At 61.4% G+C, this 57,671-nt stretch carries 26 protein-coding genes, 2 tRNA genes, 4 rRNA genes and 1 pseudogene (1 of these 33 only partly in view); 26 read left to right on the forward strand and 7 right to left on the reverse strand.

Annotation, left to right across the window (positions count from 1 at the left end):
- Positions 1 to 318 precede the first annotated feature (318 nt).
- The 6 genes from VXM67_RS02950 to rrf (VXM67_RS02975) all read left to right on the forward strand — a co-directional run bounded on the left by VXM67_RS02950 (position 319) and on the right by rrf (VXM67_RS02975) (position 5,725).
- Positions 319 to 1,855, forward strand: a 16S ribosomal RNA gene (locus VXM67_RS02950).
- An 86-nt stretch (positions 1,856 to 1,941) separates the two neighbouring features.
- Positions 1,942 to 2,018 (forward strand) — tRNA-Ile (locus VXM67_RS02955).
- A 26-nt stretch (positions 2,019 to 2,044) separates the two neighbouring features.
- A tRNA-Ala gene (locus VXM67_RS02960) sits at positions 2,045 to 2,120 on the forward strand.
- 242 nt (positions 2,121 to 2,362) lie between these two features.
- A 23S ribosomal RNA gene (locus tag VXM67_RS02965) occupies positions 2,363 to 5,254 on the forward strand.
- 130 nt (positions 5,255 to 5,384) lie between these two features.
- Positions 5,385 to 5,500: ribosomal RNA gene (gene rrf / locus VXM67_RS02970) — 5S ribosomal RNA — on the forward strand.
- A gap of 109 nt (positions 5,501 to 5,609) precedes the next feature.
- Positions 5,610 to 5,725, forward strand: a 5S ribosomal RNA gene (rrf, locus tag VXM67_RS02975).
- Together the 16S, 23S and 5S rRNA genes with 2 tRNA genes alongside form the textbook arrangement of a ribosomal RNA operon.
- Before the next feature lie 95 nt (positions 5,726 to 5,820).
- Here the strand turns inward: rrf (VXM67_RS02975) and VXM67_RS02980 are convergent.
- The gene (locus VXM67_RS02980; protein WP_023378070.1) at positions 5,821 to 6,510 is read right to left on the reverse strand and encodes a GntR family transcriptional regulator; all 690 of its coding nucleotides are present in this window, start codon (positions 6,508 to 6,510) and stop codon (positions 5,821 to 5,823) included.
- A 220-nt stretch (positions 6,511 to 6,730) separates the two neighbouring features.
- Here VXM67_RS02980 and lapG point away from each other — a divergent pair, with 220 nt between their 5' ends.
- Both lapG and lapD read left to right on the forward strand, forming a co-directional pair.
- Positions 6,731 to 7,474 carry a cysteine protease LapG gene (gene lapG / locus VXM67_RS02985; protein ID WP_177429831.1) on the forward strand — a complete coding sequence of 248 codons (744 nt, stop codon included), beginning with the start codon at positions 6,731 to 6,733 and terminating at the stop codon, positions 7,472 to 7,474.
- Between the two features lie 10 nt (positions 7,475 to 7,484).
- Complete coding sequence (gene lapD / locus VXM67_RS02990) at positions 7,485 to 9,428, forward strand: cyclic di-GMP receptor LapD (RefSeq protein ID WP_367237489.1); 1,944 nt, start codon at positions 7,485 to 7,487, stop codon at positions 9,426 to 9,428.
- A gap of 76 nt (positions 9,429 to 9,504) precedes the next feature.
- On the opposite strand, the gene VXM67_RS02995 is transcribed toward lapD, so the two are convergent.
- From VXM67_RS02995 to VXM67_RS03005, 3 genes and pseudogenes are all read right to left on the reverse strand, one after another.
- Positions 9,505 to 9,846, reverse strand: a complete 342-nt coding sequence (locus VXM67_RS02995; protein ID WP_023378073.1) for a hypothetical protein — start codon at positions 9,844 to 9,846, stop codon at positions 9,505 to 9,507.
- 81 nt (positions 9,847 to 9,927) lie between these two features.
- Positions 9,928 to 14,619 carry an immunoglobulin-like domain-containing protein gene (locus tag VXM67_RS03000; protein ID WP_367237490.1) on the reverse strand — a complete coding sequence of 1,564 codons (4,692 nt, stop codon included), beginning with the start codon at positions 14,617 to 14,619 and terminating at the stop codon, positions 9,928 to 9,930.
- A 97-nt stretch (positions 14,620 to 14,716) separates the two neighbouring features.
- Positions 14,717 to 25,963, reverse strand: a pseudogene (locus VXM67_RS03005) (retention module-containing protein); the annotation flags it as partial.
- A 512-nt stretch (positions 25,964 to 26,475) separates the two neighbouring features.
- Here VXM67_RS03005 and VXM67_RS03010 point away from each other — a divergent pair.
- The 15 genes from VXM67_RS03010 to VXM67_RS03080 all read left to right on the forward strand — a co-directional run bounded on the left by VXM67_RS03010 (position 26,476) and on the right by VXM67_RS03080 (position 47,923).
- Positions 26,476 to 28,632: a type I secretion system permease/ATPase gene (locus VXM67_RS03010; RefSeq protein ID WP_023378075.1), complete on the forward strand. Its 2,157-nt coding sequence runs from the start codon at positions 26,476 to 26,478 to the stop codon at positions 28,630 to 28,632.
- Entirely contained in the window at positions 28,622 to 29,998 is a 1,377-nt protein-coding gene (locus VXM67_RS03015; RefSeq protein ID WP_023378076.1) for an HlyD family type I secretion periplasmic adaptor subunit, read from the forward strand. The genes VXM67_RS03010 and VXM67_RS03015 overlap by 11 nt, the downstream gene beginning before the upstream one ends.
- A 301-nt stretch (positions 29,999 to 30,299) precedes the next feature.
- Positions 30,300 to 31,790, forward strand: a complete 1,491-nt coding sequence (locus tag VXM67_RS03020; protein WP_027907871.1) for a BcsE family c-di-GMP-binding protein — start codon at positions 30,300 to 30,302, stop codon at positions 31,788 to 31,790.
- Positions 31,787 to 31,972 (forward strand): cellulose biosynthesis protein BcsF, encoded by a 186-nt coding sequence (bcsF, locus tag VXM67_RS03025; protein WP_023378078.1) that lies wholly within the window; start codon positions 31,787 to 31,789, stop codon positions 31,970 to 31,972. Before VXM67_RS03020 ends, bcsF begins: the two co-directional genes overlap by 4 nt.
- Positions 31,965 to 33,584 (forward strand): cellulose biosynthesis protein BcsG, encoded by a 1,620-nt coding sequence (bcsG, locus tag VXM67_RS03030; RefSeq protein ID WP_023378079.1) that lies wholly within the window; start codon positions 31,965 to 31,967, stop codon positions 33,582 to 33,584. Before bcsF ends, bcsG begins: the two co-directional genes overlap by 8 nt.
- Positions 33,581 to 33,805 (forward strand): cellulose biosynthesis protein BcsR, encoded by a 225-nt coding sequence (bcsR, locus tag VXM67_RS03035; protein ID WP_027907873.1) that lies wholly within the window; start codon positions 33,581 to 33,583, stop codon positions 33,803 to 33,805. The genes bcsG and bcsR overlap by 4 nt, the downstream gene beginning before the upstream one ends.
- Positions 33,802 to 34,518, forward strand: coding sequence for a cellulose biosynthesis protein BcsQ (gene bcsQ, locus VXM67_RS03040; RefSeq protein ID WP_027907874.1), 717 nt, complete (start codon positions 33,802 to 33,804; stop codon positions 34,516 to 34,518). The genes bcsR and bcsQ overlap by 4 nt, the downstream gene beginning before the upstream one ends.
- On the forward strand, positions 34,515 to 37,124 hold the full coding sequence (gene bcsA / locus VXM67_RS03045) for a UDP-forming cellulose synthase catalytic subunit (RefSeq protein ID WP_023378082.1): 2,610 nt from the start codon (positions 34,515 to 34,517) through the stop codon (positions 37,122 to 37,124). Before bcsQ ends, bcsA begins: the two co-directional genes overlap by 4 nt.
- Entirely contained in the window at positions 37,121 to 39,403 is a 2,283-nt protein-coding gene (bcsB, locus tag VXM67_RS03050; protein WP_081669736.1) for a cellulose biosynthesis cyclic di-GMP-binding regulatory protein BcsB, read from the forward strand. The genes bcsA and bcsB overlap by 4 nt, the downstream gene beginning before the upstream one ends.
- 2 nt (positions 39,404 to 39,405) lie before the next feature.
- Positions 39,406 to 40,518 (forward strand): cellulose synthase complex periplasmic endoglucanase BcsZ, encoded by a 1,113-nt coding sequence (gene bcsZ / locus VXM67_RS03055; RefSeq protein ID WP_027907875.1) that lies wholly within the window; start codon positions 39,406 to 39,408, stop codon positions 40,516 to 40,518.
- On the forward strand, positions 40,506 to 44,027 hold the full coding sequence (gene bcsC, locus VXM67_RS03060; protein WP_367237491.1) for a cellulose synthase complex outer membrane protein BcsC: 3,522 nt from the start codon (positions 40,506 to 40,508) through the stop codon (positions 44,025 to 44,027). The genes bcsZ and bcsC overlap by 13 nt, the downstream gene beginning before the upstream one ends.
- 211 nt (positions 44,028 to 44,238) lie before the next feature.
- Positions 44,239 to 45,138 carry a TauD/TfdA family dioxygenase gene (locus VXM67_RS03065; RefSeq protein ID WP_023378086.1) on the forward strand — a complete coding sequence of 300 codons (900 nt, stop codon included), beginning with the start codon at positions 44,239 to 44,241 and terminating at the stop codon, positions 45,136 to 45,138.
- A gap of 18 nt (positions 45,139 to 45,156) precedes the next feature.
- Positions 45,157 to 46,176, forward strand: coding sequence for an ABC transporter substrate-binding protein (locus VXM67_RS03070; protein ID WP_367237492.1), 1,020 nt, complete (start codon positions 45,157 to 45,159; stop codon positions 46,174 to 46,176).
- 6 nt (positions 46,177 to 46,182) lie between these two features.
- Complete coding sequence (locus VXM67_RS03075; protein ID WP_023378088.1) at positions 46,183 to 47,046, forward strand: ABC transporter ATP-binding protein; 864 nt, start codon at positions 46,183 to 46,185, stop codon at positions 47,044 to 47,046.
- A gap of 13 nt (positions 47,047 to 47,059) precedes the next feature.
- A complete protein-coding gene (locus VXM67_RS03080) occupies positions 47,060 to 47,923 on the forward strand; it encodes an ABC transporter permease (protein WP_023378089.1) in 864 nt (287 codons plus the stop codon).
- Between the two features lie 80 nt (positions 47,924 to 48,003).
- On the opposite strand, the gene VXM67_RS03085 is transcribed toward VXM67_RS03080, so the two are convergent.
- Positions 48,004 to 49,791, reverse strand: coding sequence for a monovalent cation:proton antiporter-2 (CPA2) family protein (locus tag VXM67_RS03085; RefSeq protein WP_023378090.1), 1,788 nt, complete (start codon positions 49,789 to 49,791; stop codon positions 48,004 to 48,006).
- A gap of 121 nt (positions 49,792 to 49,912) precedes the next feature.
- Entirely contained in the window at positions 49,913 to 50,887 is a 975-nt protein-coding gene (locus VXM67_RS03090; protein WP_023378091.1) for a GlxA family transcriptional regulator, read from the reverse strand.
- A gap of 178 nt (positions 50,888 to 51,065) precedes the next feature.
- Between VXM67_RS03090 and VXM67_RS03095 the strand changes: the two genes are divergently transcribed.
- A complete protein-coding gene (locus tag VXM67_RS03095; protein WP_023378092.1) occupies positions 51,066 to 51,431 on the forward strand; it encodes an AraC family transcriptional regulator in 366 nt (121 codons plus the stop codon).
- A 74-nt stretch (positions 51,432 to 51,505) separates the two neighbouring features.
- On the forward strand, positions 51,506 to 52,132 hold the full coding sequence (gene ycaC, locus VXM67_RS03100) for an isochorismate family cysteine hydrolase YcaC (RefSeq protein ID WP_023378093.1): 627 nt from the start codon (positions 51,506 to 51,508) through the stop codon (positions 52,130 to 52,132).
- A 28-nt stretch (positions 52,133 to 52,160) separates the two neighbouring features.
- Here the strand turns inward: ycaC and VXM67_RS03105 are convergent, their stop codons facing one another.
- Positions 52,161 to 57,257 carry an AAA family ATPase gene (locus VXM67_RS03105; protein ID WP_367237493.1) on the reverse strand — a complete coding sequence of 1,699 codons (5,097 nt, stop codon included), beginning with the start codon at positions 57,255 to 57,257 and terminating at the stop codon, positions 52,161 to 52,163.
- A gap of 244 nt (positions 57,258 to 57,501) precedes the next feature.
- On the opposite strand from VXM67_RS03105, the gene VXM67_RS03110 reads away from it, so the two are divergent.
- On the forward strand, positions 57,502 to 57,671 hold the 5' portion of the coding sequence (locus tag VXM67_RS03110) for a response regulator (protein ID WP_023378095.1). Its footprint extends 823 nt past the window's final position; 170 of the gene's 993 nt are visible here — the first part of the coding sequence; its start codon is at positions 57,502 to 57,504; its stop codon lies off the right edge, out of view.

Raw genomic sequence — 57,671 nt, forward strand, 5'->3', positions numbered from 1 at the left:
GCTGTATTATTCGCCTCCCGCTACGAGAGATCGCAGCGAGTTAAGTGTTTGAAGCTAAACGAGTTTCTCGCAAAAAACTTCAAAATAAACGCTTGACAGCAAATGAGGAAAGCGTAGAATGCGCGCCTCGGTTGAGACGAAACGCTCTTAGCCAAACGCTCTTTAACAAATCGAATCAAGCAATTCGTGTGGGTGCTTGTGAGTACGGACTGATAGTCACAAAGATTATCAGCATCACAAGTGGCCATGCGAGAAATCACATAGTCATTTGAGATTGCTGAGCCAAGTTTAGGGTTTCTTAAAAACCCAAGCAGTATTGAACTGAAGAGTTTGATCATGGCTCAGATTGAACGCTGGCGGCAGGCCTAACACATGCAAGTCGAGCGGATGACGGGAGCTTGCTCCTTGATTCAGCGGCGGACGGGTGAGTAATGCCTAGGAATCTGCCTGGTAGTGGGGGACAACGTTTCGAAAGGAACGCTAATACCGCATACGTCCTACGGGAGAAAGCAGGGGACCTTCGGGCCTTGCGCTATCAGATGAGCCTAGGTCGGATTAGCTAGTTGGTGAGGTAATGGCTCACCAAGGCGACGATCCGTAACTGGTCTGAGAGGATGATCAGTCACACTGGAACTGAGACACGGTCCAGACTCCTACGGGAGGCAGCAGTGGGGAATATTGGACAATGGGCGAAAGCCTGATCCAGCCATGCCGCGTGTGTGAAGAAGGTCTTCGGATTGTAAAGCACTTTAAGTTGGGAGGAAGGGCAGTAAGTTAATACCTTGCTGTTTTGACGTTACCGACAGAATAAGCACCGGCTAACTCTGTGCCAGCAGCCGCGGTAATACAGAGGGTGCAAGCGTTAATCGGAATTACTGGGCGTAAAGCGCGCGTAGGTGGTTCGTTAAGTTGGATGTGAAAGCCCCGGGCTCAACCTGGGAACTGCATCCAAAACTGGCGAGCTAGAGTACGGTAGAGGGTGGTGGAATTTCCTGTGTAGCGGTGAAATGCGTAGATATAGGAAGGAACACCAGTGGCGAAGGCGACCACCTGGACTGATACTGACACTGAGGTGCGAAAGCGTGGGGAGCAAACAGGATTAGATACCCTGGTAGTCCACGCCGTAAACGATGTCAACTAGCCGTTGGAATCCTTGAGATTTTAGTGGCGCAGCTAACGCATTAAGTTGACCGCCTGGGGAGTACGGCCGCAAGGTTAAAACTCAAATGAATTGACGGGGGCCCGCACAAGCGGTGGAGCATGTGGTTTAATTCGAAGCAACGCGAAGAACCTTACCAGGCCTTGACATGCAGAGAACTTTCCAGAGATGGATTGGTGCCTTCGGGAACTCTGACACAGGTGCTGCATGGCTGTCGTCAGCTCGTGTCGTGAGATGTTGGGTTAAGTCCCGTAACGAGCGCAACCCTTGTCCTTAGTTACCAGCACGTTATGGTGGGCACTCTAAGGAGACTGCCGGTGACAAACCGGAGGAAGGTGGGGATGACGTCAAGTCATCATGGCCCTTACGGCCTGGGCTACACACGTGCTACAATGGTCGGTACAGAGGGTTGCCAAGCCGCGAGGTGGAGCTAATCTCACAAAACCGATCGTAGTCCGGATCGCAGTCTGCAACTCGACTGCGTGAAGTCGGAATCGCTAGTAATCGCGAATCAGAATGTCGCGGTGAATACGTTCCCGGGCCTTGTACACACCGCCCGTCACACCATGGGAGTGGGTTGCACCAGAAGTAGCTAGTCTAACCTTCGGGAGGACGGTTACCACGGTGTGATTCATGACTGGGGTGAAGTCGTAACAAGGTAGCCGTAGGGGAACCTGCGGCTGGATCACCTCCTTAATCGACGACATCAGCCTGCTGATGAGCTCCCACACGAATTGCTTGATTCTTTGTATAAAGACGATGCTGTAACGCGACCCTGTTATAGGTCTGTAGCTCAGTTGGTTAGAGCGCACCCCTGATAAGGGTGAGGTCGGCAGTTCAAATCTGCCCAGACCTACCAATTACTTGGTGCGGCCTAGAACACACGGGGCCATAGCTCAGCTGGGAGAGCGCCTGCCTTGCACGCAGGAGGTCAGCGGTTCGATCCCGCTTGGCTCCACCACTCTTTCAGGTTGTACAGCTGCTCAGAACTTAGAAATGAACATTCAGATCGAATGTTGATTTCTGACTTTTGTCAGATCGTTCTTTAAAAATTCGGATATGTGATAGATAGACTGACACGCACTTTCACTGGTGTGATGTCAGGCTAAGGTAAAATTTGTGAGTTCTGCTCTTAATTGAGCAACATGCGAATTTTCGGCGAATGTCGTCTTCACAGTATAACCAGATTGCTTGGGGTTATATGGTCAAGTGAAGAAGCGCATACGGTGGATGCCTTGGCAGTCAGAGGCGATGAAAGACGTGGTAGCCTGCGATAAGCTTTGGGGAGTCGGCAAACAGACTGTGATCCAGAGATCTCTGAATGGGGGAACCCAGCCAGCATAAGCTGGTTATCTTGTACTGAATACATAGGTGCAAGAGGCGAACCAGGGGAACTGAAACATCTAAGTACCCTGAGGAAAAGAAATCAACCGAGATTCCCTTAGTAGTGGCGAGCGAACGGGGACCAGCCCTTAAGTTGATTTGAGATTAGTGGAACGCTCTGGAAAGTGCGGCCATAGTGGGTGATAGCCCCGTACACGAAAATCTCTTATCAATGAAATCGAGTAGGACGGAGCACGAGAAACTTTGTCTGAACATGGGGGGACCATCCTCCAAGGCTAAATACTACTGACTGACCGATAGTGAACCAGTACCGTGAGGGAAAGGCGAAAAGAACCCCGGAGAGGGGAGTGAAATAGAACCTGAAACCGTATGCGTACAAGCAGTGGGAGCCTACTTTGTTAGGTGACTGCGTACCTTTTGTATAATGGGTCAGCGACTTATATTCAGTGGCGAGCTTAACCGAATAGGGGAGGCGTAGCGAAAGCGAGTCTTAATAGGGCGTTTAGTCGCTGGGTATAGACCCGAAACCGGGCGATCTATCCATGGGCAGGTTGAAGGTTAGGTAACACTGACTGGAGGACCGAACCGACTACCGTTGAAAAGTTAGCGGATGACCTGTGGATCGGAGTGAAAGGCTAATCAAGCTCGGAGATAGCTGGTTCTCCTCGAAAGCTATTTAGGTAGCGCCTCATGTATCACTCCAGGGGGTAGAGCACTGTTTCGGCTAGGGGGTCATCCCGACTTACCAAACCGATGCAAACTCCGAATACCTGGAAGTGCCGAGCATGGGAGACACACGGCGGGTGCTAACGTCCGTCGTGAAAAGGGAAACAACCCAGACCGTCAGCTAAGGTCCCAAAGTCATGGTTAAGTGGGAAACGATGTGGGAAGGCTTAGACAGCTAGGAGGTTGGCTTAGAAGCAGCCATCCTTTAAAGAAAGCGTAATAGCTCACTAGTCGAGTCGGCCTGCGCGGAAGATGTAACGGGGCTCAAACCATGCACCGAAGCTACGGGTGTCATCTTTGATGACGCGGTAGAGGAGCGTTCTGTAAGCCTGTGAAGGTGAGTTGAGAAGCTTGCTGGAGGTATCAGAAGTGCGAATGCTGACATGAGTAACGACAATGGGAGTGAAAAACTCCCACGCCGAAAGACCAAGGTTTCCTGCGCAACGTTAATCGACGCAGGGTTAGTCGGTCCCTAAGGCGAGGCTGAAAAGCGTAGTCGATGGAAAACAGGTTAATATTCCTGTACTTCCAGTTATTGCGATGGAGGGACGGAGAAGGCTAGGCCAGCTTGGCGTTGGTTGTCCAAGTTTAAGGTGGTAGGCTGAGATCTTAGGCAAATCCGGGATCTTAAAGCCGAGAGCTGATGACGAGTTGCCTTTAGGCGACGAAGTGGTTGATGCCATGCTTCCAAGAAAAGCTCCTAAGCTTCAGATAACTGGGAACCGTACCCCAAACCGACACAGGTGGTCGGGTAGAGAATACCAAGGCGCTTGAGAGAACTCGGGTGAAGGAACTAGGCAAAATGGCACCGTAACTTCGGGAGAAGGTGCGCCGACGAGGGTGAAGGACTTGCTCCGTAAGCCCATGTCGGTCGAAGATACCAGGCCGCTGCGACTGTTTATTAAAAACACAGCACTCTGCAAACACGAAAGTGGACGTATAGGGTGTGACGCCTGCCCGGTGCCGGAAGGTTAATTGATGGGGTTAGCGCAAGCGAAGCTCTTGATCGAAGCCCCGGTAAACGGCGGCCGTAACTATAACGGTCCTAAGGTAGCGAAATTCCTTGTCGGGTAAGTTCCGACCTGCACGAATGGCGTAACGATGGCGGCGCTGTCTCCACCCGAGACTCAGTGAAATTGAAATCGCTGTGAAGATGCAGTGTATCCGCGGCTAGACGGAAAGACCCCGTGAACCTTTACTATAGCTTTGCACTGGACTTTGAATTTGCTTGTGTAGGATAGGTGGGAGGCTTTGAAGTGGGGACGCCAGTTCTCATGGAGCCATTCTTGAAATACCACCCTGGCAACTTTGAGGTTCTAACTCAGGTCCGTTATCCGGATCGAGGACAGTGTATGGTGGGTAGTTTGACTGGGGCGGTCTCCTCCCAAAGAGTAACGGAGGAGTACGAAGGTGCGCTCAGACCGGTCGGAAATCGGTCGCAGAGTATAAAGGCAAAAGCGCGCTTGACTGCGAGACAAACACGTCGAGCAGGTACGAAAGTAGGTCTTAGTGATCCGGTGGTTCTGTATGGAAGGGCCATCGCTCAACGGATAAAAGGTACTCCGGGGATAACAGGCTGATACCGCCCAAGAGTTCATATCGACGGCGGTGTTTGGCACCTCGATGTCGGCTCATCACATCCTGGGGCTGAAGCCGGTCCCAAGGGTATGGCTGTTCGCCATTTAAAGTGGTACGCGAGCTGGGTTTAGAACGTCGTGAGACAGTTCGGTCCCTATCTGCCGTGGACGTTTGAGATTTGAGAGGGGCTGCTCCTAGTACGAGAGGACCGGAGTGGACGAACCTCTGGTGTTCCGGTTGTCACGCCAGTGGCATTGCCGGGTAGCTATGTTCGGAAGAGATAACCGCTGAAAGCATCTAAGCGGGAAACTTGCCTCAAGATGAGATCTCACTGGAACCTTGAGTTCCCTAAAGGGCCGTCGAAGACTACGACGTTGATAGGTTGGGTGTGTAAGCGCTGTGAGGCGTTGAGCTAACCAATACTAATTGCCCGTGAGGCTTGACCATATAACACCCAAGCAATTTGCTGACGCAGATTGCGGTGGTGAAGACGAAACGACCGAAAGTTCGCAAGACCACAAATTCACATATCCGAATTGGCCAAGAGTGTTTACACGACATTCTGGCAACAGAATTTCTTGACGACCATAGAGCATTGGAACCACCTGATCCCATCCCGAACTCAGCAGTGAAACGATGCATCGCCGATGGTAGTGTGGGGTTTCCCCATGTGAGAGTAGGTCATCGTCAAGATTCATTTCGCAAAACCCCTATCTGCGTGAGCAGGTAGGGGTTTTGTCTTTAAGTAGAAGTTATAGATTTTCGCTGAAGCGTCCGCAGGACGGATCGGCACACAGAATTTCTTGACGACCATAGAGCATTGGAACCACCTGATCCCATCCCGAACTCAGCAGTGAAACGATGCATCGCCGATGGTAGTGTGGGGTTTCCCCATGTGAGAGTAGGTCATCGTCAAGATTCAAATCCAGAGCCCCTGTCTGCGTTGCAGACAGGGGCTTTGTCCTTTTGGGCTTATCGTCACGTCAATTGCTAAGCGCTTCAGGTGAGCACACTTAGCGGGCCGTTTGCTTGTCCAGGTAGGCCCTGATCACACGAGCGGCTGTATTGAGGTGCTTTTCCAGCACCGTGACCGCTTCGTCCACCAGCTTGTCGCTGGCTGCATCGACCAAGGCGTTGTGGTCATCCTGGGTCAATTTGCCCAGCCCCATCGAAGACAGATGGAAGCGCAGGAAGCGTTCTTCTTCGTTGAGTTCATTCTCGATCAGCCGCAGCAGTTTTTGGTTCGGCGCCTTGTTGTACAGTGCCATGTGGAGCAGCCGATTGAGACGACCGATTTCGGCGTGGCTGGTTTCGCTTTCCAATTGCTGGATATACCCACGGGCCTGAGCAATGTCATCGGCATTGAGCAGGGGGATCGACTGGCGCAATGCCTCGGATTCCAACAGTACCCGCAGTTCGTAGGTATCGACTGCATCTTCACCGATCAAGGGCGCAACCACGGCCCCTTTATGCATTTCCACCTTGAGCAGGGACTGCGCTTCCAACTGACGTAAAGCTTCACGCACTGGCATGCGGCTGACACCGAACAGGGTCGCGAGCTCCTGTTGGCGCAGGGCTGTTCCCGGAGGCAAACGACCGTCTAGGATGGCACTGCGCAAGCGTTCTTCGATCACGCTACGGGCCAGGTGTGCTGGTACCTGTTCGCTGGCCAGCACTTTGCTCAGTTTGAATTTCTCGGCCACGCGAAGTCTGCCTCGACGATTAAAGTTGGATCCAATTACACTAGTGACGAGCAAGGAGGCTTGTCAAACCACTGCCCACACAGCAGGGAGCGCCCCAAAACCGCGGGTATGGTGGAGCAAGTCGCCTACCAAAGAAAGCAATACACATATCGAGTTAACGATAAAGTTAGATTAGCCCGACTATCGGCATCGTGATTGCATCGCGCCATTGTCTTTTGCCTTGGCAGGCCGCACCATCGCTGCATTAGGCTGGCCTGAACAGGTCTTCGCAGTGGCGATATCCTGGATACTTAAAACCGTCTTGCGTTGTTTCGGCCTTGCCACGTTGCTGGGGGGCTTGTTGCTGGGCGCTCTGCACGCCGACTGGGATTTCTCCCAGATCAGCCGCAAGTCTCAGGCGCTCTACGGCCCCCTGGGTGCCGGAAAGGCCCGTATCGATGCCTGGCAGCAGTTGATGGCCACACAACAGCAGGGCAGTGAGCTTGAGCGGTTGCAGGTGGTCAATCGCTTCTTCAACCAGCAGTTGCGTTACGTCGAAGACATCGACTTGTGGCGTGAGGTCGATTATTGGGCAACGCCCATTCAGGCCTTGATCAAAGGCGCTGGCGATTGTGAGGACTACGCTATCGCCAAGTACTTCAGCCTACGGCGTATGGGCATCCCCAGTGAAAAGCTGCGCATCACTTACGTCAAAGCCTTGCGGCAGAACAGGGCTCACATGGTCCTGACCTATTATTCAAGCCCACAGGCCCAGCCGCTGGTACTCGATAGCCTGATGGATGCCATCAAGCCGGCGAGCCAACGTCCTGACCTGTTACCGGTGTATGCCTTCAACGGCGAGGGCCTGTGGCTGACCGGTACCACGGGCAACAAGAAGGTAGGGGATACCAAGCGCTTGTCGCGTTGGCAGGATCTGTTGAAAAAAATGCAGGCCGAAGGGTTCCCGGCCGAACCGGTTTACTGAGGGAGCGCAGATGTCACTGTTCAAACAATTGCTGTTGGCCATTTGCTTGTTCCTGGTGGTCGCTTTCAGTGGAAGCTTCGTGGTCAGCCTGGAAAGCTCGCGCAGCCAGTACGTCAACCAGTTGCGTTCACACGCGCAGGATGCAGCCACTGCATTGGCTTTGTCGCTGACACCCAATATCGACGACCCTGCGATGGTCGAGCTGATGGTCAGCTCGATTTTCGACAGTGGCTACTACGCAAGCATCAAAGTTGTCGATCTGGACTCCAACGCCACCTTGGTCGAGCGCCACGCCGAGCCCGACAGCAGTGGTGTGCCGAGCTGGTTCGTGCGCATGATTGGCCTAGAACCCGCAGGTGGGGATGCCATCGTCAGCCGCGGCTGGCAGCAGGCCGCGCGCGTCGAGGTGGTGAGCCACCCCATGTTCGCCGTCGCCAAGCTCTGGCAGAGTGCGTTAGGCAGCTTTGGCTGGTTGTTGCTGTGTGGTGCGGCTAGTGCGGTGCTTGGCGCGTTGTTGCTGCGTCGGCAACTGCGACCGTTGGACTACATGGTGGAGCAGTCCCATGCCATTGCCCGCCGCGAGTTCCTCACCTCGCCGCTGCCACGTACCCCAGAATTGCGCCGTGTGGTGCAGGCCATGAACCAGATGGTCGAGAAGCTCAAGGCATTGTTCACCGAACAGGCCGAGCGAAGCGAGCGACTCCGAGCAGAGTCATACCAGGACAGCCTCACTGGCTTGTCCAATAGACGTTATTTCGAAATGCAGCTCAATGCCAAGGTGAGCAACCTTGAGGAAGCCCGAGCCGGCTATCTGTTGTTGCTTCGAGTGCAGGATCTTGCAGGCCTCAATGCCCGATTGGGTGGCCAGCGGACGGACCAGTTGCTGCAGGCGGTGGGTGAGCACCTGCGCCGTACCTGTGCCGGTTTTCCCGAAACCAAAGACCTGATTTCTCGCAGCCGTGGAGGCGAATTCGCCGTGCTTGCACCAGGCATGGTGCATGAAGAGGCGGTGAAGCTGGCCCAGGCACTCGAAGCTTCGTTGCACAGTCTGCATGACACTGGGGCCAGCGATGTCGCTCCGGTCGCCTGTATCGGCTTGGCACCCTACACCCCAGGCGATGCACCGCAGGCACTGCTAACACTGGCGGACGAGGCCCTGGCAAGGGCTGAGAACCAACCGACACCGGGCTGGGTGTGCCTTGAGCAGGGCGCGGCGGCCGTGGCCGGGGACAGCCAGCACGACTGGCACTCGCGCCTGGACAAGGCCTTCGTCAACGGCCATTTCGAATTGTTCTTCCAGCCCGTGGTGGACTGCCAATCCACTGAAGTAGTGCTGCACCATAAAGTTATTTCCCGACTTGACGACGGGCGTGGCGAAGCACTGACGGCGGGCCGTTTCCTGCCCTGGCTTGAGCGCTTTGGCTGGATGGCCCGGCTGGATCTGCTGATGCTGGAGAAAGTGCTCGCCCACCTGCGTGGCCATGACCAGGTGCTGGCGCTGAACCTGTCCGGGGCAACCCTGGCCGACCCCGAAGCCCTGAGGCGAGTCTATGAGCTTTTGGGCCAGAACGTTGCTTTAGGGCCACGGCTGATCTTCGAGATCGGAGAGGAGCAACTGCCCGAACAATCGATGCTCGAGCAATTGACCCGGCGCCTGCGTGGGTTGGGCTTCGGCCTCGCGTTACAGCGCTTTGGCGGACGTTTCAGCATGATTGGCAACCTGGCTAATCTGGGCCTTGCCTACCTCAAGGTGGACGGAAGCTACATCCGCAACATCGACCAGGAACAGCACAAGCGCCTGTTCATCGAAGCCATCCAGCGGGCGGCGCATGGCATCGACTTGCCACTGATCGCCGAGCGGGTAGAGACGGAAGGGGAACTGAGCGTCCTGCGAGAAATGGGGGTAGAGGGCGTTCAAGGACAACTGGTGGGCGAACCTGCGCCCTGGCGATGAGTACACGGGCATCCTAGGAGCCGGCTTGCCGGCGATTGGGCCAGCAAAGACAGCGGCTCCTGCATCCCACCCGCCCTCAGATCAACCCACCTTCGCTTTCCTCCTCGATCAGGTTGTTCAGGCTGCCCAATGCCCTACGGGCCGTTGAGCGGTTGAGCAGCTTGGCCTGGGCGCCGACGGGCAGGTCGGTGATGCTGATCACCCCCTTGGTGGTCAGCACCTCGATCAGGTCCTCGAGCACCCGGATCATGTCCAGATCACTCTGCTTGAGTTGCTTGAGGCTGTTTTCGACGACGTCGTCGGCAAACCACTCCTGGATCTCGGCATGGTCGGCCGGGAGGATTTCCGCGAAGCCCTCGAAGGGGGCGGCCTCGACCCGCAGCAACTCCCCTTCACTGTCGCGTTGCACGTAGAACATGGCATCCGTCCTCGTCACTTGGGTTCCTTAACGGTTGGGCTATGCGCAGCTTAGGCAAAGTTCCCGAGCTGCGCCTGCCGGTCAGTTATTGGAATTGTCGATCTTGATGGTCGGGTCGGCACCGCTTATGAGCGAATTGATCGTGGTGTTGGACAAGTTGACCCCTTCCAGCTTGATCGAGACATCGGCATTGGCCAGCCCCCCGGCAGCATTGAGCTTGCCCTCCGTGCTGATTTGCAGGGTCGACTCACCGCCAACGGTGGTGATCTTCAGGTAGTTGTCGATCGTCGATCCACGCTCCCCCTGCAGAAGGTCGCTCAGGTCAAGACGGTCGCCCTCGCTCATTTTGAAGTCCTTGATCACATCCTGGCCGATGTCGCCGAGCTTCCAGACGAAGGTGTCCGCGCCGGCGCCGCCGCTGAGGATGTCGTTACCCTTGCCGCCGGTCAGGGCATCATTGCCGGCTCCGCCAAACAGCAGGTCGTTGCCGTCGCCCCCCAGCAGGGTGTCGTTACCCGCGCCGCCCAGGAGGATGTCATTGCCCTTGCCGCCATCGAGGTAGTCGTTCCCGCCCTGGCCGAAGATGATGTCGTTGCCAGCACCTCCCATCAATGTATCGGCACCGTCGTTGGCGCGGGAGATATCGAACTCGGAGTAATGCTCGGAAACGTACTTGTGCATCGTTCGCGCATCCACGTCGCCCGCATCCACACCGAGCTTGAGGGCAACATAGGTCTGGATCGCTTCCACGCCGGTGCCAGGGATCGAGTCGAAGGTGACAAGGTCACCGAAGATGATGTCGTGGCCATCGCCGCCATCGACTCTGTCCGAGCCGGGCTGTGTCACTTCGGTGTGGCCAAGGATGGCCTCCGCCAGTTTGCTGGGGTCGATGTTCGATTGCGGCGTCTTGTCCGAGTCGAAGGGTTTCAGATCGTTCGTATCGACGCCGCTGTTCAGGCCGATTGCCTCCACTACCGACAGCGCCGCGAGAATCTTGAAACTGTCGTTGGAGTTGTTCAACGTTGCATCATTGGTGGTGTTGCCAGTACCTGCGCGAGTCGACAGCTCATAGCCGCCATTGCCTTCGGCGCGAATCGTGCCGCTGGTCACGGTGTTCCACTTGTAGCTCCAGGTCAGTAGGTCGAAGCTGCCGCGCGTCTCGGCGGTCAGTTTGCCGCTGCTGTCGATCGATACCCGGTTGGTGGTGTCGAGCTGGTAGTTCGTGACAGTGTCACCAGCCTTGTAGTTGATGCTACTGAGGAAGGTATCGAGTTTCACGCTGCTGTTGGCCAGGTTCGGGTTGGCTTGCTCGCCGGTCTGGTAGTAGGTCGGTTGGCCGTCGGTGATGAAGAACGTCTGGTTGCTGCCAGTGTTGCCGGCATTTTTGAGATTCTGGAACCAGTTGGCGGTGGTCTTGAAGGCGTCCTCGTAGTTGGTGCCGCCCTCTGAGCTCATGGTGCCCAGGGCGTTGAGCAAGGTCTTGAGCCCGGCGTCATTGAGGGTAACCGAGATGGAACTCTTGACCTGCGTGGCGAAGTCCACCAACAGAATGTTCACCGTGCCCGATTGTGCACCCTTGACGCTGGCGGCCAAGGTCCGGAACACCGACTCCATGGAGGCTTTGGCGGCATCCACACCGGACGCCCCCATGCTGCCCGAGGTGTCGACGATGAACGCGATGTTGTAGTCCTTCCCCGCCACGACGTGCAGGCCTGTCACATCGGCGACGATGAGATCGTTGTTCACGGTACCGGTCGCGGTGTCGCTATCGGTACCCAGGTTGCTGGAGGTGTAGCTTTCCGGGTAGACGGTGACTTTAACCGAGCCTTCGTTGATGGCTTGGCTGCCTCCCACGCCTTCTTTGGAGGTGGAGGTGATCTTCACGTCGAACTGGCCAGAGTAGTAAGCCGGTGGCTTGATCGCCAGACTGCCCAGGTTCCAGCCAGTGACATCGACCGCCGTTGCACCCACGGTGATGCTGTGTCCCGCGTTGTCGCTCACCACCGAACCTGCCGGAATCCCGGCAAGCTTGACGCTCAAGGTTTCCGAACCGTCGGTATCGGTCAGGCTGGTGCTGATGCCCACCAGCTTGACGCTGCCGTTCTCTGGTCCTTCATTGAGCTTGTAGCCATCGTAGTAACCCTGGCCATTGCTGCCATGCAGGTCAGACACCGTCACCCCGGCGTTAGCCAACTCGGTGACGTTGGGGTACATCGGGATAGTCGCACTGTTGAAGTCGCCGACCGAACCGTTGCCGACCTTGATGTTGATGTCGTAGCTGCCTGGCCCGGCCTGGTTGGCGTGGTAGATCTCCAGGGTGTAGTAGCCGCTAGCGCTGGGTGTAAAGCTGCCCGAGACATTGCCGCCCGCACCCCAGGTGGCGGTGACCACCGTCTTGCCGCCGATATTGACCAGCAGACTGTCATCAGCCGTGCCGCTGAAGGTATAGGTCTTGCCGGCTTCCAGATAGATCAGGCCCGAAGTTTTCGAGCCGGACTGGGCGGCGACGCTGGCCTCGGACTGCACATTGGTCGTGGTTTCGCTCTTGCTCGCACTGCCGGAGTTGGCGAACACGGATTTCAACGCATCACCGGTGATACCGTTGCCGCTGTTGGTCAAGCCGGTGAGGGTGTTCCAGGTTTCTTTGGTCAGGCCTAGGGAATTGACGTTGTTGTTGCCAATGTTCAGCTCAGGTTTGTCGGCGACGGGTGTGATGTCCACCTTCAGCGTCGCCTCGCTACCTGGGCTGCTGCCGTCGGTGGGCTTGTATTTGACCTGGGCATAATCGGCCTGCTTGTTGCCCACGCCGGAGCCGCCGTAGCCATCGGCCCCCGACTGATTGGTCAGCGGTACGAACTTGAGTTTGCCTGCAGCGATGTCTGCCTGGCTGATGGTCTGGTTGACCGTCACGTTCACCCAGGCCGTGCCGTTGAAGTACTTCAAGTTCCCGAGGTCAGGCAGCTTGGTGATAGTCACCCCAAGGTTTGCGGCGGAGCTGTCGACGTCGGTGATGTTGAAGTCACTCCAGTTCAGCACCAGATCGGTGTCCTCCGAGCCAGTGGCCGCCCCACCTGTGGTGACTGGCGCATCGTTGACCGCAACCACATTGACCGTGGTGGTGGCCGTGTTGGAAACGTTGACCCCATCGGTCACGGTAACGGTGATCACGCGGGGTGTAGTGCTTGGGTCGTCGCTGGTGTTGACGAAGGTGATGTTCTTGATGGCCTGCATGTAGTCTGCCAGCGACGCTGCACCGCTCAAGGTGAGCACCACTTTGCCGTCGGTCACGCTTGATGTGACGGTGATGCCGTTGACGCTGTTGCCGAGGTTGAGCGCATCGCCAGGCTGGCGATTGGTCAGGGTGACGGTAGCGCCGGTCAGTTGGCTGCTGTCGAAGTCGGTGATGGAGATGTCCAGGTCACTGATGGAATTGCCGTTGCCGTTCTCGGTGAAGGTGGTCTGGTAGTCCGCGCCGTTCTTGCCGCTGGAGTCGTTGGCATCGAGGTCCAGCACTGGGGCGGGTTCATAGATCTGGGTCGTGACACTGGATGCACCGGCGTTGATCACAAGGCCTTCGAAGTTGCCGCCTGTGGCTGAGTCGATCTTCACATTGATCTGTTCGGTGCCCTCATTGATGGCGTCCTTGAGGGTGGGGATAGTGAAGGTTGCCTGGGTGCTGTTGGCCTTGATCACCACAGTTGCGACGCCGGTGTAGTCGACGCCATTGGTCGCCGTACCGCTATAGCTCAGTTTGACGGTGACGTCAGTTTGCGGGGCATTGCTCAGGGTCAGGGTGTAGGTGGCATTGTTGCCCTCGGCCACTGCCGCGCTGCCGGAGATCCCTAGTGTGGTGTTGTTCAGGGTATCGGAAACGGCCGTGACCGCTGGCGCCGGGTTGACCACGAGGTTCTCGAAGTTGCCGCCACTGGTATTGGTGATCGTGGCACTGACTGGTCCAGCGTCGATGTAGACGTCATCGGAAGGTGCGGCCACCGTCACGCTGCCGGAGGATTGGTTGGCGCCGATGGTGATGGTCTGGCCGTTGCTCAGGGTTAAGGTAAGCGCGGTTTGCGCAGGGTTGGTCAGGGTCGCGGTATAGACGATCTGGCCGCCCTCTGTCACGGTAGGTGTGGCCGTCAATGTGACGGTGGTGGTCTCCTGTACATCGGTGACTGTACTGCTGACCGGGCTATTGTTTGCCACCAGGTTTTCGTAGTTGCCGCCGCTGACATTGCTGATGCTGTTGGTGACTGGCGCGTGTCCTTGGTAGACGTCGTTGGTCACGGCACCGGTGGCAGTGCCGGAGCTTTGACCGACCGGGATGGTGATGGTTTGACCGTTGGCCAAGGTAACCACCACTGGACTACCGGTGACGGGGGCGCCGACGCTGGCGGTGTAGATAATGGTCCCGCCTTCGGCGACGCTTGGCGTGGCGGTCAGGGTGACCGTGGTGGTGTCTTGAACATCGGTCACGGAGGTGCTGACCGGTGCCGGATTGGCGACCAAATTCTCGTAATTGCCCCCGGAAACGCTGGTGATGCTGTTGGTGACTGGCGCGTGCCCTTGGTAGACGTCGTTGGTCACAGCACCGGTGGCGGTGCCGGAGCTTTGACCGACTGGAATGGTGATGGTCTGGCCGTTGGCCAGAGTGACCACAACCGGGCTGCCGGTGACCGGTGCGCCAATGCTCGCGGTGTAGACGATGGTCCCGCCTTCGGCGACGCTCGGCGTGGCGGTCAGGGTGACCGTGGTGGTGTCCTGAACATCGGTCACGGAGGTGCTGACCGGTGCCGGATTGGCAACCAGGTTCTCGGTAATTACCCCCGCTAACCCCGGTGATGCTGTTGGTGACTGGCGCGTGCCCTTGGTAGACGTCGTTGGTCACGGCACCGGTGGCGGTGCCGGAGCTTTGGCCGACTGGAATGGTGATGGTTTGACCGTTGGCCAGGGTGACCACCACTGGACTACCGGTGACGGGTGCACCTACAGAGGCGGTGTAAATAATCGTGCCACCCTCGGCCACCGATGGCGTGGCGGTCAGCGTGACCGTGGTGGTGTCTTGAACATCGGTGACGGTGGTGCTCACCGGCGTCGGATTGGCGACCAGGTTCTCGTAGTTACCGCCACTCACCCCGGTGATGCTGTTGGTGACCGGTGCCTGCCCTTGGTAGACGTCGTTGCTCACGGCGCCTGTGGCAGTACCGGAGCTTTGCCCGACCGGAATGGTAATGGTCTGGCCGTTGGCCAAGGTGACCAGGACCGGCGAACCTGACACTGGCGCATTGAGCGTGGCGGTGTAGATGATCGTCCCGCCTTCGGCGACGCTCGGCGTGGCGGTCAGGGTGACGGTGGTGGTGTCCTGAACATCGGTCACGGAGGTGCTGACCGGTGCCGGATTGGCAACCAAGTTCTCGTAATTACCCCCGCTCACCCCGGTGATGCCGTTGGTGACTGGCGCGTGCCCTTGGTAGACGTCGTTGGTCACGGCACCGGTGGCGGTGCCGGAGCTTTGGCCGACTGGAATGGTGATGGTTTGGCCGTTGGCCAGGGTCACCATCACTGGACTACCGGTGACGGGAGCCCCCACGCTGGCGGTGTAGACGATGGTCCCGCCTTCGACGACGCTCGGTGTGGCGGTTAGCGTGACGGTGGTGGTGTCCTGAACATCGGTGACGGTGGTGCTGACCGGTGCCGGATTGGCGACCAAATTCTCGTAATTGCCCCCGGAAACGTTGGTGATGCTGTTGATGACTGGCGCGTGCCCTTGGTAGACGTCGTTGCTCACGGCGCCGGTGGCAGTACCGGAGCTTTGGCCGACTGGAATGGTGATGGTTTGGCCGTTGGCCAGGGTGACCACCACTGGACTACCGGTGACGGGGGCACCTACAGAGGCGGTGTAAATAATCGTGCCACCCTCGGCCACCGATGGCGTGGTGGTCAGGGTGACGGTGGTGGTGTCCTGCACATCGGTGACGGTGGTGCTGACCGGTGCCGGATTGGCAACCAAGTTCTCGTAATTACCCCCGCTCACCCCCGTGATGCTATTGCTGATGGGAGCGTGCCCTTGGTAGACGTCGTTGGTTACGGCACCGGTGGCGGTGCCGGAGCTTTGACCGACTGGAATGGTGATGGTCTGGCCGTTGGCCAGAGTGACCACAACCGGGCTGCCGGTGACGGGAGCCCCCACACTAGCGGTGTAGACGATGGTCCCGCCTTCGGCGACGCTCGGCGTGGCGGTTAGCGTGACCGTGGTGGTGTCCTGAACATCGGTGACGGTGGTGCTGACCGGTGCCGGATTGGCGACCAAATTCTCGTAATCGCCACCGGATACGTTGCTGATGCTGTTGGTGACTGGCGCGTGCCCTTGGTAGACGTCGTTGGTCACGGCACCGGTGGCGGTACCGGAGCTTTGGCCGACTGGGATGGTGATGGTCTGACCATTGGCTAAGGTCACCACCACTGGACTACCGGTGACGGGTGCACCTACAGAGGCGGTGTAAATAATCGTGCCACCCTCGGCCACCGATGGCGTGGCGGTCAGGGTGACGGTGGTGGTGTCCTGCACATCGGTGACGGTGGTGCTGACCGGTGCCGGATTGGCGACCAGGTTCTCGTAGTTACCGCCACTCACCCCGGTGATGCTGTTGGTGACTGGTGCCTGCCCTTGGTAGACGTCGTTGGTCACGGCACCGGTGGCGGTGCCTGAGCTTTGGCCGACTGGAATGGTGATGGTTTGGCCGTTGGCCAGGGTGACCACCACTGGACTACCGGTGACGGGTGCACCTACAGAGGCGGTGTAAATAATCGTGCCACCCTCGGCCACCGATGGCGTGGCGGTCAGGGTGACGGTGGTGGTGTCCTGGACATCGGTCACGGTGGTGCTGACCGGTGCCGGATTGGCGACGAGGTTCTCGTAATTACCCCCGCTCACCCCCGTGATGCTATTGCTGACGGGAGCGTGTCCTTGGTACACGTCGTTGGTCACAGCACCGGTGGCCGTGCCGGAGCTTTGACCGACTGGGATGGTGATGGTCTGGCCGTTGGCCAGGGTGACCACAACCGGGCTACCGGTGACGGGAGCCCCCACACTCGCGGTGTAGACGATGGTCCCGCCTTCGGCGACGCTCGGCGTGGCGGTTAGCGTGACCGTGGTGGTGTCCTGGACATCGGTGACTGTGGTGCTCACCGGTGCCGGATCGGCGACCAGGTTCTCGTAGTTACCGCCGCTCACCCCCGTGATGCTATTGCTGACGGGAGCGTGTCCTTGGTACACGTCGTTGGTCACAGCACCGGTGGCCGTGCCGGAGCTTTGACCGACTGGGATGGTGATGGTCTGGCCGTTGGCCAGGGTGACCACAACCGGGCTGCCGGTGACCGGTGCGCCAATGCTCGCGGTGTAGATGATGGTTCCACCCTCGGCCACCGAAGGTGTGGCGGTCAGCATGACCGTTGTGGTGTCTTGAACATCGGTGACGGTGGTGCTCACCGGTGCCGGATCGGCGACCAGATTCTCGTAGTTACCGCCGCTCACCCCCGTGATGCTATTGCTGACGGGAGCGTGCCCTTGGTACACGTCGTTGGTCACGGCACCGGTGGCGGTGCCGGAGCTTTGGCCGACCGGGATGGTGATGGTCTGGCCGTTGGCCAGGGTCACCACAACCGGGCTGCCGGTGACCGGTGCGCCAATGCTCGCGGTGTAGATGATGGTTCCACCCTCGGCCACCGAAGGTGTGGCGGTCAGCATGACCGTTGTGGTGTCTTGAACATCGGTGACGGTGGTGCTCACCGGCGTCGGATTGGCGACCAGGTTCTCGTAGTTACCGCCGCTCACCCCCGTGATGCTATTGCTGACTGGCGCGTGTCCTTGGTAGACGTCGTTGGTCACGGCACCGGTGGCGGTGCCGGAGCTTTGGCCGACCGGGATGGTGATGGTCTGGCCGTTGGCCAGGGTCACCACGACCGGGCTGCCAGTGACCGGTGCGCCGACGCTGGCGGTGTAAATAATCGTGCCACCCTCGGCCACCGAAGGGGTGGCGGTCAGGGTGACGGTGGTGGTGTCCTGGACATCGGTGACTGTGGTGCTCACCGGTGCCGGATCGGCGACCAGATTCTCGTAGTTACCGCCGCTCACCCCCGTGATGCTATTGCTGACTGGCGCGTGCCCTTGGTAGACGTCGTTGGTCACGGCACCGGTGGCGGTGCCGGAGCTTTGGCCGACTGGAATGGTGATGGTTTGGCCGTTGGCCAGGGTGACCACCACTGGACTACTGGTGGCGGGTGCACCTACAGAGGCGGTGTAAATAATCGTGCCACCCTCGGCCACCGATGGCGTGGCGGTCAGCGTGACCGTGGTGGTGTCTTGAACATCGGTGACGGTGGTGCTCACCGGCGTCGGATTGGCGACCAGGTTCTCGTAATCGCCACCGGAAACGTTGGTGATGCTGTTGGTGACTGGCGCGTGGCCTTGGTACACATCGTTGCTAACGGCACCGGTGGCGGTGCCGGAGCTTTGGCCGACTGGAATGGTGATGGTCTGGCCGTTGGCCAGGGTGATCACGACCGGGCTGCCGGTGACCGGTGCGCCAACGCTCGCGGTGTAGATGATCGTGCCACCCTCGGCCACCGAAGGGGTGGCGGTCAGGGTGACGGTGGTGGTGTCCTGAACATCGGTGACGGTGGTGCTGACCGGCGTCGGATTGGCGACCAGGTTCTCGTAACTGCCCCCGGAAACGCTGGTGATGCTGTTGGTGACTGGTGCGTGCCCTTGGTAGACGTCGTTGGTCACAGCACCGGTGGCGGTGCCGGAGCTTTGACCGACTGGAATGGTGATGGTCTGGCCGTTGGCCAGAGTGACCACAACCGGGCTGCCGGTGACCGGTGCGCCAATGCTCGCGGTGTAGACGATGGTCCCGCCTTCGGCGACGCTCGGCGTGGCGGTCAGGGTGACGGTGGTGGAGTCCTGAACATCGGTGACGGTGGTGCTGACCGGTGCCGGATTGGCAACCAAGTTCTCGTAATTACCCCCGCTCACCCCGGTGATACTGTTGCTGACGGGAGCGTGCCCTTGGTAGACGTCGTTGCTCACGGCGCCGGTGGCAGTACCGGAGCTTTGGCCGACTGGGATGGTGATGGTCTGGCCGTTGGCCAGGGTGATCACGACCGGGCTACCGGTGACGGGAGCCCCCACACTCGCGGTGTAGACGATGGTCCCGCCTTCGGCGACGCTCGGCGTGGCGGTTAGCGTGACCGTGGTGGTGTCCTGGACATCGGTGACGGTGGTGCTCACCGGTGCCGGATCGGCGACTAGATTCTCGTAATCGCCACCGGAAACGCTGGTGATGCTGTTGGTGACCGGTGCATGGCCTTGGTACACGTCGTTGGTCACAGCACCGGTGGCGGTGCCGGAGCTTTGACCGACTGGAATGGTGATGGTCTGGCCGTTGGCTAAGGTCACCACCACTGGACTACTGGTGACGGGGGCGCCAATGCTCGCGGTGTAGATGATGGTTCCACCCTCGGCCACCGAAGGGGTGGCGGTCAGGGTGACGGTGGTGGAGTCCTGCACATCGGTGACGGAGGTGCTGACCGGCGCCGGATCGGCGACTAGATTCTCGTAATCGCCACCGGAAACGCTGGTGATGCTGTTGGTGACCGGTGCATGGCCTTGGTACACGTCATTGGTCACAGCACCGGTGGCGGTGCCGGAGCTTTGACCGACTGGAATGGTGATGGTCTGGCCGTTGGCCAGAGTGACCACAACCGGGCTGCCGGTGACCGGTGCGCCAATGCTCGCGGTGTAGACGATGGTCCCGCCTTCGGCGACGCTCGGCGTGGCGGTCAGGGTGACCGTGGTGGTGTCTTGAACATCGGTGACGGTGGTGCTGACCGGTGCCGGATTGGCGACCAGATTCTCGTAATCGCCACCGGAAACGTTGGTGATGCTGTTGGTGACTGGCGCTTGCCCTTGGTAGACGTCGTTGCTCACAGCGCCGGTGGCCGTGCCGGAGCTTTGACCGACTGGAATGGTGATGGTCTGGCCGTTGGCCAGGGTGACCACAACCGGGCTGCCGGTGACGGGAGCCCCCACACTCGCGGTGTAGACGATGGTCCCGCCTTCGGCGACGCTCGGCGTGGCGGTCAGGGTGACGGTGGTGGTGTCCTGAACATCGGTGACGGTGGTGCTGACCGGCGTCGGATTGGCCACCAGATTCTCGTAATCGCCACCGGAAACGTTGGTGATGCTGTTAGTGACTGGCGCTTGCCCTTGGTACACGTCGTTGCTCACAGCGCCGGTGGCCGTGCCGGAGCTTTGACCGACTGGAATGGTGATGGTTTGGCCGTTGGCCAGGGTGACCACCACTGGGCTACCGGTGACGGGTGCACCTACAGAGGCGGTGTAAATAATCGTGCCACCCTCGGCCACCGAAGGGGTGGCGGTCAGGGTGACGTTGGTGGTGTCCTGAACATCGGTGACGGTGGTGCTGACCGACGTCGGATTGGCGACCAAATTCTCGTAATTGCCCCCGGAAACGCTGGTGATGCTGTTGGTGACTGGCGCGTGCCCTTGGTAGACGTCGTTGGTCACGGCACCGGTGGCGGTGCCGGAGCTTTGGCCGACCGGGATGGTGATGGTCTGGCCGTTGGCCAGGGTCACCACAACCGGGCTGCCGGTGACGGGGGCGCCAATGCTCGCGGTGTAGATGATGGTTCCACCCTCGGCCACCGAAGGGGTGGCGGTCAGGGTGACGGTGGTGGTGTCCTGAACATCGGTGACGGTGGTGCTGACCGGCGTCGGATTGGCCACCAGATTCTCGTAATCGCCACCGGAAACGTTGGTGATGCTGTTAGTGACTGGCGCTTGCCCTTGGTACACGTCGTTGCTCACAGCGCCGGTGGCCGTGCCGGAGCTTTGACCGACTGGGATGGTGATGGTCTGGCCGTTGGCCAGGGTGACCACAACCGGGCTACCGGTGACGGGAGCCCCCACACTCGCGGTGTAGACGATGGTCCCGCCTTCGGCGACGCTCGGCGTGGCGGTTAGCGTGACGGTGGTGGTGTCCTGAACATCGGTGACGGTGGTGCTGACCGGCGTCGGATTGGCCACCAGATTCTCGTAATCGCCACCGGAAACGTTGGTGATGCTGTTAGTGACTGGCGCTTGCCCTTGGTACACGTCGTTGCTCACAGCGCCGGTGGCCGTGCCGGAGCTTTGACCGACTGGGATGGTGATGGTCTGGCCGTTGGCCAGGGTGACCACAACCGGGCTACCGGTGACGGGAGCCCCCACACTCGCGGTGTAGACGATGGTCCCGCCTTCGGCGACGCTCGGCGTGGCGGTTAGCGTGACCGTGGTGGTGTCCTGAACATCGGTGACGGTGGTGCTGACCGGTGCCGGATTGGCGACCAGATTCTCGTAATCGCCCCCGGAAACGTTGGTGATGCTGTTGGTGACTGGCGCATGCCCTTGGTAGACGTCGTTGCTCACGGCGCCGGTGGCAGTACCGGAGCTTTGGCCGACTGGAATGGTGATGGTTTGGCCGTTGGCCAGGGTGACCACCACTGGACTACCGGTGACGGGTGCACCTACAGAGGCGGTGTAAATAATCGTGCCACCCTCGGCCACCGATGGCGTGGCGGTCAGGGTGACGGTGGTGGTGTCCTGCACATCGGTGACGGTGGTGCTGACCGGTGCCGGATTGGCGACCAGGTTCTCGTAGTTACCGCCACTCACCCCGGTGATGCTGTTGGTGACCGGTGCCTGCCCTTGGTAGACGTCGTTGCTCACGGCGCCGGTGGCAGTACCGGAGCTTTGGCCGACTGGAATGGTGATGGTTTGGCCGTTGGCCAGGGTGACCACCACTGGGCTACCGGTGACGGGTGCACCTACAGAGGCGGTGTAAATAATCGTGCCACCCTCGGCCACCGAAGGGGTGGCGGTCAGGGTGACGTTGGTGGTGTCCTGAACATCGGTGACGGTGGTGCTGACCGACGTCGGATTGGCGACCAAATTCTCGTAATTGCCCCCGGAAACGCTGGTGATGCTGTTGGTGACTGGCGCGTGCCCTTGGTAGACGTCGTTGGTCACGGCACCGGTGGCGGTGCCGGAGCTTTGGCCGACCGGGATGGTGATGGTCTGGCCGTTGGCCAGGGTCACCACAACCGGGCTGCCGGTGACGGGGGCGCCAATGCTCGCGGTGTAGATGATGGTTCCACCCTCGGCCACCGAAGGGGTGGCGGTCAGGGTGACGGTGGTGGTGTCCTGGACATCGGTGACGGTGGTGCTCACCGGTGCCGGATCGGCGACCAGATTCTCGTAATCGCCACCGGAAACGCTGGTGATGCTGTTGGTGACTGGTGCGTGCCCTTGGTAGACGTCGTTGCTCACAGCACCGGTGGCGGTGCCGGAGCTTTGACCGACCGGGATGGTGATGGTCTGACCATTGGCTAAGGTCACCACCACTGGACTACCGGTGACGGGGGCGCCGACGCTGGCGGTGTAAATGATGGTCCCGCCTTCGGCGACGCTCGGAGTGGCGGTTAGCGTGACCGTGGTGGTGTCCTGAACATCGGTGACGGTGGTGCTGACCGGTGCCGGATTGGCGACCAGGTTCTCGTAGTTACCGCCACTCACCCCGGTGATGCTGTTGGTGACCGGTGCCTGCCCTTGGTAGACGTCGTTGCTCACGGCGCCGGTGGCAGTACCGGAGCTTTGCCCGACTGGAATGGTGATGGTTTGGCCGTTGGCCAGGGTGATCACGACCGGGCTGCCGGTGACCGGTGCGCCAATGCTCGCGGTGTAGATGATGGTTCCACCCTCGGCCACCGAAGGTGTGGCGGTCAGCGTGACCGTGGTGGTGTCTTGAACATCGGTGACGGTGGTGCTCACCGGTGCCGGATTGGCGACCAAATTCTCGTAACTACCCCCGCTCACCCCGGTGATGCTGTTGCTGACCGGTGCCTGCCCTTGGTAGACGTCGTTGCTCACGGCGCCGGTGGCAGTACCGGAGCTTTGGCCGACTGGAATGGTGATGGTTTGGCCGTTGGCCAGGGTGATCACGACCGGGCTGCCGGTGACCGGTGCGCCAATGCTCGCGGTGTAGATGATGGTTCCACCCTCGGCCACCGAAGGTGTGGCGGTCAGCGTGACCGTGGTGGTGTCTTGAACATCGGTGACGGTGGTGCTCACCGGTGCCGGATTGGCGACCAAATTCTCGTAATTACCCCCGCTCACCCCGGTGATGCTATTGCTGACCGGTGCATGGCCTTGGTAAACGTCGTTGGTCGTGGCACCGGTGGCGGTGCCGGAGCTTTGGCCGACTGGAATGGTGATGGTTTGGCCGTTGGCCAGGGTGACCACAACCGGGCTGCCGGTGACCGGTGCTCCTACACTCGCCGTGTAAATGATGGTCCCGCCTTCGGCGACGCTCGGCGTGGCGGTTAGCGTGACCGTGGTGGTGTCCTGAACATCGGTCAAGGTGGTGCTGACCGGTGCCGGATCGGCAACCAGGTTCTCGTAGTTACCCCCGCTCACCCCGGTGATACTGTTGCTGACGGGAGCGTGCCCTTGGTAGACGTCGTTGCTCACAGCACCGGTGGCCGTGCCGGAGCTTTGACCGACTGGGATGGTGATGGTCTGGCCGTTGGCCAGGGTGACCACCACTGGAGTACCGGTGACGGGTGCACCTACAGAGGCGGTGTAAATAATCGTGCCACCCTCGGCCACCGATGGCGTGGCGGTCAGGGTGACCGTGGTGGTGTCTTGAACATCGGTGACGGTGGTGCTCACCGGCGTCGGATTGGCGACCAGATTCTCGTAATTGCCCCCGGAAACGCTGGTGATGCTGTTGGTGACTGGTGCGTGCCCTTGGTAGACGTCGTTGCTCACAGCACCGGTGGCCGTGCCGGAGCTTTGGCCGACTGGGATGGTGATGGTCTGGCCGTTGGCCAGGGTGATCACGACCGGGCTGCCGGTGACCGGTGCGCCAACGCTCGCGGTGTAGATGATCGTGCCACCCTCGGCCACCGATGGCGTGGCGGTCAGGGTGACCGTGGTGGTGTCTTGAACATCGGTGACGGTGGTGCTCACCGGCGTCGGATTGGCGACCAGGTTCTCGTAGTTACCCCCGCTCACCCCGGTGATGCTGTTGCTGACCGGTGCCTGCCCTTGGTAGACGTCGTTGCTCACGGCGCCGGTGGCCGTGCCGGAGCTTTGCCCGACCGGGATGGTGATGGTCTGGCCGTTGGCGAGAGTCACCACGACCGGTGAGCCCGTCACTGGCGCATCGACCGTGGCGGTGTAGACGATCGTGCCGCTTTCGGCCACAAATGGGGTGGCGGTCAGGGTCACTGTCGATGTATCCCGGGTATCAGTAACGGTCGTCACCGCAGGTGTGCCGTTGATGGTGAGGTTCTCGAAGTCGCCGCCCGTGGCGCTGGTGATGCGCGAACTGACGACCCCGGCATCGATATAGCGATCATCGCTCGGCGCCGGCACGCTGACACTGCCTGAGGTCTGGTTGGCCGCGATGACGATGCTAACGCCATTGCTCAGGGTGACGGTGACCGCGGACTGGCCGGGGTTGCTGAGGGTCGCGGTGTAGATGATCTGGCCACCTTCGGCAACGTTTGGGGTTGCGCTTAGGGTAACCGTGGTCGTGTCCTGCACATCGGTGACCGTGGTGCTCACTGGCGTTGGATTGGCGACGAGGTTCTCGTAGCTACCGCCGCTCACGCCAGTGATGCTGTTGGTGACTTGCCCCTGCGATTGATACACATCGTTGCCCACCGGCACGCTGATCGTGCCGCTGCTTTGGCCAACCGGGACAGTGATGGCTTGCCCGTTGGCGAGCGTGACCACCACCGGACTACCCGTCACAGGCGCCGAAAGACTCGCCGTGTAGACGATGGTGCCGTGCTCGCTCACCGATGGTGTCGCAGTAAGAGTAACCGTGCTGTCGTCGGTCGAGTCGTTGACGACTGTCAGGGCAGGGGCCGGATTGACCTCCAGGTGTTCGAAGTTGCCTCCGCTCGCCGAGGTGAGGCTGGCACTGAGCGTCGTGCCGCCCTTGTACACATCGTTGGCGGTCTGCAGCGTTACGCTGCCACTGGTCTGTCCAGCCCCGATAGTGATGACTTGGCCGTTGGACAGCGTCAGTGTCACGGCCGTCTGCGCGGGGTTGCTCAAGGTTGCGGTATAAGTGACAGTCCCTCCCTCGGTGACCGCCGGGCTGGCAGTGAGGGTCGCGGTGGTGGTGTCCACCGTATCGACCACGCGCGTGGTGGCGGGGGTGCCATCGATGCTGACCGGCTGGCCACCTCCGCGGGTCCCGCTGATGCTCGCCGACACCGCGTGGTCATCGACATAAACCGTATCGTTGGCAGGAACCGCTACGCTCACCGAGCCGCTGGTTTGCCCGGCGGCAATGACGATGACCGCGCCATTGGACAGGGTCACTGTGAGGTCGCTGAGCGGTGCCTGGCCGACAGTGGCGACATAGACGATCGAACCCCCAGCCTCGCTGATCGAAGGAGTGGCGCTCAAGACTACGGCCGTGCCCGCAACAACTGGATCGGAAGGCGTCGTCGTATTCGAAGCCTGTAACCCTGCGAACTGCTCGAGGCTCAGCGCGTCGCTGAAGTCCAAGGGGCCGGTGGTATAACCCACGGTGGGTGCGACTGCGCCCGCAGTTGCCTCCAGCAGCACGAAGCTGTGTCCGCCACCGAGAGCGCCGCTACCGCCCGCGGCGCTTGGCCCGGCAGCGGTTGCCTCCAACGCAGTGGTCGGGTCGACACCAGCCTGGATCGCCTGCTGCAACTGTTCGACCGAGGGTGCTGCCTGCGCCGTTGCCTGGCTCAAATCGGTGCTGCTGTCTGGCGTTTCGGCGCTCCATTGGCTGTCACGCCCCAAGTCCACGTAGCGACCATCGGCCAGCTGCAAGGTGACGGCGCCACCCGGCCCGGTCAGCACTTGCTCACCCGCATACAGGCGGTCACCTTCGATCAGCAGGCGTCGGATGCCTTCTGGGGATACCGCGATGACTTGGCCAACTATGCTTTTGACGATGGCAACCACAGTGCTCATAGGGCTCTCCCGATAATCCCGATGCGTGTCTTCCATGACCGACCGATGGGTGAAATCAGCCGATGTCGAAGGTGCGGCGAAATGCAGTTAGTGTTTAATTATCAATGTGTCGAAGTCTTTCCCGTTCAAACGGCGGAACGTGGCGAACTATTGACTCCCCAGTCTCATCGCAGGACTTGGGCAATCTAATGTCATATCGTTAATTCGCTTGTTGCCAACTCTTACTTTTGTATTAGTTGGAATGTGAGCTCTTGGGCTTGGTGATCATTTAGTAACGACTTCCTGACCCGCACCCGGGTTGGTGCGCTGTATCTCAAGGGCGGCGATACCTTTTGTCATAGCGCTGTGTGGGCGATTTATATGTAACTTTTGGCTTGCGCCCATGGCGCCAGGCGTTAGTCTTTGAAGTAGTGTTGCCTGGCAACATGCGCCTGTACGAAATACTCAATGCACGCATGAACCTTTGGGTTGCCAAGGCGTCACCTGAAAGAACATCGGGCCATGGTTGACGGATTGTTACCCTCAACCACCAAGGAAGAGAGCGCCACGTGGAATCCGAAGTCGGTCGAGTCCAACTCAGTCACGATCCGCGTAGTCAGCACGACGATCCCCTGCTGGACTGTCTGCTGACCTTGTGTGTGTTGCATCAAAAGCCCGCCAGTCGGGTGATGCTGACCACCGGATTGCCACTGCCTGCCCAGCGCCTGTCCCCCGAGTTGCTACCCCGTGCCGCAGCCCGCGCCGGGTTGCAGGGGCGCTTGCTGCAGCGCAGGTTGGAGCAGATTCCCAGTATCGCCATGCCCGCCATATTGTTGCTCAAGGAGGGCCGCGCCGCTGTTCTGCTGGGCTGGGAAAACGCCGACACGGCACGCCTGCTGCTCAGCGAGAGCGACGGTGGCGAGGTCCTGGTCAGCCGCGAAGCATTGCTTAGTGATTACAGTGGCCGTGTGTTCTTCGCCCAGCCGCAGCACAAGTTCGATGTCAACCACGGCAACCTCATCCCACGAGCCCGCTCCTGGTTCCGCGATACGCTGCTGCGCAGCAAATGGCTTTACATCGACGCCATCGCCGCCAGCCTGGTCATTAACCTGATCGCTTTGGCCGCACCACTGTTCGTGATGAACGTGTACGACCGAGTCGTACCCAACCAGGCCACCTCCACCCTCTGGGTATTGGCGGTGGGCATCACCGGGGCCTATGTCTTCGACCTTATCCTCAAGGGATTGCGCAGCCTGTGCCTGGACCTGGCTGGCAAGAAGACCGACCTGATCATTTCGGCGACGCTGTTCGAGCGCATCGTCGGCATGGCGATGAAGTATCGCCCGGCGCGGGTCGGCAGTTACGCGCAGAACATCCACGAATTCCAAGGGCTGCGCGACTTCCTGGCCTCGTTGACGCTCACCAGCCTGATCGACCTGCCGTTCACCCTGATCATCCTCATGGTGATCGCGATCATCGGGGGGCACCTGGTATGGATTCCCGTCCTGGCCTTCCCGTTGGCCCTGGGCATCGGCTACGCCTTGCAGAAGCCCTTGATGGCAACCATGGAAAAGACCATGGCACTGGCCTCCGAGCGTCAGTCGAGCCTGATCGAGACCTTGGCGGGCCTTGACGCGGTCAAGGTCAACAACGCCGAAAGCGAACGTCAGTACATGTGGGAGCAGACCCTCGGCACCCTCAGCCGCCTGGAGCTACGGGTCAAGGTGCTGTCGGGTCTGGCCATGAACATCACCCTGTTGATCCAGCAACTGGCCGGGGTCGCGATGATCTGCGTCGGCGTCTACCTCATCATCGACGGCAGCCTCAGCATGGGTGGCCTGGTAGCCTGCTATATGCTCAGCGGCCGTGCGCTCGGACCGCTGGGCCAGCTTAACGGGCTGCTGGCGCGCTACCAGCAGGCGAAGGTGACCATGGCTGCCACCGACCAGATGATGGAGCTGCCTCAGGAGCGCAATTTCGAAGAGCGTCCGCTCAGGCGCCAGGTGCTGCAAGGCGCCATCGAGTTCCGTGGTGTTGATTTCACCTACCCCAACCAGCAGAACCAGGCACTGAAGAACGTCAGCCTTACCATTCGCCCAGGGGAGAAGGTGGGCATCATCGGACGCAGCGGCTCGGGCAAGAGCTCGCTGGCCAAACTCATCGTCGGCCTGTACGAAGCTTCCAACGGTTCGCTGTTGGTCGACGGGGTGGACATTCGCCAGATCGACGTCAGCGAACTGCGCCACAACATCGGCTACGTGCCCCAGGATATCCAACTGCTGGCCGGCACCCTTCGCGATAACCTGGTCAGTGGTGCCCGCTACATCGAAGACGAGATGATCCTGCAGGCCGCCGAGCTGTCCGGCGTGCATGAGTTCGCCCGCCTGCACCCCGATGGCTACGAGCTGCAGGTTGGCGAGCGCGGGCAGAACCTTTCCGGCGGCCAGCGCCAGAACGTCGCCCTGGGCCGGGCACTGCTGCTCAACCCGCAGATCCTGTTGCTCGACGAACCGACCGCGTCCATGGACAACACCGGCGAAGAGCGCCTCAAGCAGCGCCTGCAGGCGGTCATCGAAACCAAGACTGTGGTGCTGGTGACCCACCGCGCTTCGCTGCTGTCGCTGGTCGACCGGCTGGTGGTCATCGACCGTGGCCAAGTGGTTGCAGACGGTCCGAAAACCGCCGTCATGGATGCGCTGAAGAAGGGGCAGATCAGTGTCGCTTAGGCTCGATATCGGTCACCTCAAGGACCACCTGCGGCGTTACTTCAAAGGCTCGGATTCGCTCCGTGGGCAGCCGCTGCCCGAGGTCAACAAGGCGCTGATCGAAGATGCCCCGCGGGTGGTGCGCATGACCATCTGGGGGGTGATCACCTTCTTCATTTTCCTCATCGTCTGGGCCAGCTTCGCGCCCATCGACGAAGTGACGCGGGGCGAGGGCAAGGCGATTCCGTCGTCCAGGGTGCAGAAAATCCAGAACCTCGAAGGAGGTATCGTCGCCGAAATCTTCGCCAAGGAAGGGGAGATCGTCGAAGTGGGCGAGCCACTGTTACGCCTGGACGAAACCCGCTTCGCGTCGAACAAGGGCGAAACCGAGGCCGATCGCGTGGCCATGGCCCTGCGTGTCGAACGCCTGAGCGCCGAGGTTGAAGGCACGCCTCTGAACATCGACCAGAAACTGCGCGACGCAGCGCCCAGCCAGGCCGCGAGCGAAGAGTCGCTGTACCAGAGCCGACGTCAGCAGCTAAGCGATGAGGTGGGGGGCTTGCAGCAACAGTTGGTGCAGCGCCAGCAAGAGCTGCGCGAGTTCCAGTCCAAGCACGACCAGTACGCCAGAAGCCTGCAGCTGCTGCGTCAGGAAATCAGCATGTCCGAGCCACTGGTGGCCAAAGGCGCGATCTCCCAGGTCGAGATCCTGCGCCTGCGTCGTTCCGAGGTAGAAACCCGCGGCGAGGTCGATGCTACGGCCCTTGCCATTCCCCGCGCCGAGGCGGCGGTGAAGGAGATCCAGAGCAAGATCGAGGAAACGCGCGGCAAGTTCCGCAGTGATGCCCTGACCCAACTCAATGAAGCCCGGACCGAACTGAACAAAGCCACCGCTACCACCAAGGCGCTCGACGATCGAGTCAACCGCACCGTGGTCACCTCGCCGGTGCGTGGCATCGTCAAGCAGTTGCTGGTCAATACGATCGGCGGCGTGATCCAGCCGGGCAGCGACATCATGGAAGTGGTGCCGCTGGACGACTCCCTGGTCATCGAGGCCAAGATCCTGCCCAAGGACATCGCCTTCCTGCACCCGGGCCAGGAAGCCATGGTCAAGTTCACGGCCTATGACTTCACCATCTATGGCGGCCTGGAAGCCAAGCTCGAACAAATAGGCGCCGATACCATCCTCGATGAGGACAAGAAGACCACTTACTATCCCATTCGTCTGCGCACCGAGCGCAGTCACCTCGGCAGCGACGATAATCCGCTGCTGATCATCCCTGGCATGGTAGCCACGGTCGATATCAAGACCGGCAAGAAAACCATCATGAGTTACCTGCTCAAGCCGATCATCAAGGCGCAGACCGAGGCGCTGCGGGAGCGTTAGGCGCTGTGCAAGCGTCGGCGGAATGCGTTTGCGGGCGGCTGGCGAGATCTGGAATTACCGGCGAAATTTGACCTTGGTCACACAAATCGTTCGGCAAACGTGTGCGCCCGCGTCGTTACATATCATGTTGACACTACTTTTCCGAAGTGCTGTAGAATTGACGTCCTAAACCAAGCCTGCCTTCGCATATGTCGTTTTTTTGACGCCTCCTTTTCGTCATTAAGCCGCAGTTGCTCGTGTGCGGCTCTAACCCTCGAAATAGCTTCATCTAGAATTCAGAGTCAGAGTTTTGACGAAAAGCATTCCGTTGTTGGCTATTCCCGGATTAGGTGCCGAGCATAGTCAGTTTCATGAGCAAGGCCTGTATTGGTTGGCCTGTGACACCGCAGAAGACGCCACCACACTATGCCGGCAAGTCATCGAGGGCATGTCCGATCAGGGTCGGGCGGCTCTGATCGGTGACGGGCGTGGTGTGCGTGAGGTACTGGATGGGCTGGATGCGGCTCGCGGTCCAGCGGAGCTGGCACTGTACGAGGCCGAAGGCCAGGCTACCTTGCGCCTGCTCGATGACCTGCCCCGTATCGATATCCCCGGACGCGTTATCCTGGCCCTGGTACCCACCGACGTGTGGGAGGGTAGCAAGGTCGAGCGCTGGTGCCATGCGCTACGCCAGGCTGCCCTCAAGGATGGCGCATTGCTGCTGGTCGTCAGCACGGGGCAAAGCGTCTGGCTGGTGGAACGGCTTCGCGCGTTCAACCAGGCTATCGACGGGCTGGCACAGGTTTACCGTGGCAAAGGCGGCGTGCGGTACCTGCAGCATTTCTGGAGCAACATGCTCGGCGTGACGGGTACGCAGGACGTCGAGCTGGCGCGCCAGGAAGGGGGCTTCGCGGTTGCCGGTACCCTGCAATCGCTGCCTGATACCGGCGGCGATGAAATACTCTGCCTGGCCCAGCGCGAGGTGCTGGAAGGTGCGCCCGCGTTCTCCGAGCATTGGGAAGTGTTCGACAGTATCAGCGAGCTTGGCGCCAAAGCCAGTCGCGCCATCTCGGCCACCGTGATCTTCGCCATGGACGCTGGGCAGCGTCTCGATGTCCTGGCCCGTCAGCTGCATACCCTGCGCCAGTTGCGCGGTAATGCCCTGAAACTGGTCGTGCGCGAGATGGCCCCCACACTGCGCTATCAGGACGAACAGTTGCTGCTGGCCTGTGGCGCCACGCAGATCGTGCCGTTCGGTGCCAGCCTTTCGCGCTTCCTCACCATGGTCGACAGCATCCAGGGCTATGTCTGGCGCCGCAGCTTGCCAACCGATTTCGATGCCTTGCTTGCGCGCCTCCGCCCGCTCCCCGTGTGTGGTTTGGTTGCGCCCCGTACCTTCGCCGAGGCGGTGCAACAGATGTGGCATGGCGTGCGCAATGGTGAAATCGTCCACCAGTTGTTGGTGCTGCGCCCAGCGCCCGGCTTGAGTCCCTTGCAGGCGTGTTCGCGCACGGTGTTCCGCCGCGATGGCGACATAGCCTGTGTCGTGGGCGATGTGCTGTTCCTGTTCCTGTTCGCATGCCGCTCGGAAGGTGTTGAACAGGCGCTGGATCATATCTTCCAGCTGTCCTGGAAAGAGCTCTTCATCAGTCAGGATGTGTTGGTGGGTCTGGACAACCTGGCCACCCCGGCATTTCTCGACGAAACCATGCCGAAGCCTCCGCTGGCCGAATCGGTCGCCTTGCCATCGGCGCAGAAAAGGGCGGCCCTGGCGCCTCGTCAGATCGCCCTGCGTCAGTGGGGGGCAGTATGAATTTTGCGCAATTGCTGCAGGTCATTGGCCTCAGCGCACTGATGACCCTGCTGCTGGTTCTGTTCGTGATGCGTGTTCGCACCCTGGCGCTGGGCTGGCTGCGCCGTCATTTGCGCCCCCGCCACTTGCGACCGGTCGGTGTGCGCCGCCGAGTCGTGCGCCAGGATCCTGAACATGACTAGTTCGACACTCACCGCATCGGTACCCGCAGGCTGGCGCGGCCTGGGTGCCTGGAACCTGTATTTCCTGGCCAAGTTCCTGTTGGTCGCGCTTGGCATGCTCGACTTCCAGGCATTGCCGAACCTGCTGTTCGCGGCACTGCTGTTGGTACCGTTGCCGGGAAAGTGGCTGCGAATCGGTCGGCAGGTCGTCGCGATCCCGCTGGGTGCAGCGTTGTTTTATCACGACACTTGGCTGCCGCCGTTCCGCCGTCTGCTGGAGCAACCGGGGGTACTCGACTTTTCCTGGAGCTACCTGCTGGAGCTGATGGCAAGGTTCATCAATTGGAACCTGATCGGTGCACTGGTATTGCTGTTGGTGGGCTACCTGTTCCTGCGCCACTGGTTGCGCCTGAGCACCCTGAGCCTGGTCGGGCTCGCGTGGCTGGCCGTCGGCGGCCTGCCATCGCTGAACGTCGTGAGCAGCTCACCGACCCTTGCGCGAACCACCACGGCGGCTGCCAGTGCGCCCACGGCGGCGGTGGCTGACAATGCGACCCTCAATGCCTGGCTCGACCGCTTCTTTGCCAGCGAGCGCCAGCGGGTGACCTCATTCCCCGCTGTGAAAGAGGATGAGCAGCCGTTCGACTTACTGGTGATCAACGTCTGCTCGTTGGCGTGGGACGACCTCTCGGCCGTCGGCCTGCATGACAACCCGTTGTTCTCCCGGATGGACGTGATCTTCGATCAATTCAACTCGGCCACTTCCTACAGCGGCCCCGCCGCCATTCGTGTGCTCAGGGCCAGTTGCGGGCAGTCGTCCCATGCCGGCCTGTACCAGCCGGCTCCCGACCAGTGTCTGTTGTTCCAGAACCTCTCCAGGCTGGGCTTCCAGAGCCAGACCTTGCTCAACCACAGCGGCCGTTTCGACAATTTCATTGGCGACATCACTAGCCAGCACATGCCCCAACCTGGTTTCAGCACCGGCGATTTTCCAAGGGCGCTGGTCAGCTTCGACGGCTCGCCGATCGCTGGCGACCTGGATGTCCTGAGCGGATGGTGGGGCAAGCGCAAGGCCTCGGGAGAGCAGCATGTCTCGCTGTTCTACAACACCATCAGCCTGCATGACGGCAACCGCATGGTGACGGCCGACGGCGGTACACGCCCGGCTGACTATGCCACGCGGGCCAATCGCCTGTTCTCGGACCTTGGCAAGTTCTTCGATGAGCTCGAAGGCAGCGGCCGTCGGGTGGTGGTGGCCATCGTCCCGGAACACGGCGCCGCCTTGCACGGCGACCGCATGCAGTTGTCCGGTATGCGTGAGATTCCAACGCCATCGATCACCCACGTACCGGTCGGCCTCAAGTTCATCGGCATGGGCCAGCCTGCTCGTAGCGAGCCGCTCAAGGTCAGTTCGCCGACCAGCTTCCTGGCCTTGTCCGAGCTGGTGTCGCGCGTGTACGCAGGCCTCGGGGCTGGCCAAACCCTGGACTTGCCAAGCTTGCTGACAGACCTGCCGACCACCGAGCTTGTTTCGGAAACCTCCGGTGCCCAGGTCCTGAACTTCCAGGGCCATACCTACATGCGCTTGCAAGGCCAGCCGGATTGGCAGCCCATTCCCAAGGAGAGCCCGTGATGGCTGGTAAAGCTGACCCATCCGATCGCAGTGACGACATCGCTCAGCTTCGTCAGTTTCTGGACATGTCTACCCTGAGTTACCAGGACATCTCCATGATGGTGGGTGTGCAGCAGGCATTGCAGCGCTGGCCATTGCTGGGTGAAAGCTGCCGGGCTCGCCAGGAGCAGGCCCGGCATGATCGCGATCGTACAGTGCAGCCTGAGGCAGTCGTGCCATGATCAGCCTGGCGATGCACGGTTTGCGTGGTGGCCTCGGCCGCAGTGCTGTGCTTGCAGCGCTGGGTTATGCCCTGCGCGAATTGGGCGAGCGCGTGCTGTTGGTCGATCTGAGCCCGGATAATCTGCTGGGCCTGCATTTCAACCTGCCACTGGACCAGCAAGACGGTTGGGCACTTGCCGAACTGCAAGGGCGGCCCGTCGAAGAGCCTCTGTACGAAGTGCTCGATAGACTGTGCCTGATCCCCTTTGGCGACGTTGGCCACAGCCAGCTCAGGGGCCTCGAGGGTTACGACACGGCTGAGCGTTGGCGTCTGCGACAGGCCGTGCTGAGCAAGCATTTCGACTGGCTGTTGTTCGACCTTCCCCATCCTGTCAGTGCCGAGACCACCCGTGGTTTCGAGACGGACATGCGAATCTTGGTGGCCGAGGCCGAGATGGCAAGCCACGTCCTGCTCGGTCGCCAGCAGGTCGAGCGCTACGACCTGCTCATGGTCAATCGCTTCGACCCCGCGAGCAGCCTGCAGAGCGATGTATTGATGGTTTGGCGTGACCTGTTCCGCAACCGTTTGCCGATGCAGTTGGTGCACCGGGACGAAGCTTTCGTCGAAGCCTTCGCCTGCAAGGCGCCGGTGGGCCACTATGCACCGCAGAGCCTGGCATCCCGTGATGTGCAGAGCCTGGCGGTGCGTTGCCTGGCGAGGCGGCAAGCGTGAATCTGACGCCTCTTTCGGCCTACGACTACTTCACCGCTCGGGGCGCTCATCGCCCCGTCGCACTGCTGTTCACCCTGGGCGTATGGCTGGCATATCTGTTCCTGCGCCTTGAGTCGCCTGCCTGGCAAGCGTTGCTGGCTGAGCGTCAGCGACTGTTTCCGCAGTTCGTCGGCAAACGGCCCACGTTGGGCGACCCGCTGCGCCTGTTGATCCAGTGCCTGTGGTTACTGCTCAGACGCGTACCCTCACCTCGCAATCCAGGCCGATTGGCGCGTGGTTTGACCGCCGTGGCGAGTCGCCTGCGTAGCGTGTGGCAGGGTATACGCCGTTACCGCGCCCGATTGGCCGAAACCATGATGCAGGTCCCCGCGCGCTTTCGAGACAGTGCCTTGCAGCACGATGCGGCCCAGCGCTTGCGCCGCTTGAGCGTTTTCGGCAGGCGCCTGTTCTATACCGTTCTTACCCTGTGCGCCGTGGCGCTGGCCCTGCTGTGCGTGACGGAGCCCTTCGGGTATATGGCGCAGTTGGTGTTCATTTTCCTGCTGTGGGGCATCGCCATGCTGGTGCGCTACATGCCAGGCCGATTCCCGACGCTAATGCTCATCGTGTTGTCGACGATCATCTCGTGCCGCTACCTGTGGTGGCGTTACACCTCGACACTGAACTGGAACGACACGCTCGACCTGGTCTGCGGTGTGATTCTGCTGGCAGCGGAGACCTACTCGTGGTTCGTCTTGATCCTGGGTTATATCCAGACGTGCTGGCCGCTGCAGCGCAAACCCGCAAGCCTTCCGCAGAACCCCGGACACTGGCCCACCGTCGACCTGATGATCCCCACTTACAACGAGGATCTGTCGGTGGTACGCACCACCGTGCTCGCCGCACTCGGCCTGGACTGGCCACGTGATCGCCTGCGCATCTATATCCTCGACGATGGCCGGCGCGACGCGTTCCGTGCCTTCGCCGACGAAGTGGGTGTGGGCTACATCGTGCGCCCCGACAACAAGCACGCGAAAGCTGGCAACCTCAACCATGCCCTTGGTGTGACCGAGAGCGAGCTGATTGCCATTTTCGACTGCGACCATGTGCCGGTGCGCTCCTTCCTGCAGATGACCGTTGGCTGGTTCCTCAAGGATCCCAAGCTGGCGCTGGTACAGACACCGCATCACTTCTTCTCGCCCGATCCATTCGAGCGCAACCTGGGCTCTTTCCGCCGGCGGCCAAACGAAGGCGAGTTGTTCTATGGGCTGATCCAGGACGGCAACGACATGTGGAACGCCGCCTTCTTCTGCGGCTCCTGTGCCGTCCTGCGCCGCACCGCGCTGGAAAGCATTGGTGGTTTCGCCGTCGAAACGGTCACCGAAGATGCCCATACGGCCTTGCGCATGCACCGCCAGGGCTGGACCTCGGCCTACCTGAGCATTCCCCAGGCCGCCGGGCTTGCCACCGAAAGCCTGTCGGCGCACATCGGCCAGCGCATTCGCTGGGCGCGTGGCATGGTGCAGATATTCCGTACCGACAACCCATTGTTCGGCCGTGGCTTGAGCCTGTTCCAGAGGGTGTGCTACGCCAACGCCATGCTGCACTTCCTTGCGGGCCTGCCTCGGTTGATCTTCCTCACGGCGCCCTTGGCGTTTCTGCTGCTGCATGCCTACATCATCTATGCGCCTGCCGTGATGATCCTGCTCTACGTGCTGCCGCACATGATTCATGCCAGCCTCACCAACTCGCGCATGCAGGGTAAATATCGTCAGACCTTCTGGGGCGAGGTCTACGAGACGGTGCTGGCCTGGTACATCGCACGCCCCACCACCGTTGCATTGTTTGCGCCGAAGAAGGGCAAGTTCAATGTCACGGCCAAGGGCGGGTTGATGGAGCAGGAGCAGTTCGACTGGCGCATTGCCCAACCGTACTTGGTCCTGGCGGCGCTCAATGTCGTTGGTCTCGGGTTCGCCGTCTGGCGCTTGATCACAGGCCCTGCTGCGGAAATCGGCACCGTGATCGTCAGTTCGCTGTGGGTGATCTACAACCTGCTGATTCTCGGCGCCGCCTGCGCGGTGGCTGCCGAAGTGCGTCAGGTACGTCGGGCCCACCGTGTACAGATGCACTTGCCGGCTGCGCTGCTGCTCGAAAGTGGCCACGGCTTCCCCTGCACATTGGTCGACTACTCCGATGGCGGCATCGGCCTGCAACTGGGCGACGGTGTGACGCCAGCCCCAGGAGCGCGTGTACGCTTGCTGTTGACCCGGGGCCAGCGCGAGTTTGCGTTCAATGCCCGGGTCACCCGAATCGTCGGCCGTCACCTGGGCCTGACCTTCGACGGCCTGAGCCTGCAACAACGTATCGACCTGGTGCACTGCACCTTTGCCCGTGCCGACGCCTGGCTGGGCTGGCAGGACAAGCATGAAGTCGATCGCCCGCTGCGCAGCCTCGGCGAGGTGCTCAAGCTGGGTGGCATAGGCTACCTACGGCTGGTCGAACACGCCCCGGGCTGGCTCAGCGAGCGTCTGCAACCAGTGCGTGAACTGGCGCGTTGGCTGGCCAGCTACATGCCACGCACACCACAACCCCTTCCATCCACGAATCTTGTTGACCGAGACGCATGATGACTCGTTACCCCGCGCGCACTTGGGGCCTGGCGCTGGCGCTGCTCGCCTCCCTGTTCCAGAACGCAGCTGTCGCCTCCGTAGCCCCTCTCGTTATGCCGGCCGAGCCAACGGTCCCCAACTGGCCGGTGATCAAGACGTTCGAGCAACTCGGCCAAGCCTCCGACAGCCTGTTGCTGGGTGTGCGCAACAGCGAAAACATCGAGTTCGGCGTGCGTCGGGATCGGCTGGCCACCGAGGCGGTCCTGCAACTGGACTACACCCCTTCGCCAGCGCTGTTGCCGAACCTTTCCCACCTGCGCGTCTACCTCAACGACGAGTTGATGGGCGTGGTTCCGGTAGAGAAGGATCAGCTCGGCCAGCGTGTGCGGCGTCAACTGCCTTTGGACCCGAAGCTGGTGACCGACTTCAACCGCGTTCGCCTGGAGTTCGTCGGGCATTACACCGACATCTGTGAAGACCCGGCACACAGCGGCCTGTGGTTGAACCTCAACCGCAAGAGCCAGGTGCAGCTGCGCGAGCAGGCGCTGGCTGTGGAAAACGACCTCGCTTACTTCCCGCTGCCGTTCTTCGACGCGCGCGACACTAGCAAGGTCGAGCTTCCGGTGGTGTTCGCCGATTCGCCGACGCTGGGTGAGCAGCGAGCGGCAGCGATCCTGTCGTCATACTTCGGCAGCAAGGCCGGCTGGCGCAAGGCGACCTTCCCGGTATCGTTCGACAGCCTGCCTGCCAGCGGCGACAAGCCCAAGCCGGCCATCGTGTTCGCCAGTAACGAACGGCGCCCGGCGTTCCTCGCCGACCTGGAGAAATTTCCGCCGGTAGATGGTCCAGTGGTGCAACTGATCGACCATCCGACCGATCGCTGGAGCAAACTGCTGCTAGTGCTTGGGCGCAACGACGACGACTTGGTCAAGGCCGCCTCGGCGCTGGCGGTGGGCACCGAATTGTTCCGCGGGTCTCGGGTCAAGGTCGAGCAGATGGCCGCCCTTGAGCCGCGCAAGCCATACGACGCGCCGAACTGGACGCGCACCGACCGGCCGGTGCGTTTCTCCGAGCTGCTCGATTATCCGGAACAGTTGCAGGTCAGCGGCTTACAGCCACGGCCGATTACCCTTGACGTGAACCTGCCACCGGACCTGTTCGTCTGGCGCAACCAGGGTATTCCGTTGCAGACCCTGTACCGCTACACACCGCCGGCCGTTACCGACGAGTCGCGCCTGAGCATCAGCGTCAACGACCAGTACATCACCAGCATGCCGTTGGTGGGTAACGATCGTCGCAGCAGTACGCTCGAAGAAATGCGCTTGAGCGTGCTGTCCACCGACAGTACTGCATTGACCGAGCAATCGTTGGTGCCCGCCCTGAAAATCGGTGCGCGTAACCGCTTGCGCTTCGATTTCAGCTTCGCCAGCACCCTGGGCAGCGCCCAGCGTGACCATTGCCAGACCTCACTGCCCGTTGATGTGCGAGCGGCGATCGATGAGAACTCGACCATCGACCTGTCCGGTTACCACCACTACATGGCCATGCCAGACCTGCGCGCCTTCGCCCGCAGCGGTTTCCCTTACAGCCGCATGGCCGACCTTTCCGAAACCGTGATCGTCGTACCGAGCACGCCCACACCGATGCAGGTCGGTACCTTGCTCGACGTCGTCGGCAGCCTGGCTGGGCAGATCGGTTACCCCGCGCTGAACGTCCGCCTGAGTGACAACTGGAGAAACGTCGCGGATGCCGACGCCGACCTGCTGCTCATCGGCACACTGCCCGAGAGCCTGCACGACGTCCCCAACCTCGGGCTGTTGCTCAATGCCCAGCGAGACTGGATGGTGCAGGGGCGTACCCTGGATGTACCGGGCAGCCAGCGCTTCGATAACGCGCCGGTTGTGCCCAATAGCCGCGTCGAAGTCAGCGCGCAGGCGCCGCTCGCTGCAATCACCGGTTTGAAGTCGCCGTTCCATGAGCAACGCAGTGTCGTGGCGCTGCTGGCCCGTTCCGACGCCGATTACGCCTTGTTGCGCGACGTGCTGGCGGACTCCGGCAAGCTGGAAGCCGTGGCCGGTTCTGTCGCGTTGGTGCGCACCAGCGGCGTCAGCAGCCAGTTCGTCGGTGAGCATTACTTCGTCGGTGAGCTGCCATGGTGGCTGTTGCTGTGGTTCCACCTGTCCGACTACCCGATGCTGATCGCAGTGATCGCTACCGTCAGCGTGCTGTTGTTCGCCTTCCTTCTGTGGCGTGCGCTGCGTTGGGCCGGGCGTCGTCGCCTGGGTGAGGCTGACTGAACATGCGTCGGCTGCTGGGAGCATTGCTGGTGATGTGCTTGCCCACTGTCGCGGCGGCCTCGACGGCTTGTCCGTGGCCGGCCTGGGAGCGTTTCAAGACCGAGTTGGTCAGCGAAGATGGCCGGGTGCTCGACCGCAGTGACAAACGCTTGGTCTCGACGTCCGAAGGGCAGAGCTACGCGTTGTTCTTTGCCCTGGTGGGCAATGATCGCCAAGCCTTCGCCAACGTGCTGCGCTGGACCAGCAACAACCTTGCCGAAGGGAACCTCGCAAGGCATCTGCCAGCCTGGCTTTGGGGGCGTAGCCCGCAAAACCAGTGGCAGGTGCTGGACAGCAACAATGCCAGCGATGCCGACCTGTGGATCGCCTACAGCCTGCTCGAAGCAGGGAGGCTCTGGAGCGAACCCGGCTATGGCCAATTGGGCCAGAGCATGCTCTGGCGTATTGCGGCACAGAGCGTCCGCAAGCTTCCCGGCCTGGGCGTCATGTTGCTACCCGCGGACTACGGTTTCGAGAGCGACAAGGGCTGGCGGTTGAACCCCAGCTACCTGCCACCGCAACTGTTCGACCGCTTCGCCCTGGTCGACCCGTTGTGGGGCGAGATGGCCAGTAACGTTCGCCGAGTCTGGTTGCAGGCTTCGCCCAAAGGGTTCGCACCGGACTGGCTGTTGTGGACTCCAGCGGCCGCTATCCGCCCCGACCCTGAGCATGGAAGTGGCGGTGACTATGACGCCATTCGCGTTTACCTGTGGCTCGGCATGCTGGCCGAGGGGGCGGCGCAGCGCGACGAGATGCTGCGCCATTTCGCACCGATGGCTGCGTTGACCCTGCGCAGCGGCCTGCCGCCGGAAAGCATCGATGCCCGCAGCGGTCAGGAAAGTGGCCATGGCCCGATTGGCTTTTCAGCGGCCTTGCTGCCACTGCTGGCCAGCATTCCGAATGGCCAGGTGGCCCTCGAAGCCCAGCGCAAACGGCTGCATGAGTCACCGGCCGAGCCGCAAGCGTATTACAACCAGGTCCTCGCCTTGTTCGGCCAAGGCTGGGACGAAGCCCGCTATCGCTTCGACAAAGAAGGTCGTTTGCTGCCTGCCTGGAGTGCACCATGTTCCGAATGATCGGCGTGCTGACGCTGAGCGCGTTGTCCTGTGCCGTGGCCGCTCAACCGAAGGACAGCGACGGGCAGCGCCAATGGCTGCTTGAGCAGGTGCGAATCGGCGAGGCGTTGCACCGTGACGATCTGGTTCATAACGCCCTGGCCAGGTTGCGGTTGTTGGAGCCACGAAACCCCGACGCGTTGCTCGCCGCGCTGAGCCTGGCGCTGCGTGAGCAAAAGCCGCAGGAAGCAGAGCAACTGCGCGAAAGCATAAGCCAAGTCGCTCCCGGCAGCCCCCAGGAGCGCCAGGCCAGGCGTTTGCTGCAACTGCAGCAGCCGGAGCAGGTGCAACGCCTTCAGCAAGCCCGCCTCATGGCCGTGACAGGGCGCTATGACGAGGCACTGGTTGCCTATGACCAGTTGTTCGCGGGCGAGCCCCCTAGTCTGGAGTTGGCCCTGGATTATTGGCGCGTGCGAGGAAACCTCGCCGGTCAGCGGCCGGACGCGATCGAGCAGTTGCAGCAACTGGATCGACAGTACCCGGGCAACGCCGGTCTACGGCAAACCCTGGCCAGCTGGTTGTTCAGTGAAGGGCGCAACCACGAAGCGCTGGCGGTGCTCGAACAGCTGTCCCGCGACCCAGCGGCACGCGACGCTGCCGCGCAGCGCGAATTCGACTATCTGTCCGAACAACCTGTGAGCGCCAACAGTGTCGCGGGCTGGCAGGCTTTCGCCCAGCGCTATCCCGCTTCGCCGCTGTTGCCACTGGCCGGCGAAAACCTCAAGCAGCAGCGCACCCTCGTGGCTGACCCTGCCTGGCAGGCCGGCCAGCGGGGCAAAGCGTTGCTCGACCAGGAGCAGAACGTTCAAGCCGAGGCACAACTGCGCCTGGCGCTGCGTCGTTATGCGGACGATGCAAGCCTGCACGGGGCGCTGGGCGTCGCATTGATGCGCCAGCGTCGCTATGCGGAGGCGAACACGTCATTCCGCCAGGCGGCGTCCATCGAGCAGAACACTCGCCTGATGAGCAAGTGGAAAGACCTTGAAGCGTCCAGTCAGTACTGGGGCCTGCTGCAGAAGGCAGACAGCTTGCTCGAGAAGCAAGACCTGCGCGGTGCTCGTGCACTTTACCAACAGGCGCGTCAGCAACGTCCTGAAGACGAGTTCGCCTTGCTTGGTCTGGCCGATGTGGCATTTGCCGAAGGCGATCTGGCCGGTGCCGAGCGGCAGTACCTGCAAGTGCGGCGAATGGTGCCGGACAATGAAAGCGCGGTGCGCGGCCTGATGCGTATCTATCAGGCGCAATCCACGGCCAAGGCCGAAGCCTATCTGGACAGCTTGCCAGCAGCGCAACAGGCCCAGTTCGCCAGCCTGCGCCGCAGCCTTGTCCTTGGCCGCCTGCGCGAGCAGGGCGACGCGGCCCTACAGCGACAGGACTGGATCACTGCCAGCCAAGTGCTGGGGCAGGCTGTCGAGCTCGCACCGGATGAGCCATGGCTGGTTTATCAACTGGCCAACAGCCTGCGCCAGCAAGGGCGTGACGGCGAGGCGGACGCCGCGTTCGCAAGGTTGCTGCAGCGCCAGCCAGCGGATCCGGCTACCCGCTATGCCCATGGCTTGTACCTTGAGTCCAGCGACCGTGATGCATTGGCTCGCAATACCCTGCAGGCTGTCCCGCAAAGCGCCTGGACCGACGATATGCATGCGCTGGACAAGCGCGTGCGTCGTCGCATGACCTTGGCGCAAGCTCAGCGCTTGCAGGAGCAGGGCCGTACCGATGAGGCGACCGCCGTTCTGGAAGCGGGTCTGGCCCACGGCGAGGGTGACCCCGACGACCTCCTGCTGATGGCTGACTGGGCGGCAGAGCGGGGCGAGCATGGCAAGGCCCGTGGCTATTACCAGCGTGTGCTGGACGTTCAGCCGCAGCGAGCCGAAGCGCGCCTTGGCGTGATGGAGAGCTGGGTTGCCGAAGGTGACCTGGCGCGTGTGCGACAGGCATTGGCCGCACAGCCGCTGCAACTGAACGATCAGGAGATCGACTCCCAGCGGCGCCTGGCGACCGTCTGGGTCGCATTGGGTGAGAAGGACAAGGCCGCCAGGCTATTGGACCGGATTGCCGCGCGGCAGACCCAGCCCGACCCATTGCTGCGCCGAGATGCTGCCCGCCTGGTCGCGGCCAAGGACCCTCAGCGGGCGCTGGACTTGTATGCCGCAGCGATGGCCGACGCGCAGTTGCTCAGCCGCTCGGCGGTATCGCCACGCGACGACCGCGCCCTGACCTTGGCCAGTCGCGCCAAGGACGCGGACGACTGGTTGGTGCGCAGCCTGCGCAGCGATGTGGATGAGCTGTACCGCCAGCGCAATACCAACGTCACCCTGATGCATGACTACGGTTGGCGCAAGAACGACGGCACTCCTGGTATTTCCAGGTTGAGCACCCAATCGACCCTGCTGCATGTCGATACCCCCTGGGAAGACGGTAGGGCGTTTGCGCGCGTGGAGCGCATCGGCATGGATGCTGGTTCGTTCGATCTGGACGAGAATGGCAACAACACCGCTGATTTCGGTACTTGCCAGTTTGTCGGCGTCACCCGTAGCGGGGTGCTATTGCCGACCTGCCGCCCGGGCTCGCAAACGGCCAATGGAGGTGTTTTGGCGCTTGGTTGGCAGAACGAGCGCTGGGGCTTCGACCTGGGCACTACCCAAGGGTACGAGGTCAATAACTGGCTGGGCGGCGCAATCGTCAACGGCGACCTCGGACAGGTCGGTTGGTCGCTGGCTGCCTCGCGCCGGCCGATGAGCAACTCGTTGCTGTCTTTCGCAGGTGCTCGCGACCCGGCTACCAACGTCCGCTGGGGCGGTGTTACGGCCAACGGTGCCACCCTTGGCCTGAGCTGGGACCAAGGTGGGGACCATGGCGTCTGGGCAAGCCTCGGGCACCACTGGCTGTACGGTGAGAACGTTGCCGACAACCAGCGTACCCGCGCGATGGCCGGCTATTACTACCGTGCGGTCGAAAAGGCGGACGAGCGCGTGCGGGTCGGCCTGACCCTGATGCACTGGCGATATGACAAGGACCTGGGAGGCTACAGTCTGGGCCAGGGCGGTTACTACAGCCCGCAGCGCTATGAGTCGATCGGAGTACCGGTCAGCTATGCCTGGCGCAACTACGATTGGTCGTTCCTGGTGGAGGGGTCGGTCAGTTGGTCCCGTGCCCACAGCGACAGCAGTCGTGTCTATCCGAACGAGAGCCTGAACCGCAAGTTGCTGGCGCGTTACGACATCATCGCGTCGAACATCGACGCCATGACCGAAGCCAGCGACAGCAATGGCCTGGGCTACCGCTTGCATGGGGCGTTCGAACGGCGCTTGAGCGACCGCTGGGCATTGGGCGGTGGGTTCGACTGGCAACACAGCGATGACTACGCACCCAGCCATGCGATGCTCTATGTGCGCTACATGTTCGAACCATGGCGAGGCAACCTGGCGTTACCGGTCACCTCACTGGAGCCCTACAGCGAGTGGCGCTGATGGGCATCCAGCGCTTGGGGCGATGCATGAACGGCTTCATATGGTTATTCGTTAAAGATATTTAAATTATTTTTCTTATGCCCTTATAGTCGCTTCCACTGCGTACCCGCCGACCAATCGGCGCGCCGCACGACTTGAACCCACACGGGAAAACCCCGTGCGTTTCTGATCGTCGCGCGCCCTGAAGTCGCGCACTGCGTGGGAGTGAAACATGTCAGCCGCCTCGAACGCCTTGTCGTCCATCGACAGCGCCCAGCCGCAATTCTTCGAAATCCGTCCATTCTCCGGTGCCGTGGGGGCCGAGATCATCGGCCTGGACTTGGCCAAACCAGTCAACGCCGAAGATTTCCAGCGCATTCACCGTGCCCACCTTGACCACCATGTGCTGGTGTTCCGGGAGCAACGGATCAGCCCCGAACAACAAATCGTCTTCAGCCGCCGCTTCGGCGAGCTGCAGATTCATGTGCTCAAGCAGTTCCTGTTGGCGGGCCACCCGGAAATCCTGATCGTGTCCAACATCGTCGAGGAAGGTCGCAACATAGGCCTGGGTGATGCTGGCAAGTTCTGGCACTCGGACCTTTCGTACAAGGAACTCCCCAGCCTCGGCTCGATGCTCCATGCCCAGGAGCTGCCCAGCGAAGGGGGCGACACGTTGTTCGCTGACATGCACAAGGCCTGGGACGCGGTGCCCGAAGCCCTGCGCAAGGTGGTCGAGGGCCGCAGCGCTGCACACTCCTATACCGCGCGCTACGCCGAGACCAAGTTCGAAGGCAACTGGCGTCCGACCCTGACCGCCGAACAACTGGCTCAAGTACAGGAGGTCATCCATCCGGTGGTGCGTACGCACCCGGAAAACGGGCGCAAGGCACTGTTCGTCAGCGAGGGGTTCACCACCCGTATCGTCGGCCTGCCAGAGGACGAAAGCCGTGACGTGCTGCAGCAGCTCTACGCCTTGAGCGTGCTTGAGCAAAACATCTACCGCCATCAGTGGCAGCCCCATGACTTGGTGTTCTGGGACAACCGCTCGCTGATCCACCTAGCCACCGGCTGCCCCGCACACCTGCGGCGCAAGCTGTACCGCACCACCATCCAGGGCGATGCCCCGTTCTGACGACTGAGGAACCACATCATGCGCAAATCCATCAGCCGCCTGGCGGCGAGCTTCGGCCTGGGCGCAAGCCTGGTCATCGGCAGCCTCGCCGCACCCGCGGTAGCCCAGGCCGAAGGCAAGATCCGCATCGCCGAGCAGTTCGGCATCGTCTATCTGCTGTTGAATGTGGTGCGCGACCAGCACCTGATCGAGAAGCACGGCAAGGAGCAGGGCATCGACATCGAAGTCGACTGGGCCCAGCTTTCCGGTGGCGCCGCGATCAACGACGCGTTGCTGTCTGGCTCGGTTGACATCGCAGGTGCCGGTGTCGGCCCGCTGCTCACTGTCTGGGACCGCACCAAGGGCCGGCAGAACGTCAAGGCCGTGGCTTCGCTAGGCAACTTCCCGTACTACCTGGTCAGCAGCAATCCTAATGTGAAGACCATCGCCGACCTTTCCGAGAAGGACCGCATCGCGGTGCCGGCCGTGGGTGTTTCGGTGCAGTCACGCTTCCTGCAGTACGCTGCCGCGCAGCAGTGGGGTGACAAGGAATACAATCGCCTGGACAAGTACACCCTGGCCGTTCCGCACCCGGATGCCACCGCAGCCCTGTTGGCGGGTGGCACGGAACTCAATGGACACTTCTCCAACCCGCCGTTCCAGGACCAGGTGTTGGCCAACAAGAACGTGCATGTAGTGCTCAACAGCTACGACTTGCTAGGGCCAAATTCGCCGACCTTGCTGTTCGCCACCGAGAAATTCCGCAAGGACAACCCCAAAACCTACAAGGCCTTCGTCGACGCGCTGGCCGAGGCGGCGGACTTCGCCCAGAAGAACAAGGCCGCCGCGGCCGATACCTACATCCGCGTGACCAAGGCCAAGATCGACCGTGACGCGCTGATCAAGCTCATCGACAACCCGCAATACGAATTCACCGTTACGCCGAAGAACACCTACAAGCTGGCGGATTTCCTCTACCGCGTCGGTGCCATCAAGAACAAGCCGGAGTCGTGGAAGGACTACTTCTTCCAGGATGAACGCCCGCTGCAGGGGAGCTGATCGATCATGACCGCCCCATTGCCAGGCCACACGGCCAGCAACCTGAGCCGTGCCGACGCACCCGCCTTGCTGCAGGTGAATAATCTCAGTCTCGAATACCGCACGGCGCAGCGCGTGGTGCGGGCTACCCACCAGGTCAGCTTCGAAGTCGATCACGCCGACCGATTCGTTCTGCTCGGCCCGTCTGGTTGCGGCAAGTCCACCTTGCTCAAGGCCGTGGCCGGCTTCATCGAGCCCCAGGAAGGGCAGATCCTGTTGCAGGGCCAGCCGGTCAAGGGCCCCGGCCCCGACCGCATCGTGGTATTCCAGGAATTCGACCAACTGCCGCCGTGGAAGACGGTGAAGCAGAATGTGATGTTCCCGCTGCTGGTGTCTGGTCAGCTCAAGCGCGCCGAGGCCCAGGAGCGCGCCCTGCACTATTTGAACAAGGTTGGCCTGGCGGCATTCGCCGATGCCTACCCGCATACCCTGTCGGGTGGCATGAAGGCGCGGGTGGCCATTGCCCGGGCACTGGCCACCCAGCCCAAGATCCTGCTGATGGACGAGCCTTTCGCCGCGCTCGATGCACTGACCCGTCGCAAGATGCAGGAAGAACTGCTGCTGCTTTGGGAAGAGGTGCGTTTCACCCTGTTGTTCGTCACCCACTCCATCGAAGAGGCGTTGGTGGTGGGTAACCGCATTCTGCTGTTGTCGCCGCACCCAGGGCGGGTGAGGGCGCAAGTGCACAGCCATCAGTACGACCTTGGCAGCCTGGGGGCTGCCGATTTCCAGGCCAGCGCCCGGCGTATCCATCGTCTGCTGTTCGACGAGGCGGACGCACCCGAGCAGGCGGCTGACCTCGGCTTCAACGATATTCGCATCGCCTACTGACAGGAGCTCAGCCATGACCACTACACCTGTACGCCAGGAATACGAGGTGCAGCTGGAGCCGCTGCTCAGTGTGCCTCTTGAACGTCGACTGCCACTGGCCCAGCGCCTTTGGCAACTGGGCGGGTTGCGCAAGGTGGTGATCCTGATCGCCATCGCCGCCCTGTGGGAAGCCATCGCCCGCTACCAGGGCAATGACCTGTTGTTGCCGAGCTTTTTGCAAACTGCAACAGCGCTCTGGGACGGCATGTTCAGTGGTGAACTGCCAGCCAAGGTCGGCGTGTCGCTGGTGGTGTTGCTCAAGGGCTACGTGCTCGGCATCGTCCTGGCGTTCGGGCTGACCAGCCTGGCGGTATCGACCCAGCTCGGACGCGACTTGCTCGGCACCCTCACCTCGATGTTCAACCCATTGCCGGCCATCGCCCTGCTGCCCTTGGCCTTGCTGTGGTTCGGTCTGGGGGACAACAGCTTGATCTTCGTGTTGGTGCACTCGGTCCTTTGGGCGCTGGCGCTCAATACCTATGCAGGGTTCCTCGGGGTATCGGACACCTTGCGCATGGCCGGGCGCAACTACGGCCTCAAGGGACTGCGCCTGGTGTTGCACATTCTGGTGCCGGCAGCGTTGCCGTCGATTCTGTCGGGGCTGAAGATCGGCTGGGCGTTTGCCTGGCGTACCTTGATCGCGGCGGAACTGGTGTTCGGCGCCAGCAGCGGCAAGGGCGGCTTAGGCTGGTACATCTTCCAGAACCGCAACGAGCTTTACACCGACAAGGTGTTCGCAGGCTTGGCCGTGGTTATCCTGATCGGCTTGCTGGTGGAAGGGTTGGTGTTCAACACCCTGGAGCGGCTGACGGTGCGGCGATGGGGAATGCAGCGGTAGATGACGGTGCAAACGACCTTTGCCAAGCCGCGCGGCGGGAGCCCCCTCCCTTGGCGCGACTGGCTTTGGCCTAAAGGCGCTCAATCCGCATCGGAGTCGAACAACCGCTCCAGCTCCATGCGCGCCTCCTTGGCGGTCTGCATGACTTTTGCCCGGTCATCGCGCACCTGTCCCTGAGCAACCAGCACTTCTTCATCATGCTGGGTGAATCGTTCGATGCGGTCAGTGGCCTGCTCTTCGCTCAAGCCCAACCCAACCAGAGCGCGGCGTGACATTTCCAGGCTCGAGTAGAACGTCTCGCGAATCGGTTCGGCACCCACATCCACCAGCTTGTGCACATGCTGACGGTTGCGTGCGCGTGCCAGCACCTTCAGGTGGGGGTACAGACGCTTCACGCGTTCCGCCGTGCGAGTGGTGATTTCCGGATCATCTGTGGTGATCACGAAGTACTCCGCTTCGCCGACCTTGGCCGCGTGCAGCACTTCAGGACGCAGTGGGTCGCCGTAGAACACCGGAGCCTGCTCGAACATGCGCGTCATTTCGATGGCGTCCACCGACGTTTCCAGGGCAATGAATGGGATCTTCTGGGCCCGCAGGATACGCGACACGATCTGCCCCATGCGGCCCATGCCGACAATCACCACGCGTGGCGTACCAGCATCGATGGACTTGTACTGCTCCGGCACTTCACGCGGTGGCTGCGGGCGTTTCAGTGCCCGAGCGCAACCGAGCATCAGCAGCGGCGTGATGGCCATCGACAGGGTGATGGTCATCAGCAGCAGGTCGTAAGTCTGGGCATCGAACAAGCCCTGGTCCTTGCCGAGCTTGAACACCACGAAGGCAAACTCGCCACCCGCCGCCAGGACCATGCCCAGGCGCAGGGCGCTGGCGCTGTTCAGGCCACCGGCCAAACGCCCCACCCCAATCAACAGCACCAGCTTCACTGCCACCAGCAACAGTGTCAGGCCCAGCAGTACCAGCGGCATGTCCAGCAGCAGGCGCAGGTTAGCGCCCATGCCCACGCTGATGAAGAACAAGCCCAGCAGCAGCCCTTTGAACGGTTCGATTTGCGATTCCAGCTCGTGGCGGTACTCCGAGTCAGCCAGCAGCAGGCCGGCAAGGAAGGCGCCCAAGGCCATGGAAATACCGGCTTGCTCCATCAGCCAGGCGGTGCCGATGACCACCAGCAGCGCCGTGGCGGTGGACACTTCCGGCAGTCCGGTACGGGCCACCGTGCGGAATACCGGACGCAGCAGGTAACGACCACCGACGATCACCACGGCGATACTGGCAAAAACCTTGAGGCCATGTTCCAGACTGTCGCCGTGGCTGGTGTCAGGGCCACTCGCGGCCAACAGCGGTACCAAGGCAATCAACGGGATGGCGGCAATGTCCTGGAACAGCAGGATGGCGAACGCCAGGCGGCCATGGGGGGCATTGAGTTGCTTGCTTTCGGCCAGGCTCTGCAGGCCCAGGGCGGTAGACGACAACGCAAGGCCCAGGCCCAGCACCACGGCGGCGGGCAATGACTGGTCGAAGCCATACAAGGCAATGGCACCGATGACCGCGCCGGTCAGCAGCACCTGTGCAGTACCAACGCCGAACACCGATTTGCGCATCAGCCAAAGGCGCCGAGGTGACAGTTCCAGGCCGATGATGAACAGCAGCAGGACGACTCCCAGTTCCGAGATGTGGGCGACGCTTTCGGTGTCGCGAATCAGGCCCAACGCCTGCGGGCCGATGGCCACGCCGGCCAGCAGGTAACCAATGACGGCGCCCAGTTGCAGGCGCTTGGCCAAGGGCACGGCGACAACGGCGGCGAGCAGGAAGATGACGGCGGTTTGCAGCAGGCTGCTTTCATGTGGCATAGGCTCGGACTCCATGAGCTGCCTGGGCAGCGAGGTACAGGGTGAATACGCATTTTGCGGACTGTGGCCGGGTACGACAATCCCGCGGCGAGGGGACAGATTGTCCCATCATGGAAGACAATCAATGCCCGCCAAACTGCGCCCGATACTGCGCCGGCGTCATGCCGATTCGCTCGCAAAATACTTTGCGCATGTGCCGGTCGCTGCTGAATCCGCATTGTGCCGCCACGACTTTCAATGGCAGGTCGCTCTCTTCCAGCAGCTTGCGCGCCCGGTCTATACGGGCATTCTGCAGGTACTGCATGGGTGTGATGCCGACTTCGCGCTGGAAAGCACGGGCGAAGTTGCGGCTGCTCATGGCCACCCGCTCAGCCATTTTCTGCACCGTGAAGGGTTGCTCGATATGGTCGACGATGTAGGCCTGAGCGCGGGCGATGGGGGTGTCGTCCCGAGGTACAGCTGCCAACAGCGGCCCATACGGCGTCTGCCCGCCCTGGCGATGGCGGGCTACCAGCAACACCTTCGCCACCTCCAGGGCAAGCGACTTGCCGTGGTCTTCCGCCACCACGGCCAATGCCAGGTCGATACCCGCGGTGATGCCGCCGGAAGTGATCAAATTGCGGTCCATGACGTAGATCTGCTCGGTTTCCACTTTCGCTTCGGGAAAGGCCCGGGCCAGGCGCTCTACGTAGTTCCAGTGAGTCGTGCATCGATAACCGTCCAGCAACCCGGCACGCCCCAGCAGGAAGACGCCCGTGCAGATGGCACCGAACCGTCTGGCGCTACGCGCCGCCTGGGGTAACCAGCGCTCCAGTGCGGGCAAGGCGACATCGTAGGCCCCCGGTCCACCCGGCACCAGCAGCAGGTCGACCGCCTCGGGCAAGTCTTCGAGGGGCGCATCGGCCAGGGCCTTCAACCCACAGGATCCGCGAATCGCGGCGTGCCCTTCGGCCACCGTGATCAAGCGATAGTGTCGATCCTCCGGTAAGAACCGGTTGGCGATGGCAAAGGCATCCAGCGGGCCGGTGACATCCAGCAACAGCACATCATTGAACAACACCATGGCCACGGTGCGGTGAGCACGATTTTCCTGCATGCCTTTCTCGCCTTGATACGGGCCCGTTCAGGGGCCGACTACTGAACACGAAACTCATCTTAGGTTATCGGTCTGGCAGGGAGGGCCAGTAGTGCAGGTTTAAGAACTATTAAGGTTCGGCTCAGGACTTTGTCATGCTCCGGGCGCGAGACTTTCTCCATTGAACAGGAGAGTCGCCATGCACCCGGACCCTTGCCCTCCCGGCGCCCTGACCCCCGCCCGCCTGCATCAGGCCAAGGAGCTGATGCTGCGCAGCTCGTTGTCGATCATCGAGATTGCCGGGGTGTGCAACCTCACCCGCAGTCACTTCTCGCGCGCCTTCAAGGTCACCACGGGTCTCTCGCCCCAGGCATGGCGTTTGCTGGCGCGGATGGAAAAGGCCAAGCGCCTGCTGGCCACCGAGGCGCCGATCACCCATGTGAGCCTGGAGTGCGGTTTTTGCGATCAGGCCCACTTCACCCGTGCATTCAGCCGTCTGGTCGGACAACCGCCCAAAGCCTGGCGTCAGGCAGCCAAGGCCGAGCCCCTCGGCGCACATCCTTAAGCCGAAAGTATCCGTCGGTATAGCCACATAGGGACAGTACCGGCCCCGTTCACCCAACCCAAGGAGTCACACTCATGAGCCAACCAGACTACAAGCGCCTGAACAAAGACGACGCAGTCGTATTGCTGGTCGACCACCAGACCGGCCTGATCTCGCTGGTGCAGGATTTTTCCCCCAACGAGTTCAAGAACAATGTGCTGGCCCTGGGCGATCTGGCCAAGTTCTTCGGCTTGCCAACCATCCTCACCACCAGCTTCGAGCAAGGCCCTAACGGCCCGCTGGTGCCAGAGCTCAAGGAAATGTTCCCGGATGCTCCCTACATCGCACGTCCGGGGCAGATCAATGCCTGGGACAACGAAGACTTCGTCAAGGCGATCAAGGCGACCGGCCGCAAGCAACTGATCATCGCGGGTGTAGTGACTGACGTCTGCGTGGCGTTCCCGACCCTGTCGGCGCTGGCCGAGGGCTTCGAGGTGTTCGTGGTGACCGACGCCTCGGGCACCTTCAACGAAACCGTGCAGCAGGCTGCTTGGGTACGCATGACCGAGGCGGGCGCGCAGATGATGAACTGGTTCTCGGTGGCCTGTGAGCTGCACCGTGACTGGCGCAACGATATCGAAGGCCTGGGTAACCTGCTGTCGCAGCGTATTCCCAACTACCGCAACCTGATGAACAGCTATGCGGCCCTGAGCGCCCGCTGACCTTACCCAGTCGCCGGCTAGCCGGTGGCTACGCGAGGGGAGGCTGGATCGGTACGCTGAATCTGATCCGGCATCCCCCCAGCTCCGACACCAAAGCTTGCAAGCGCCCGCCGTGGGCCTGCACCACTGAATTGCAGATCGCCAGCCCCATGCCCAATCCACCCGACTTGGACGTGTAGAAAGCCCCGAACACACGCTCCCGTTCTTCTGGCGCTATGCCTGGGCCGTTGTCATCCACGCAGATTTCCACCGTATCGCCCACCACTGTCGAGACAATGCGTAGCACGCCGTCACTGCGGTAACCCGCCAGGGCTTCCAGGGCATTGGTGATCAGGTTGTACACCAATTGTTGCAACTGCACCGGATCTGCCATGACGCTCACTGCCGCGTGCAATTGGGTACTCACCTGCACCCCACACTTGAGGGCATCGGCGGAGGTCAGGCGGACCACTTCAACGACTAGCTCATCGAGATTCATGGCCTTGCGCTGCATCGGTGACTGTTTGGCCAACGAGCGCAACGCCTGGACGATGTTCGCGGCCCGCTCGCTGTCAGCACGGATGTCTTCCAGGCCGGCGATGGCTTCGGCCAGGTCAGGCTCACCGCGCTTGAGCCAACGAAGGCTGGCCGCGGCGTTGGAGGCTATGCCCAGCAGCGGTTGGCTGATTTCGTGGGCAATGGACGCCGACAGTTCGTTCATCACCTGCAGGTGCGCGCTGCGGGCCAGTTCGGCGCGCGACCGACGCAGTTCGGCTTCCATCTGGGCGCGGGCCTGATTGTCCTCGGCCAGGCGTGTATAGAACTTGGCGGTCTGCAGCGACACCGCCGCCTGTGAGGCGAGGATTTCCAGCATGGCCAGACGCTGGCTGCCGAACAGGTTGGGCACCAGACGGTTTTCCAGGTAGACCAGGCCGATCAGCACGCCCTGGATCACCAGGGGCAGGCACAGCACGGATCGCGCGCCGCGGGCCTGAAGCTCCGGGCGAAAGGCTTCCGGGCAATCGTTCGCTGCGTCGTTGAGCGTCAAGGGCTTCTTGGTACGCATGGTGGCATTGATGATCGACAGTGGCGCCTGGGTCCTGAACGTCTGGCAGTCATCCAGCCGGACATGCAGGCCCGCGTCGTCGATATAGGACAGTGCTGCCATCTGGAACTCGGCACCGCTGACGATCAGCAGGGCACCATGGTCGGCACCGGAATGCTGGGTCAGGTGGCCCATCAGGGTTTCGATCAGCCCTTCGAGCAGCACTTCTTCGGACAGCGCTCGCGCGGCTTCGATGCCCACTTCCAGGTCCAGCCGGGCCTGGCTGGAGGCGCGGTAGGTTTCCTGCACCGGTTGAGTTCGCAGGAATGGGTGCAAGGTCTCCAACTGGCGGACCTTGCCTGTCGCACCCCAAATGTGGAAGCAGTCGCGTGCAAGTCGCAGGTGCAGGTTGGCACCGGAGATCAGGCCGCTGGGGATGCACACTTCGGCCAACTGTTCGTGGGCGAGCGCCTGTTCGTGAATGAAGCCGGCGGCAGTGGCGGCGATCTGGGCCTGGTCGAAGCAGCGTATGGCTGCCAGGCCGTCACCGTTAAGCTTGGCGATGACGCCTTCGATCAACAACAGCTTGTTACGGAACGTGATGGGGTTGAACTCGGCCCATTGCGCGAAGCGCTCGCGCAGTTCGTCCAAGGTCTTGCGTTTCATCTCGGGTGTGCCAGGCGCTTCTGGGCTGCCCAGCGCCAGACCGCGAAACAGCTGGTAGTCGGCCAGGTTGATATGCGCCGGGGCAGCCCAGGCATGTGTTCCGGCTTCGTCCAGGCTTACGATCGCCTGGCGTATATCGCCCAGGTAGAACGCGGACATACCGTTGAACAGCGCCTGGAAGAACCGCGTCGTTCTGGAGGTGCCGAGTTCGTGCGTGAGGGTCGCTGTCGTGCCTGACGTCAAGCCACTGCGGCAAGGTTCGGCAGTGCTCATGTTGGCAACGAAGTGTTGTTGCGCCAGGAGGATGCGTTCGATATCCCGATAGCCGTAACGGCGCACGGTGTCGAGGCCCTGTTCTACCTCGGCAGCGACTGTTTGCAGATGGTGGCCCATGAACAGCGAATCCGACACCAGGTGGTTGCAGGCATAGCAGGCCATGGCCAGGTCGCCGCTCAGGCGCGCCGAATCGATGGCTTCGAGTGCGGTGCGTCGGGCGAACTCCATCGGGGCGGTCCAGGCACTGACTTGGTCCAGCGCGAGCAGGGCGCTGGTCAGGTCGGCCTCGAACCCCTGTCGCTCGATCAACTTGAGCGCGGCCAGGCAGTAGGCGTGCCCATCATGATAGGCGGCGAAGCGTTCGGCATTCATGACCCCGAACCAGGCCAGCCCATAAGTGCTGCCAGGGGCCACGCCATATGCCAGGGTCAGCTCCATGATCTTGGCCAGGTGCAGGCAGCACAGGTCATCCTCCACGAAGAACGACGAAGAGAGCGTCGCCAGCAGTTCTATCGCGACGATCGCGTGCTCGGCTTCGGCCTTGGGCAGCGATTCGAGGCAGTGGCGACCTTGCTGCTCGATCAGGCCGCGTATCCGTGCATATTCGCTCTCGACCATGTGCCTATCGTTGCCGCGTGCCAGCGAGATACCCAGCAGACCAAGGCCTGTCAGGGCTGCATCGATGGCGGTTTCATAGTCGGAACGCAAAGTGTGCAACCGTGCCTCCAGCCGGTAGGCGCGGGCGTGCAGCAGGGGTGTGCTGGCGCGTTGTCGGCATTGGGCGATGTGTGCTTCGGCTTCGGGCATGCGCGACATCAGCATGTCGCACTCCGCCGCCAGGGCGGCGAAGGTGAAGGCCTTGGCCCTGTACGTTGCTGATTCGCAGCTTTGCCTCAGCAGGGCTTCACCGGCTGCCAGGTAGCTGGCGGCTTGCGCGTATGAGGCGTCATCGCGGGCCCGAAGCGCGGCGTCCTCCAGCATCGTCAGGAACGTTGAGTATTCATCTGCTTCGAAGGCCTGCAGGCTGGCGCGTTGCACCTGGTTGGCGATATCGAGCACGGCATTGGGCAGGTCGTCCTGCCAAACCTCGCGCATGGCCTTGGCGATACGTGCATGTTGCGCAGCTCGTTCGCACTCTGGGGTCAGTTCGTAGGCAGCTTGCATGACCCGGTCATGGGCGAAGCACAGGCCTTTCTGGCTGGGCAGCAGAAAGCCCGCGTCGACCAGTGCCTTTAGCCGTTCACCGAGACGGGGTACGCCGCAAGGCAGCGTCTTTTCAAGCAAGCGCTCGTCGCAACGGCCGCCTGCAGCACTGGCAAGGCGCAGCACATCGCGTTGGGCAACCGGCAGGCGTGTCAGGCGATCGACCATCAGGTCGGCGACGTTGTCGGCGTAGCGATGCTGCGACACGGCATGTAAGGACCACGTCCAGCGCATGGTCTGGGTGTCGAAGGTGAGCAGGCCATCTTCGACCATGACCTGCAGGATCTGGTTGATGAAGAACGGGTTGCCGGCGGTCTTGGCGTGCACCAGTCGTGCGACCTGTATCGCCTCTTCGGGCGGCACATGGTAGCGCTCGCCGATCAGATCCGACACCGCCGCAACGGAGATCGGGCGTAGCTCGATGGTCGTGATGCGCACTTCCTCGGGGCGAGTCGGTAGGGCATGGGCGGGTGCTGGATAGTTGCGCCGGGCGAGGATCAACAACAGGCTGTCGGGCGGCTGCGCGAGCAGTTCTGCTAAAAGGTGCAGGGTTGCGCTATCGGCCCACTGCGCATCATCGAAAAACAGCACCAAAGGCTGGCCGGGCCGGCTGAACACCCCTAGAAACTCGACCACCGCCCGCAGCTCTTTCTGCATCGCAAGGCGGGTGGGTTTTTCCGGCAATTCCGCCATGGGCCCGATGATCAATTGCAGGTCAGGGGCGAGCTTGCCCAGCAGCCGTCCGCGTCCCTTGAGGCGACGCAGGATCTTGTGTCGCAAGGAAGCCAGGTCTTCGCTGTTCTTGGCCAGCAGCTGCGTGGCCAACGAACCCAGTATGTCCAGCCACGGCGCATAAGGCGCGCCTTGCTCCAGGCAGGTGCACTTGCCAGATGCCCAATACCCCTCGGCGTAAGTCTTCAGTGCGGCTTGGACCAGGCTGGACTTGCCCATGCCGGTGGCACCGTTGACGAACAGCACTTGGGGCTTGCTGTCCCGGCGCAGGGCCCTGAACAGTAGGCCGATGGTTTTCAGCTCGGCCGTGCGTCCATGAAGTCGCTCGCGGGTGGGTGATATCGGTTCGGCGCAGCCAGGCGTGAAGTGATCGAGGGGCTCTTTGGCTGGGTAATGTCGGCGGCAATGGGCAAGGTCGATCGCCAGCGCCCGTGCACTCTGGTAGCGGGCATCGGGTTCCTTGGCCAGCGCCTTGTTCAGCACTTGGCTAAGTGCCCGTGGCACCTTGGCGTCGACTTCGCAGGCCGTTCTGGGCTGCACGCCAGCATGCAGTTGGCGCCAGTGCGACATGTCACGGCCTAGCAGAGGCAGTTCGCCCAGCAGCAGCTGGTAGAGGATTGCGCCCAAGGCATAGATGTCGCTGCGCCGGTCGCTGACGCTGCCATGGGGGCAGACCTGCTCTGGGGCGAGGTAAGCCCAACTGCCTACCGGTGTCTGCTGTTCGCCGACCAGCTCCGGTGGATCGGCATGGAAGCCGCCGATCTTCACGCCCAGGTCGTGCTGGACGAACACATGCTGAGGTTGCAGGGCACCGTGCAGCACGTTGCGCTCGTGGGCCTGAGCCAAGGCCGTGGCGGCGTTGGTCGCCACGTCGAGGAACGTCGATAGCGTGATCGGGCCAAGCTCCGCAAGGTCATTGATCGAGCGACCTGCCGGATAGATCAGCAACGGGCCTTCTGCGGAGCGGACGAAGGCTGAGGGAAGTACAGCCCATTGCGGGTCCAGCTGAAGGCGGTAGTTGCGTTCGAGGCGCCGGCAGGCGGCAGGGGCTGCGAGGGCCGCGCGAATCGCTACCCAGGCCTGTCCCGTCGCACTGTCGCGCAGACGGAAGTAGGTCAGGTCGCCTTCCTGCCCCAAAGGCGTGATGTCGCAGCGGCCCAGCCAGCCGTCGTCGATCGACTGGTCATAATCGATGGGCCTGTAGGCAAGGCGTTCATCGAGCATAAAGCACCCCTGCTAGCGACATCCAAGGGCGCGAGTATACGCAGCGCGAATGCCCCGCACGCTCTGGCTGGCCGGTTTGGCAGGATCGGGAACCATCTTGACCGTAATCGGCCCCAGGGTGGCGGCGCTGGCTTGTATAGTCCAAAGGCCAACCTATCCCTCGGGATAATTGTATGAATGTGGATGCTGGCCTAGATTGCACGGGGCTGCGCAACCGCCCGGACTCGCGAGATTCGAAAAGATCATGATCCGTATAGGCAATGCCCAGGTGTCGCTGGAGCGGCGGGAAGTGTTTCTGGACGGCAAACCGCTGCCCTTGGGTGGGCGTGCGTTCGAGGTGCTGGCGACGCTGATCCGGGCCAACGGCCGGGTGGTGTGCAAGGACGAGCTGTTCAGCCAGGTCTGGGCCGGCAC

The sequence above is a fragment of the Pseudomonas sp. Rh2 genome, assembly GCF_040762985.1.
Lineage (GTDB): Bacteria > Pseudomonadota > Gammaproteobacteria > Pseudomonadales > Pseudomonadaceae > Aquipseudomonas > Aquipseudomonas taiwanensis.

Coding starts and splice junctions, on each gene's coding strand:
- lapD (WP_367237489.1), top strand. CDS start 7,485: ATGTCACTGTTCAAACAATTGCTGTTGGCCATTTGCTTGTTCCTGGTG.
- VXM67_RS02995 (WP_023378073.1), bottom strand. CDS start 9,846: ATGTTCTACGTGCAACGCGACAGTGAAGGGGAGTTGCTGCGGGTCGAG.
- bcsF (WP_023378078.1), top strand. CDS start 31,787: ATGAATTTTGCGCAATTGCTGCAGGTCATTGGCCTCAGCGCACTGATG.
- bcsG (WP_023378079.1), top strand. CDS start 31,965: ATGACTAGTTCGACACTCACCGCATCGGTACCCGCAGGCTGGCGCGGC.
- bcsQ (WP_027907874.1), top strand. CDS start 33,802: ATGATCAGCCTGGCGATGCACGGTTTGCGTGGTGGCCTCGGCCGCAGT.
- bcsB (WP_081669736.1), top strand. CDS start 37,121: ATGATGACTCGTTACCCCGCGCGCACTTGGGGCCTGGCGCTGGCGCTG.
- bcsZ (WP_027907875.1), top strand. CDS start 39,406: ATGCGTCGGCTGCTGGGAGCATTGCTGGTGATGTGCTTGCCCACTGTC.
- bcsC (WP_367237491.1), top strand. CDS start 40,506: ATGTTCCGAATGATCGGCGTGCTGACGCTGAGCGCGTTGTCCTGTGCC.
- VXM67_RS03065 (WP_023378086.1), top strand. CDS start 44,239: ATGTCAGCCGCCTCGAACGCCTTGTCGTCCATCGACAGCGCCCAGCCG.
- VXM67_RS03070 (WP_367237492.1), top strand. CDS start 45,157: ATGCGCAAATCCATCAGCCGCCTGGCGGCGAGCTTCGGCCTGGGCGCA.
- VXM67_RS03075 (WP_023378088.1), top strand. CDS start 46,183: ATGACCGCCCCATTGCCAGGCCACACGGCCAGCAACCTGAGCCGTGCC.
- VXM67_RS03080 (WP_023378089.1), top strand. CDS start 47,060: ATGACCACTACACCTGTACGCCAGGAATACGAGGTGCAGCTGGAGCCG.
- VXM67_RS03085 (WP_023378090.1), bottom strand. CDS start 49,791: ATGCCACATGAAAGCAGCCTGCTGCAAACCGCCGTCATCTTCCTGCTC.
- VXM67_RS03090 (WP_023378091.1), bottom strand. CDS start 50,887: ATGCAGGAAAATCGTGCTCACCGCACCGTGGCCATGGTGTTGTTCAAT.
- VXM67_RS03095 (WP_023378092.1), top strand. CDS start 51,066: ATGCACCCGGACCCTTGCCCTCCCGGCGCCCTGACCCCCGCCCGCCTG.
- ycaC (WP_023378093.1), top strand. CDS start 51,506: ATGAGCCAACCAGACTACAAGCGCCTGAACAAAGACGACGCAGTCGTA.
- VXM67_RS03105 (WP_367237493.1), bottom strand. CDS start 57,257: ATGCTCGATGAACGCCTTGCCTACAGGCCCATCGATTATGACCAGTCG.